The 55,264-nt window shown below is 66.3% G+C and carries 55 protein-coding genes and 1 pseudogene (2 of these 56 cut by a window edge); 38 read left to right on the forward strand and 18 right to left on the reverse strand.

What is annotated here, in order from left to right; genetic code table 11:
• Together EO99_RS28090 and EO99_RS0113865 are read left to right on the forward strand one after the other, a co-directional pair.
• Nucleotides 1-543 carry the 3' portion of a hypothetical protein gene (locus EO99_RS28090; RefSeq protein ID WP_051679847.1) on the forward strand. Its footprint begins 192 nt before the window's first position, so only the last 543 of its 735 coding nucleotides appear in the window; the start codon falls outside the window, past its left edge; its stop codon occupies nucleotides 541-543.
• Nucleotides 488-2,044: a DNA-packaging protein gene (locus tag EO99_RS0113865; protein ID WP_235776816.1), complete on the forward strand. Its 1,557-nt coding sequence runs from the start codon at nucleotides 488-490 to the stop codon at nucleotides 2,042-2,044. The genes EO99_RS28090 and EO99_RS0113865 overlap by 56 nt, the downstream gene beginning before the upstream one ends.
• Before the next feature lie 34 nt (nucleotides 2,045-2,078).
• On the opposite strand, the gene EO99_RS27440 is transcribed toward EO99_RS0113865, so the two are convergent.
• Nucleotides 2,079-2,216, reverse strand: coding sequence for a hypothetical protein (locus EO99_RS27440; protein ID WP_156034782.1), 138 nt, complete (start codon nucleotides 2,214-2,216; stop codon nucleotides 2,079-2,081).
• Nucleotides 2,217-2,372: 156 nt separating this feature from the next.
• On the opposite strand from EO99_RS27440, the gene EO99_RS0113875 reads away from it, so the two are divergent.
• From EO99_RS0113875 to EO99_RS0113885, 3 genes are all read left to right on the forward strand, one after another.
• A complete protein-coding gene (locus EO99_RS0113875; protein WP_029619238.1) occupies nucleotides 2,373-2,993 on the forward strand; it encodes a lysozyme family protein in 621 nt (206 codons plus the stop codon).
• Between the two features lie 88 nt (nucleotides 2,994-3,081).
• On the forward strand, nucleotides 3,082-3,735 hold the full coding sequence (locus EO99_RS26300) for a hypothetical protein (protein ID WP_156034784.1): 654 nt from the start codon (nucleotides 3,082-3,084) through the stop codon (nucleotides 3,733-3,735).
• Nucleotides 3,736-3,777: 42 nt separating this feature from the next.
• Nucleotides 3,778-4,971, forward strand: a complete 1,194-nt coding sequence (locus EO99_RS0113885) for a phage portal protein (protein ID WP_081852058.1) — start codon at nucleotides 3,778-3,780, stop codon at nucleotides 4,969-4,971.
• 5 nt (nucleotides 4,972-4,976) lie between these two features.
• On the opposite strand, the gene EO99_RS0113890 is transcribed toward EO99_RS0113885, so the two are convergent.
• On the reverse strand, nucleotides 4,977-5,867 hold the full coding sequence (locus EO99_RS0113890) for a phosphatase PAP2 family protein (RefSeq protein WP_162179308.1): 891 nt from the start codon (nucleotides 5,865-5,867) through the stop codon (nucleotides 4,977-4,979).
• Nucleotides 5,868-6,181: 314 nt separating this feature from the next.
• On the opposite strand from EO99_RS0113890, the gene EO99_RS0113895 reads away from it, so the two are divergent.
• From EO99_RS0113895 to EO99_RS0113920, 6 genes and pseudogenes are all read left to right on the forward strand, one after another.
• Entirely contained in the window at nucleotides 6,182-6,499 is a 318-nt protein-coding gene (locus EO99_RS0113895) for a DUF6107 family protein (protein WP_029619242.1), read from the forward strand.
• A 226-nt stretch (nucleotides 6,500-6,725) separates the two neighbouring features.
• Nucleotides 6,726-7,331, forward strand: a complete 606-nt coding sequence (locus EO99_RS0113900) for an HK97 family phage prohead protease (RefSeq protein ID WP_051679850.1) — start codon at nucleotides 6,726-6,728, stop codon at nucleotides 7,329-7,331.
• A complete protein-coding gene (locus EO99_RS0113905; RefSeq protein ID WP_029619244.1) occupies nucleotides 7,328-8,608 on the forward strand; it encodes a phage major capsid protein in 1,281 nt (426 codons plus the stop codon). The genes EO99_RS0113900 and EO99_RS0113905 overlap by 4 nt, the downstream gene beginning before the upstream one ends.
• Nucleotides 8,609-8,689: 81 nt before the next feature.
• Nucleotides 8,690-9,257, forward strand: a pseudogene (locus EO99_RS25730) (head-tail connector protein).
• Nucleotides 9,258-9,261: 4 nt separating this feature from the next.
• Nucleotides 9,262-9,597, forward strand: a complete 336-nt coding sequence (locus EO99_RS0113915) for a phage head closure protein (RefSeq protein WP_029619245.1) — start codon at nucleotides 9,262-9,264, stop codon at nucleotides 9,595-9,597.
• A complete protein-coding gene (locus tag EO99_RS0113920; protein ID WP_029619246.1) occupies nucleotides 9,594-9,992 on the forward strand; it encodes a DUF3168 domain-containing protein in 399 nt (132 codons plus the stop codon). Before EO99_RS0113915 ends, EO99_RS0113920 begins: the two co-directional genes overlap by 4 nt.
• Here the strand turns inward: EO99_RS0113920 and EO99_RS0113925 are convergent.
• Nucleotides 9,955-11,199 carry an MFS transporter gene (locus EO99_RS0113925; RefSeq protein WP_051679851.1) on the reverse strand — a complete coding sequence of 415 codons (1,245 nt, stop codon included), beginning with the start codon at nucleotides 11,197-11,199 and terminating at the stop codon, nucleotides 9,955-9,957. The genes EO99_RS0113920 and EO99_RS0113925 overlap by 38 nt on opposite strands.
• 121 nt (nucleotides 11,200-11,320) lie before the next feature.
• Here EO99_RS0113925 and EO99_RS0113930 point away from each other — a divergent pair, with 121 nt between their 5' ends.
• From EO99_RS0113930 to EO99_RS0113940, 3 genes are read left to right on the forward strand one after another with little or no spacing between them, the layout of a single operon-like run.
• Nucleotides 11,321-11,728 (forward strand): phage major tail protein, TP901-1 family, encoded by a 408-nt coding sequence (locus tag EO99_RS0113930; RefSeq protein WP_029619248.1) that lies wholly within the window; start codon nucleotides 11,321-11,323, stop codon nucleotides 11,726-11,728.
• A complete protein-coding gene (locus EO99_RS0113935; protein ID WP_029619249.1) occupies nucleotides 11,728-12,108 on the forward strand; it encodes a gene transfer agent family protein in 381 nt (126 codons plus the stop codon). The genes EO99_RS0113930 and EO99_RS0113935 overlap by 1 nt, the downstream gene beginning before the upstream one ends.
• The gene (locus EO99_RS0113940) at nucleotides 12,105-12,323 is read left to right on the forward strand and encodes a rcc01693 family protein (protein WP_029619303.1); all 219 of its coding nucleotides are present in this window, start codon (nucleotides 12,105-12,107) and stop codon (nucleotides 12,321-12,323) included. The genes EO99_RS0113935 and EO99_RS0113940 overlap by 4 nt, the downstream gene beginning before the upstream one ends.
• Nucleotides 12,324-12,359: 36 nt before the next feature.
• On the opposite strand, the gene EO99_RS0113945 is transcribed toward EO99_RS0113940, so the two are convergent.
• Nucleotides 12,360-12,893 (reverse strand): adenylate/guanylate cyclase domain-containing protein, encoded by a 534-nt coding sequence (locus EO99_RS0113945; RefSeq protein ID WP_235776817.1) that lies wholly within the window; start codon nucleotides 12,891-12,893, stop codon nucleotides 12,360-12,362.
• A gap of 167 nt (nucleotides 12,894-13,060) precedes the next feature.
• Nucleotides 13,061-13,975, reverse strand: coding sequence for a TIR domain-containing protein (locus EO99_RS0113950; RefSeq protein WP_029619251.1), 915 nt, complete (start codon nucleotides 13,973-13,975; stop codon nucleotides 13,061-13,063).
• Between the two features lie 202 nt (nucleotides 13,976-14,177).
• On the opposite strand from EO99_RS0113950, the gene EO99_RS28095 reads away from it, so the two are divergent.
• From EO99_RS28095 to EO99_RS0114045, 18 genes are all read left to right on the forward strand, one after another.
• Nucleotides 14,178-14,717 (forward strand): phage tail tape measure protein, encoded by a 540-nt coding sequence (locus EO99_RS28095; RefSeq protein WP_029619252.1) that lies wholly within the window; start codon nucleotides 14,178-14,180, stop codon nucleotides 14,715-14,717.
• Nucleotides 14,718-14,749: 32 nt separating this feature from the next.
• Nucleotides 14,750-15,388, forward strand: a complete 639-nt coding sequence (locus tag EO99_RS0113960) for a DUF2460 domain-containing protein (RefSeq protein WP_029619253.1) — start codon at nucleotides 14,750-14,752, stop codon at nucleotides 15,386-15,388.
• The gene (locus EO99_RS0113965) at nucleotides 15,385-16,260 is read left to right on the forward strand and encodes a DUF2163 domain-containing protein (RefSeq protein ID WP_029619254.1); all 876 of its coding nucleotides are present in this window, start codon (nucleotides 15,385-15,387) and stop codon (nucleotides 16,258-16,260) included. Before EO99_RS0113960 ends, EO99_RS0113965 begins: the two co-directional genes overlap by 4 nt.
• Nucleotides 16,257-16,724 (forward strand): NlpC/P60 family protein, encoded by a 468-nt coding sequence (locus EO99_RS0113970; protein ID WP_051679852.1) that lies wholly within the window; start codon nucleotides 16,257-16,259, stop codon nucleotides 16,722-16,724. The genes EO99_RS0113965 and EO99_RS0113970 overlap by 4 nt, the downstream gene beginning before the upstream one ends.
• A 318-nt stretch (nucleotides 16,725-17,042) precedes the next feature.
• Entirely contained in the window at nucleotides 17,043-20,828 is a 3,786-nt protein-coding gene (locus EO99_RS0113980) for a baseplate multidomain protein megatron (RefSeq protein ID WP_029619256.1), read from the forward strand.
• Nucleotides 20,829-20,843: 15 nt separating this feature from the next.
• A complete protein-coding gene (locus tag EO99_RS0113985) occupies nucleotides 20,844-21,053 on the forward strand; it encodes a hypothetical protein (protein WP_029619257.1) in 210 nt (69 codons plus the stop codon).
• A gap of 127 nt (nucleotides 21,054-21,180) precedes the next feature.
• A complete protein-coding gene (locus EO99_RS0113990; protein ID WP_029619258.1) occupies nucleotides 21,181-21,441 on the forward strand; it encodes a hypothetical protein in 261 nt (86 codons plus the stop codon).
• A gap of 44 nt (nucleotides 21,442-21,485) precedes the next feature.
• Nucleotides 21,486-22,157, forward strand: coding sequence for a response regulator transcription factor (locus tag EO99_RS0113995; protein WP_029619259.1), 672 nt, complete (start codon nucleotides 21,486-21,488; stop codon nucleotides 22,155-22,157).
• 6 nt (nucleotides 22,158-22,163) lie between these two features.
• Nucleotides 22,164-23,567 (forward strand): ATP-binding protein, encoded by a 1,404-nt coding sequence (locus tag EO99_RS0114000; protein ID WP_102248683.1) that lies wholly within the window; start codon nucleotides 22,164-22,166, stop codon nucleotides 23,565-23,567.
• A 102-nt stretch (nucleotides 23,568-23,669) separates the two neighbouring features.
• The gene (locus EO99_RS0114005) at nucleotides 23,670-24,098 is read left to right on the forward strand and encodes an RT0821/Lpp0805 family surface protein (RefSeq protein ID WP_029619261.1); all 429 of its coding nucleotides are present in this window, start codon (nucleotides 23,670-23,672) and stop codon (nucleotides 24,096-24,098) included.
• 140 nt (nucleotides 24,099-24,238) lie between these two features.
• Nucleotides 24,239-25,405: a c-type cytochrome biogenesis protein CcmI gene (gene ccmI, locus EO99_RS0114010; protein ID WP_029619262.1), complete on the forward strand. Its 1,167-nt coding sequence runs from the start codon at nucleotides 24,239-24,241 to the stop codon at nucleotides 25,403-25,405.
• Nucleotides 25,402-25,857: a cytochrome c maturation protein CcmE gene (gene ccmE, locus EO99_RS0114015; protein ID WP_029619263.1), complete on the forward strand. Its 456-nt coding sequence runs from the start codon at nucleotides 25,402-25,404 to the stop codon at nucleotides 25,855-25,857. The genes ccmI and ccmE overlap by 4 nt, the downstream gene beginning before the upstream one ends.
• Entirely contained in the window at nucleotides 25,854-27,842 is a 1,989-nt protein-coding gene (locus EO99_RS0114020) for a heme lyase CcmF/NrfE family subunit (RefSeq protein ID WP_029619264.1), read from the forward strand. The genes ccmE and EO99_RS0114020 overlap by 4 nt, the downstream gene beginning before the upstream one ends.
• 92 nt (nucleotides 27,843-27,934) lie before the next feature.
• Entirely contained in the window at nucleotides 27,935-28,441 is a 507-nt protein-coding gene (locus tag EO99_RS0114025) for a cytochrome c-type biogenesis protein (RefSeq protein WP_051679853.1), read from the forward strand.
• Nucleotides 28,442-28,579: 138 nt separating this feature from the next.
• Nucleotides 28,580-30,157, forward strand: coding sequence for a Do family serine endopeptidase (locus EO99_RS0114030; protein ID WP_029619266.1), 1,578 nt, complete (start codon nucleotides 28,580-28,582; stop codon nucleotides 30,155-30,157).
• 156 nt (nucleotides 30,158-30,313) lie between these two features.
• Entirely contained in the window at nucleotides 30,314-31,003 is a 690-nt protein-coding gene (locus EO99_RS0114035; protein WP_408002871.1) for a response regulator transcription factor, read from the forward strand.
• A gap of 25 nt (nucleotides 31,004-31,028) precedes the next feature.
• Nucleotides 31,029-32,420 carry a sensor histidine kinase gene (locus EO99_RS0114040; RefSeq protein WP_029619268.1) on the forward strand — a complete coding sequence of 464 codons (1,392 nt, stop codon included), beginning with the start codon at nucleotides 31,029-31,031 and terminating at the stop codon, nucleotides 32,418-32,420.
• A gap of 26 nt (nucleotides 32,421-32,446) precedes the next feature.
• Nucleotides 32,447-35,398, forward strand: coding sequence for a bifunctional [glutamine synthetase] adenylyltransferase/[glutamine synthetase]-adenylyl-L-tyrosine phosphorylase (locus EO99_RS0114045; RefSeq protein ID WP_029619269.1), 2,952 nt, complete (start codon nucleotides 32,447-32,449; stop codon nucleotides 35,396-35,398).
• Here EO99_RS0114045 and EO99_RS0114050 read toward each other — a convergent pair.
• Together EO99_RS0114050 and pepN are read right to left on the reverse strand one after the other, a co-directional pair.
• A complete protein-coding gene (locus tag EO99_RS0114050) occupies nucleotides 35,388-37,724 on the reverse strand; it encodes a PAS domain-containing sensor histidine kinase (protein WP_051679857.1) in 2,337 nt (778 codons plus the stop codon). The genes EO99_RS0114045 and EO99_RS0114050 overlap by 11 nt on opposite strands.
• Before the next feature lie 162 nt (nucleotides 37,725-37,886).
• On the reverse strand, nucleotides 37,887-40,535 hold the full coding sequence (gene pepN, locus EO99_RS0114055; protein ID WP_029619271.1) for an aminopeptidase N: 2,649 nt from the start codon (nucleotides 40,533-40,535) through the stop codon (nucleotides 37,887-37,889).
• 650 nt (nucleotides 40,536-41,185) lie between these two features.
• Here pepN and EO99_RS0114065 point away from each other — a divergent pair.
• Both EO99_RS0114065 and EO99_RS0114070 read left to right on the forward strand, forming a co-directional pair.
• Nucleotides 41,186-42,469, forward strand: coding sequence for a WcaI family glycosyltransferase (locus EO99_RS0114065; RefSeq protein WP_029619272.1), 1,284 nt, complete (start codon nucleotides 41,186-41,188; stop codon nucleotides 42,467-42,469).
• A 213-nt stretch (nucleotides 42,470-42,682) separates the two neighbouring features.
• Nucleotides 42,683-43,621: a DMT family transporter gene (locus EO99_RS0114070; protein ID WP_029619273.1), complete on the forward strand. Its 939-nt coding sequence runs from the start codon at nucleotides 42,683-42,685 to the stop codon at nucleotides 43,619-43,621.
• Between the two features lie 3 nt (nucleotides 43,622-43,624).
• Here EO99_RS0114070 and EO99_RS27445 read toward each other — a convergent pair whose 3' ends face one another.
• The 5 genes from EO99_RS27445 to EO99_RS0114100 all read right to left on the reverse strand — a co-directional run bounded on the left by EO99_RS27445 (nucleotide 43,625) and on the right by EO99_RS0114100 (nucleotide 47,380).
• Nucleotides 43,625-43,777, reverse strand: a complete 153-nt coding sequence (locus EO99_RS27445; protein ID WP_156034786.1) for a hypothetical protein — start codon at nucleotides 43,775-43,777, stop codon at nucleotides 43,625-43,627.
• A 31-nt stretch (nucleotides 43,778-43,808) separates the two neighbouring features.
• A complete protein-coding gene (locus EO99_RS0114080; RefSeq protein ID WP_029619274.1) occupies nucleotides 43,809-44,000 on the reverse strand; it encodes a hypothetical protein in 192 nt (63 codons plus the stop codon).
• Nucleotides 44,001-44,144: 144 nt separating this feature from the next.
• Nucleotides 44,145-45,014, reverse strand: a complete 870-nt coding sequence (locus tag EO99_RS0114090) for a uracil-DNA glycosylase (RefSeq protein WP_029619275.1) — start codon at nucleotides 45,012-45,014, stop codon at nucleotides 44,145-44,147.
• Nucleotides 45,015-45,052: 38 nt separating this feature from the next.
• A complete protein-coding gene (locus EO99_RS0114095) occupies nucleotides 45,053-46,345 on the reverse strand; it encodes an Hsp70 family protein (RefSeq protein WP_029619276.1) in 1,293 nt (430 codons plus the stop codon).
• A gap of 150 nt (nucleotides 46,346-46,495) precedes the next feature.
• Complete coding sequence (locus EO99_RS0114100) at nucleotides 46,496-47,380, reverse strand: LysR family transcriptional regulator (protein ID WP_029619277.1); 885 nt, start codon at nucleotides 47,378-47,380, stop codon at nucleotides 46,496-46,498.
• Nucleotides 47,381-47,481: 101 nt separating this feature from the next.
• Between EO99_RS0114100 and blaOXA the strand changes: the two genes are divergently transcribed.
• Nucleotides 47,482-48,306: a class D beta-lactamase gene (blaOXA, locus tag EO99_RS0114105; protein WP_029619278.1), complete on the forward strand. Its 825-nt coding sequence runs from the start codon at nucleotides 47,482-47,484 to the stop codon at nucleotides 48,304-48,306.
• A 37-nt stretch (nucleotides 48,307-48,343) separates the two neighbouring features.
• Here the strand turns inward: blaOXA and EO99_RS0114110 are convergent, their stop codons facing one another.
• From EO99_RS0114110 to EO99_RS0114125, 5 genes are all read right to left on the reverse strand, one after another.
• Nucleotides 48,344-48,622 carry a helix-turn-helix domain-containing protein gene (locus tag EO99_RS0114110; protein WP_029619279.1) on the reverse strand — a complete coding sequence of 93 codons (279 nt, stop codon included), beginning with the start codon at nucleotides 48,620-48,622 and terminating at the stop codon, nucleotides 48,344-48,346.
• Entirely contained in the window at nucleotides 48,591-48,779 is a 189-nt protein-coding gene (locus EO99_RS26660; protein WP_235776818.1) for a BrnT family toxin, read from the reverse strand. The genes EO99_RS0114110 and EO99_RS26660 overlap by 32 nt, the downstream gene beginning before the upstream one ends.
• A gap of 134 nt (nucleotides 48,780-48,913) precedes the next feature.
• Nucleotides 48,914-49,102, reverse strand: a complete 189-nt coding sequence (locus EO99_RS0114115) for a hypothetical protein (protein ID WP_029619280.1) — start codon at nucleotides 49,100-49,102, stop codon at nucleotides 48,914-48,916.
• Between the two features lie 33 nt (nucleotides 49,103-49,135).
• The gene (locus tag EO99_RS0114120) at nucleotides 49,136-49,396 is read right to left on the reverse strand and encodes a hypothetical protein (RefSeq protein WP_051679854.1); all 261 of its coding nucleotides are present in this window, start codon (nucleotides 49,394-49,396) and stop codon (nucleotides 49,136-49,138) included.
• Nucleotides 49,397-49,530: 134 nt separating this feature from the next.
• Nucleotides 49,531-50,319 (reverse strand): SDR family oxidoreductase, encoded by a 789-nt coding sequence (locus tag EO99_RS0114125; RefSeq protein WP_029619282.1) that lies wholly within the window; start codon nucleotides 50,317-50,319, stop codon nucleotides 49,531-49,533.
• A 206-nt stretch (nucleotides 50,320-50,525) separates the two neighbouring features.
• Here EO99_RS0114125 and EO99_RS0114130 point away from each other — a divergent pair, with 206 nt between their 5' ends.
• The 3 genes from EO99_RS0114130 (at nucleotide 50,526) to EO99_RS0114140 (ending at nucleotide 54,308) form a co-directional block, all read left to right on the forward strand.
• Nucleotides 50,526-51,854, forward strand: coding sequence for an NAD(P)/FAD-dependent oxidoreductase (locus tag EO99_RS0114130; RefSeq protein WP_029619283.1), 1,329 nt, complete (start codon nucleotides 50,526-50,528; stop codon nucleotides 51,852-51,854).
• Nucleotides 51,855-51,866: 12 nt separating this feature from the next.
• On the forward strand, nucleotides 51,867-52,226 hold the full coding sequence (locus EO99_RS0114135; protein ID WP_029619284.1) for a DUF5368 domain-containing protein: 360 nt from the start codon (nucleotides 51,867-51,869) through the stop codon (nucleotides 52,224-52,226).
• A 123-nt stretch (nucleotides 52,227-52,349) separates the two neighbouring features.
• Nucleotides 52,350-54,308, forward strand: a complete 1,959-nt coding sequence (locus tag EO99_RS0114140; RefSeq protein WP_029619285.1) for a DEAD/DEAH box helicase — start codon at nucleotides 52,350-52,352, stop codon at nucleotides 54,306-54,308.
• Between the two features lie 15 nt (nucleotides 54,309-54,323).
• Here the strand turns inward: EO99_RS0114140 and EO99_RS0114145 are convergent, their stop codons facing one another.
• Nucleotides 54,324-55,264: the 3' portion of an FAD-binding oxidoreductase gene (locus EO99_RS0114145; protein WP_029619286.1), read on the reverse strand. 472 nt of this gene lie beyond the right edge of the window; 941 of the gene's 1,413 nt are visible here — the last part of the coding sequence; its start codon lies beyond the right edge, outside the window; its stop codon occupies nucleotides 54,324-54,326.

Here is a 55,264-nt window from a genome sequence, read left to right on the forward strand (position 1 = left end):
CTCGAGATCAAGTCGGCCGCGGCGCCGGCGGTCTCTCCCGCCGAGGCACTGCGCCAGCTCCTGAACGAGATGACGGTGGAGATGCGCGAGCAGTTCGAGTCGTTCCGAGCGATGCGGGCGGCCGCCGACGCGGCGCTCCAGGGCGGCGACGAGGCCGCCGGCAAGCTTGCCCGTGCCGACATCAAGGCGGCGACCGACGCCATGTCGCTGATCGTCCGCACGCTGGAGAAGGTCGACAGCCTGCAGCGCCAGCTCGCCCGCGACCGCGAGGACGATGCCGAGCGGACGGCGGATGCGAGCGGGTATGAGGAGGCGAAGAAGCGCTTCCTGCAGATGATCGAGGACCGCGCAAATGAAGGGGCTATCCGTCTTTACGAGGAATGGAAACGCGATGGTCCACCGGCCGGCGTCTTGCTTCGGTCGGGAGGCGAGGCTGCCCAGCCAGCGCACGCAGAGGCGGAGGCTGGAAGCGATATTGGGCAAACACGTGAAGACTTTAACAGGGGTGGACAGGACGGCCGGCGAAATTGCGGCGGCGCGTGACGCGCAGGTGGGTGCCATCGGTAAGGGGCAGTCATTGATTGACGCGATGGGCCGTCTGGAGGCCGTCGGGCTTCCTCCGATCTCCCCCCTTGAGGGGGAGATGTCGCCGAAGGCGACAGAGGGGGGTGGCGGTCTTGTTGAACAGGAGCCTGGGGCCTTACCCCCCTCTGCCCTGCCGGGCATCTCCCCCTCAAGGGGGGAGATCGACCTGCCGATAGGCCTGCTTCCCTCGCGTGACGGCAGTGAGGAGCAGACGAATGACGACGAATATTCCGGCTTTCAGCTCGGCCATACACGGGACTGGGATCTCAGCGGCCGTCGCGACCAGAAGCCGCCGGAGGGCGGGTGGCGGACGTGGTTGCTGATGGGGGGGCGCGGGTCGGGGAAGACGCGGGCCGGGGCGGAATGGGTGCAGGCGCTGGCCTCGGCCGGCGCCCGTTCGGACCTGCGCATCGCGCTGGTGGCGGAGACGCTGGGCGAGGCGCGCGAGGTCATGGTGGACGGCGTCTCCGGCATCTGCCGGATCGCCCGCAGGCACAGGCCGGACTTCGAGATTTCCCGCCGGCGGCTGGTCTGGCCGAACGGGGCGATCGCCCAGATCTTCTCCTCGGAAGATCCCGAAAGCCTGCGCGGGCCGCAGTTTCACTATGCCTGGTGCGACGAGCTGGCGAAATGGAAGCATGCGGAGGAGACCTTCGACATGCTGCAGTTCGGGCTGCGGCTCGGGCAGGATCCGCGCCAGCTGGTGACGACGACGCCCAGGCCGGTGCCGCTTCTGAAGCGGCTGCTCTCCGATGTGGACACCCGGCTGGTGCGCATGGAAACGCGCGGGAATGCGCAGAACCTGGCGCCGGGTTTCATCGCCGCGCTGGAGAAACGCTATGGCGGCACGCGGCTCGGGCGCCAGGAGATCGACGGCGAACTGATCGAGGATCGCGAGGACGCGCTCTGGAAACGCGACGAGATCGAGGCCTGCCGGCTTCGGGTGACCGAGGCGCTGCGTCGGATCGTCGTGGCGGTCGATCCGCCCTCCGGTTCGGGCGAAACCTCCTGCTGCGGCATTGTCGTGGCGGGGCTCGATGCCGGCGGCCGGGCGGTGGTGCTGGCCGATTGCTCGGTGGAAGGCATGAGCCCGGCGGGCTGGGCGAACGCGGTGGCGAATGCCTACCGCCGCTTTGCCGCCGACCGCATCGTCGCCGAGGTCAACCAGGGCGGTGAGATGGTGGCGGCGATGCTGCGAAGCGTCGACGCGGCGCTGCCGCTGACGCTGGTGCGGGCCACGCGCGGCAAATACCTGCGCGCCGAACCGGTCGCGGCGCTCTACGAGCAGCGGCGGGTGGTGCATGCGGGACGGTTCGTGGCGCTGGAAGACCAGATGTGTGATTTCGGGCCGGACGGGCTGTCGTCGGGCCGCTCGCCCGACCGGCTGGATGCGCTGGTCTGGGCGCTGACGGCGCTCCTGATCGACGGGCAGGGGGAGCCCCGGATCAGGGGGATCTGACCGGAGCGACACCGCGCTCCGACCAGTGTGGCGATCACTCGGCGGCGGGCAGCGGCTTTGCCGGCTGGGGTACGCTCTCGCGCATCTGGCGCCATTCGGACTCGAGACGATCGAGGACGTGCTGGGGAATGGGCTGTGTCGGCTGCGGGGCCGGAATCTGGGGGTGCATCATCATGACTTCTCCTGTTCGAAAGGCCGAGCAAAACGCCCCGTCACCCCGTTGGTTCCACAGCGTGAACGAAATGTAAATCGCGCCGTAAACGCTTAAAACGATTTAGTTTTTCTAAACCGATTGAAACATGAGGGTTGGCAGGGGAGACGGGCATCCATGGTTCACGAAACGATCGACAGGGCCTCTTTCTTCGCCGACATCCGCCCCATCCTGTTCGGCGGACGGCTGGCGAAACGGCAGGTGGAAGGGCTTTCGGCGATTCTCGACGGCTGGCAGGCACGGGTGGGCGAGGGCGACCGAAGGCAGCTCGCCTATGTGCTGGCGACCGCCTTCCACGAGACGGCGGCGACCATGCAGCCGGTGCGCGAGACGCTGGCAAAGAGCGATGCCGAGGCGGTGCGCCGGCTGGAGCGGGCCTTCGCGGCCGGACGGCTGGCGACGGTGAGGACGCCCTACTGGCGGCCCGAGCCCGACGGCCGCTGCTGGCTTGGCCGCGGCCTGGTGCAGCTGACGCACCGCAGGAACTACGAGGCCATGTCGAAGCTCGTCGGCTGCGACCTCGTCGCCGAGCCGGCGCTGGCCATGCGCATGGACGTGTCGGTGGCGGTCCTCATCGAGGGCATGCGCCGCGGCAGTTTCACCGGCCGCCGGCTCGACGAGTTCTTCGCAGACGCCGTCGAGGACTGGCAGGGCGCAAGGCGCATCATCAACGGCACCGATCGCGCCGTTCTGGTGGCGGGTCACGGGAGGGCGTTCGCGAGGGCCTTGCGGGCCTGAGCGGCGATCTTGGCTGCCGCATGGAACCGTGATGCGCCTCGCGTGGTTGCACACGCACTCTCTCTGGCGGTTTGGCAAGGACAGCATCATGTGGACATGGCTCATCGACAATGCCGCTGTCGTCTCGGCGCTCTCCAGCCTGGCCATGCTGGGTGTCTGGCTGATTTACCTGCAGCTCTTCTACAGCAGCTACCGCCACCGGCAGCGGCCGAAGATCCTGATCACCCGGGGCGGTGGGCACACCATCAAGTCGCGCTGCATCCTGACCAACATGAGCCCGGAGATCGTCTTCATCGAGGCGGTCATCCTGAAGCTCAAGCTGAGTGACCGCGAGGTGCTGTGCTCGCTGAGCGACATCGACAGGGTCGGCCGCAAGGGCATGGACCAGCGCAGCGAACTGTTCCAGGGACCGCTCTCCAGTGGTGAATACCTGGACCTCGGCACCTTCAAGGACCTGATCGTCGCGGCCATGCAGGACGGCGACGCGGAGGCGGCGATCGAGAGCCTCGAGGAACTGGTGGTCACCGCTGTCGGCAGCTACACCTGGCACGACCAGCTGGCCGCCGCCGAACGGTGCTTCACGGTTCGCACCGAGGGGGCCCGAAAGCTTCTCGACCCGGATCAGATCACCGCCCGGCAGATCCGCTCGCGCCGCGAAAAGCAGAAGATCACCCATATCCTGACGGAACAGTCGAGCCAACTGGCCCGGTCGAGGAGCGGCAAGTCAGAGGTGCGCGGGTAACCCGGGATCCGGGGTCTGCCGCCGAGCAAGGAGCCACAGACAATGAGATCTCCCTTCAGGCTGCCGTGGGTTTCCACCGGCGGGGCAAGAGGCGTGTCTTCGCTACCCCCGGGCGCAGCCGCCGTCGAGGCGAAGGCGGCGGGCTTTGCGATCGTCGCCGGCGATGGCGTGGCGCATTGGTCGGGCCGCTCCTACGGCGCGCTGTCGCGGGCGGGCTTCATGAAGAACCCGGTGGCGCACCGGGCGGTGCGGCTGGTGGCGGAGGCTGCCGCCTCCGTGCCCTGGCTCGGCTATGACGGCGATGCCGAGCTTGCGGATCATCCGGCGCTGGCGCTTCTGGCGCAGCCGAACGGGCGTCAGGCCGGGCCGGATTTCTTCGAGGCGCTCTATGGCCACCTGATGCTCTCCGGCAACGCCTATGTGGAGCCGCTGCAGCTCTCCGGAACGCTGCGCGAACTGCACCTCTTGCGGCCCGACCGGGTGAGCGTGGTGGAGGCGCGCGACGGATGGATCGCGGCCTACGACTACCGCGCCGGCCATGTCACGCGGCGGCTGCCGGCAGAGGTGCCGGCGGGCAGCGGCGGGGTGGCGCTGCTGCACCTGAAGCTCTTCCATCCGCTCGACGATCACCTGGGCTTTCCGCCGCTCGGCGCCGCCGGGGCAGCGCTCGATCTCCACAATGCCGCCGGCGAGTGGAACAAGGCGCTGCTCGACAATTCGGCGCGGCCCTCCGGCGCGCTCGTCTACCAGCCGAAGGACGGCGGCAATCTGTCGCCGGACCAGTACGAGCGGCTGAAGGAGGAACTGGAGGCCGGCTATTCGGGGGCGGTCAACGCCGGGCGGCCGCTGCTGCTCGAAGGCGGGCTCGACTGGAAGTCGATGGGCTTTTCGCCGAAGGACATGGATTTCATCGAGGCGAAGAACGCCGCAGCGCGCGACATCGCGCTCTCGCTCGGCGTGCCGCCGATGCTGATCGGCATACCCGGCGACAATACCTATGCCAATTACCAGGAGGCGAACCGCGCCTTCTACCGGCTGACGGTGGTGCCGCTCCTGACGCGCACCGCGGCAAGCCTGTCGGCCTGGCTGTCGCAGGCTTACGGCGAACCGATCCGGCTGGAGCCGGATCTCGACCGCATCGCGGGCCTGTCCGCCGAGCGCGATGCGCTATGGGCGCGGGTCGGCGCGGCCGGGTTCCTGAGCGACGAGGAGAAGCGCCAGGAGGTGGGGTACTGAGGCTGTCAGGCCTTGGAAGCAACCAGCGTGCGCTTGCCGCGCCTGGTTCCGCGTGCCGGCTGCGTCCGAGACACAAACGACAGGCCGACGGCGACACCGGACCGCAGCCGGCGGAGCGCTCTGCGTCGCCGTGCGTGAAGCGCAAAGCCAAGACGGCTGAGATCGGCATCGAGCTTGATGTCGCAGGACTGGGACCCCGGACGCACGTAGATCAGGTACCAGAGGCCGACGGCCACCATGCCCATCAGCCCGGCGGCAATCAGCACGTCCGACAGGAAGTGGGCGCCGAAGGCGATGCGGTTGAGCGCTGTGGCGGCGGCGAAGGCCGAGAGCAGCACGAGGACGCAGCGGCGCCAGATCACCGGCACAAAGAAGGCCAGCGGAATCAGGCAGACGACGACGGCCGCCTCGCCGGAGACGAAGGAGCGGTCCTCGAAGAAGTTGCCGCCCATGCTCCAGGCCGGCACGAATGGCTGGTCGCCACCGAGCTCAAGGACGTTGCGCGGGCGCGGGCGATCCCACAAGGGCTTCAGGATGCCGTTCACCAGCAGCGCCGGCCCGAGCAGGAAGAGGCTCGCGAAATAGACCGTGAAGCGCGGCGAGAACAGGCAAGGCCGGCTCGGATAGGCGATCTTCAGGATAAGGCCGAACAAGAGCACGATGGACAGCGTCAACGGGAAATACTGGCCGACGGCGCGGAAGGTGTTCAGCGCCTCGATTTCGCCGGCGGGGAAGCCCCGGCCTTCGACGTAGAACAGCCGGCTCACCGCCAGGTCGATCTGCGGAAAGGCCGAGAGCAGCATCGAGAAGGTTGCCGTGAAGAGAGCCGAGAGGAGCATAGGCTTTTCCCAGACGGTGCCGCGGGGCACCTGTCCGGGTTGCACGACGTAGACCATGTTCATTCCCCCGTTTGAACGTGGGAACAGTTAAGCCGAGTTAGATGTAGGCTGTGTGACGATGGCGGTTTTGCACAGGGCAGACGATCGCGCCCGGCACCAGGCTGAGGCGCGCGGTGCTGACGTGTCAGGTGAAGACGTTGATCCGCTGCGTGAAGACGCGGAATCCCGCTGTGAGGAAAGACCGCCAAACGATTCGGAAGATTGACGGAAACCGGCACGGACGCATCCGGAGCGAGGCGGCATCCGCCGCCCTGCGGGCAGGGATGCCGGTGATTGGCGCAGGATCATCTTAATTAGAGAAGGTTAATGAAATGGCCGACTTCTCCCATGACGGCGGTCTGTCGACCGCGCGGCTGATCGGGGCGGTCTCCGGGGCCGCGATCTCGCTGGCCTATCTGCTGCCGAAGGACCGGCAGGAGGCGGCGGTGCGCTTCCTGACCGGGGTCGCCACCGGCATCATCTTCGGCGGATCGACGGGCCTGTGGATCGCCACCCGGCTGCAGGTGGCGACCAGCCTCTCGGCCGGCGAGATCATGCTGATGGGATCGGCCTTCGCCAGCCTCTGCGCCTGGTGGGGGCTCGGCGTGCTGGCCCGGGTGTTTGCCCGCTACGGCGGACGGGGGCGGTAGGACTCATGTCGCAGGACTAATTTGACCAAGTTCCCCTCCCGGCCTGCCGGCCACCCTCCCCACAAGGGGGAGGGGACGTGGGGTGAGGCCTTGCTCCCTCTCTTCGGCGCAGCTGAGCGCCTGGGGACCATGAGGATTGAGACCGTGCCGCGGATCTCCCTCCCCCTTGTGGGGAGGGTGGCCGGCAGGCCGGGAGGGGTATTTGCAACATTGCAGGAGAATGCCAATGCACGCCAACCGCGGGCAGCGTACCGCCGTGCGCACGACGCACCGACCGAGCGGGCGAAAATTCGCCAATCTGGAGCTTTCCGGCATTGCCGGCGACGGGCGGTTTTCCGGCTATGCCTCGGTCTTCGGCGAGGTCGATCTCGGCAAGGACCGGATCGAGCGCGGGGCCTTTCTGAATTCGCTGGTCGAGCGCGGCGCCCGTGGCGTGCGCATGCTCTACCAGCATGATCCGGCCGAGCCGATCGGCGCCTGGACGGTGATCCGCGAGGATGCCCGCGGGCTCTATGTGGAGGGCGTGCTGTCGCCAGGCGTCGCCCGGGCGCGCGAGGTCTTCTCGCTGATGAAATCGGGCGCGCTCGACGGCCTGTCGATCGGCTTCCGGACGGTCAAGGCGCGCAGCGATCCGAAGACCGGCGTGCGCCGCATCCTGGAAGCCGACCTCTGGGAGATCTCGGTGGTGACCTTCCCGATGCTGCCCTCGGCGCGCGTCTCCGACGTCAAGCAGGCGCGGTTCTTCCGGGACCGCGAAACCGAACTCGTCCGCCACATGCGGCGGGCGGCGAAGACGATGTTCAAATCCAGCTTCAAAGGAAAAGCGACATGACGGACAGGGTGACGATATCGCGCGAAGTGAAGGCGGCTCCCGAGGTGAAGGCGGTGCCGGAGACGGTGACGGCGGCCTTCGAGGACTTCATTGAGGCCTTCGAGGCCTTCAAGGATGTCAACGACCGCAGGCTCGGCGAGATCGAGCAGAAGCTGACGGCCGACGTGGTGACGCGCGACAAGATGGACCGTGTCAACCGCGCCATGGACGAGCAGAAGAAGCTGCTCGACCAGCTGGTGCTGAAGAAGGCGCGGCCGGCGCTCGGGTCCTCGCAGGGCCTGGGCCGCGAGCTGTCGCCGGAGGCGGAAGAACACAAGGCGGCCTTCGACGCCTATGTGCGCCGCGGCGAGGACGGCGGCTTGCGCGAACTGGAGGCGAAGGCCTTTTCCGGGTCGGTTGCCGCCGACGGCGGCTATCTGGTGCCGCCGGAGACCGACACCGAGATCGGCCGGCGGATTTCGATCGCCTCGCCGATGCGGGCGCTTTCGACCGTCCGGACGGTGTCTTCGGCCGTGCTGAAGAAGCCTTTCGCCGCCTCGGGCCTTTCGACCGGCTGGGTGGCGGAAACCGCGGCGCGGCCGCAGACCAGCACGCCGCAGCTCTCCGAACTCTCCTTCCCGACCATGGAGCTCTACGCCATGCCGGCGGCGACCCAGGCGCTGCTCGACGATGCGGCGGTCGACATCGAGGCCTGGATCGCCGGCGAGGTGGACATCGTCTTTGCCGAGCAGGAGGGCGATGCCTTCATCCGCGGCGACGGCGTCAACCGGCCGAAGGGGTTCCTGACCTATACGGCGGTGGCGGAAAGCGCCTGGACCTGGGGCAACCTCGGCTATGTCGCGACCGGCGCGGCCGGCGCCTGGAAGACGACCGGGCCCTCCGACACGCTGGTCGACGTCATCTATGCGCTGAAGGCCGGCCATCGCCAGAACGGCACCTTCCTGATGAACCGCAAGACGCAAGCAGACGTGCGCAAGTTCAAGGATGCCGACGGCAACTATCTGTGGCGCCCGCCGGCGAGCGCCGGCCAGCCCGCCTCGCTGATGGGCTTTCCGATCGCCGAGGCCGAGGAGATGCCGGACGTGGCTGCCAATGCGCTGGCGGTTGCCTTCGGTGATTTCCGCTCCGGCTATCTGGTCGTCGACCGGGCCGGCGTGCGCATCCTGCGCGATCCCTATTCCGCCAAGCCCTATGTGCTCTTCTACACCACCAAGCGCGTCGGTGGCGGGGTGCAGAACTTCGAGGCGATCAAGCTGGTGCGGTTTGCGGCGGCGTGAGCCGCCGGCAGTAGGCAGGCAATAGGCAGTGGGCATCGCTGCCTAGTGCCTCCTCACTAGCCCCTCCCAAAAGGACATCCCATGACCTACGCCCAGACCACGCCGCCCACCGCGGAGCCGCTGACGCTTGTCGAGGTGAAGGCGCATCTGCGGCTCGACGGCGGCGAGGAGGATGCGCTGCTGCTCTCGCTGATCACGACGGCGCGAGCATCTGGAGCGCGAGACGGGGCTCTGCCTGATGGCGCAGTCCTGGCGGCTCTACCTCGACGACTGGCCGGGTGACGGCGTCATTCGCCTCGCGAAAGCGCCGGTGCAAGCGATTCAGATGATTACGGTTTACGATGCCGACGGCGCACCGGTTGAAGTGTCACTTGAGGATCATCTGCTCGACGGCGAGGGACGGCCAGCGCGGCTGTGGCTGAAACATCCGCCGGCGCCGGGGCGAGCGATGAACGGCATCGAGATCGATTTTACCGCCGGCTACGGCGAGGCCGGCACCGATGTACCGGGGACGCTGAAGCGGGCCATGCTGATCCACATCGGCCATATGTTCGCCTTCCGCGGCGTGCTCTCGCCCGACCAGCAGCCGGCGGGCATTCCCGACGGTTACGAGCGGCTGATCGGGCCCTTCCGGATGCGGAGGCTCTGACGTGATGCCTGTGCTCTTCTTCGATCCCGGCCAGATGACGGCGCGGCTCGACCTCGAGACGCCGCAGGAGGTGCCGGACGGGCAGGGCGGGGCAACGTCCGGGTGGACGCTCACGGCCTCGCTCTGGGCGCGGATCGAGCCGCTCTCGACCATGCTCTCGGAGGAGGCCTCGGCGGAGACCGGACGGATCACGCACCGCATCTGGCTGCGGTTACGCAGCGATGTCTCCGCCGGCCAGCGGTTGCGCAAGGGCGGCCGCATCTTCCGGGTGAAGCTGGTGCAGGACCCGGACGAGACGGAACGCTATCTCGTCTGCCAGTGCGAGGAGGATGCCCGATGACGGCCGCCAATGCTCTGCTCGTCGCCATCCACGCACGGCTTTCTGCCGATGCGGCGCTGGTGGCGCTGATCGGCGCCGACGGCATCCGCGACCGGCTGCTGCCGCGCCCGGCGTTGCCCTGCATCGTCTTCGGCGAGGTGGAGACGCGCGATTACTCGACGGCGAGCGAGGCCGGCGAGGAGCACCGGCTGTTGCTGGAGGTCTGGTCCGAGGCGGAAGGGCGACGGCAGGCGGAGGAGATTGCCGGGCGGCTGCGGGAGCTTCTGCACGACGCACCGCTCTCGCTTTCGGGCCATGCGCTGGTAAGCCTCACCCATGTACGCACGCGCACCGGCCGGCAGCCGAAGGCAAAACTGTTCATGGCCGAGCTGCAGTTTCGGGCGGTGACGGAGTGACGGGCGGGCGGGCATGCGCCTGCCGCACGAGCCGGACCAGGAGGACGATCGAGAGGAGCGCGACGCAGGCGAGCCCGCCGGCAAAGACGGTGGCCGCCTGATAGCCGAGGCGGTCGAGAAGCGCGGTGAAGATCACCGGCGCTGCGGCATTGGCGAGGTTCTGCGGCAGCGAGAGGCGCGCCGACTGCAGGCCGAATTCGCGCGGCGAAAACAGCGCCAGCGGCAGCACGGCGCGGGCGACGGCAAAGATGCCGGAGCCGAAGCCGTAGAGCAGCATGAAGATCCAGAGGCCGGCGGTCGAGCCTGGCATCGCAAGCAACAGGGCGAGGCCGCCGAGGATGAGCAGACAACCGGCGGACGCCGTGAGAAGCGGACTGCCGCGTTTGCCAAGCAGCATGTCGATGAAGCGGGCGGAGATGCCGAAGACGCCGCGCGCGGCGGCGAGCTGCAGCGCCAGCTCCGGCGTGGCGCCCGCCTGCTGCAGGAGTTCGAGGAGCGCCGGCGCCAGCCCGAAGGTGACGAAGGAGCTGATGGTGACGGCGCAGGCGACGAGCAGGAAGGCCTGGCGCCGCTCCGGCTCCGATAGCGGCACCGGCGGCCGCTGCGCCTGCGTCTGTCCTTCCGCTGTGACCGCCAGCGGCTTCGGCAGCGCGAAGAGATAGAGCGGCACGCAGACGAAGAGCTGCAGGGCCGCGCAGGCGGCAAAAGTGAGCCGCCAGCCGACGAGATCGTTGAAGAGCGCCAGCAGCGGCCAGAAGATGGTGACGGAGAGGCCGGTAAACAGCATCAGGATGGCGATGACGCGCTTTGCATCCTGCCCCTCGCGTTCGACGACGGCGGTATAGGCCGGGGCCGACAGGCCGAGGGCGCCGCCCAGCCCGATGACGACCCAGGCGAGGAGATAGACGACGGCACCGCTGCTGACCGCAAGCAGCGCCAGGCCTGCGGCAAAGGCCGTGGCGCCGAGCGCAAGCACGCGGGCGGCGCCATGGCGCTCGAGCAGGCGGCCGACACTCGGACCGGCGAGCGCGCTGACGATCATCATCACGGTGAGGCCACCGAAGATCACCTCGTTGGGGAGGGCAAGCTCCGGCGCGATGATGCGGCCCATGACGCCGAGCACCTCGAACGAGGTGCCCCAGCCGGCGAGCTGCGTCACGGCGAGGACGGCGATGGTCTGGGCGGAGCGTCTGGTGAGGAATGCCATGGGGGCCGGAATCGCGGAAGGGTGACGCAGACTTAGCAGCCCGCGGAGTCGGACAGAAGCGAGATTTCAAAAACATCGGCGCCCGCGACGGCGCCTTTTTCGTTTGCGGAAGGGGACGAGCATGGTGGCGCAGAAGGGCAAGGATCTGCTGCTGAAGATCAGCAATGGCGGGACCTATGTGACGGTGGCGGGGCTCAGGTCCCGGCGGCTGTCGTTCAATGCCGAGACGGTGGATGTGACCGATGCCGAGAGCGCCGGGCGCTGGCGCGAGCTGCTCGGCGGCGCCGGCATCCAGCGGGCCGCGCTGACCGGGGCCGGCATCTTCAAGGACCAGGCGAGCGATGCGCTGGTGCGCGCCGCCTTCTTTGCCGGCACGATCCTCTCCTGGCAGGTGCTGATCCCGGATTTCGGGACGCTGACGGGGCCGTTCCAGATCACCGCACTCGAATATTCCGGCGAGCACAATGGCGAGATCCGCTTCGAACTGGCGCTGGAATCGGCCGGCAGCCTGACGTTTGCGGTGCTCTGATGGCGCCGGGCGGACGGGCGAATGGCGAATGGGCGAACGGCGGGCGGGCGAACCAGCGGCGCGGCGAGGTGGAGGCGGTGATCGACGGCGAGCGCCGGGTGCTGTGTCTTACGCTCGGCAGCCTCGCGGAGCTGGAGACGGCCTTTGGCGCCGGCGACCTGCAGGGGCTGGCGGAACGGTTTTCCTCCGGCCGCATCAGGTCGGTGGACATCATCCGCATCCTCGGTGCGGGCCTGCGCGGCGGCGGCAATCTCTATTCCGACGAGGAGGTGGCGGCGATGAGCGTCGAGGGCGGGCTGCCGGGTGCGGCCGGCGTGGTCGGCGCGCTTTTGGCGGCAACCTTCACCGGGCCGCAGGAGGCCGGCCGCGCGGACCCCTGAGGGCCGCAGCCGGCAAGGGCGCCGAGCCGCAGCCGTTTCCCTGGGAGATGGTGATGCACATGGGCCTCTGCCTGCTGCGGCTTTCCCCGGATGTGTTCTGGCGCCTGACGCCGGTGGAGTTCTTTGCGATGACCGGCGGGTTGCGGCCGCACCCGCCGGGGATGGGGCGGGAGGGGCTGGAGGGGTTGATGGGGCGGTTTCCGGATGGGGGGTAGAGGGGGTGCCCCTTACCTTCTTCCGGCAGGAAGATTCTATGTTAGCGCCCAACGCCATGCAGAACCGTAGATCTCCGACCTATCGTGCCCTGACCAGGTGTACCTTTTCCACATGTCCTGCTTCGGGTTACCGCCGAATTTAGATCTGCCGTTCATCCAATTATAGACGTCCTTTGTTATCCAAGTCCGCTCCGACTGCTTTATTTCAGTAAGTTTAGCAGCATAGTTTGCTGCCCTTCCAACCCACACGATGTCATTATCACCTCGAACACCGGTACGTGCTGCTCTGATGGTACTGGTGTCAATGCCGACGATCTGCCTGACACTGAATGTGTTATCGCTATACTGCTTGTTAAGTGCCGGATTTATGATTTCTTGGACTGCCCAGTTGATTTTTAAGGCACATTGGACAGCAGAGGTGCATTGGTCGCCGCCGATAAAAACTCCCATAGCTCGATCGCCATCGTAAGAGGTAATCGAGCCCCCAGCATCCCTGATGATTTTCCCCGCACAAAAAAGGAAGGTCTTATAGATCTCGGCCGCACGCTGCCAACCAAGGCTGTCAACCATACTTGTTGATGCAGTTAGGTCCGCATAGAGAACTGTCGCTCGATCGAAGACAACTGCGTCATTCGTAAGCTTTAAATCAGTCGGAGCGGGAACGACCCGGCCGTCTCTTGTGTCCCACCGCGTCCGAAACGTTACCGCAGCGTGATCCGTTAACTCGTCGAGCAAGCTCATCCGTTGTTCGGTCCCAAAGTTTTAAAGTGGGTTCGGAGCTTGTTGCAGGCTGATGCTAACAGAGCTGCCATATCCCCTCCAGCTTCAAAACGATAAGGGATAGTTGTGATCCCAGCTAAGTCGCTCGGCAACCGAACTTTTTCATCGCGTGGCTCCATCAAGATAGAACGAGCACGTCCTAGGCGGCCCATGAATAATCCAAGCTCTAAGATTACGTTATCGCGTGGAGCAGGCCAGTCTTGCCCTCGATAAGCCGTCACATCATCAGCATGTGCTACAGCAATCGCAAAGTCAGAATTGTCTATAGCAGATTCCAGCGATTCCATCGTGTAGTTGGCTACACGGAACACGCCGTCGGTCCACACCGTGCAAACAAAGGGGTCGTGCTCGAATGCTTCTTGTATTGCTCTTGCGATAGACAAGCCTTCAACCGAGGAAATTATAAAGACGCGAATCTGGTCGCGGTGGACCTGAACAAGCTTGTTGCGCTCTAGCAATCGACGAGATAGCTCCTGGGCTATGGCACGATAAAGTTGCGGATACCGACTGGCAATCTCAGCGAAATTCGGTTCGCTTACTTTGGCCACTACAGCCGAAGTAAGCACTATCACTGATGCCGACCTTTTTTGCGTCGGCTGTATCGCGGCCATTTCGCCCACGCTGTCTCCCGGCCCCCGAACTCCGACGGATCGGCCATTGACGACGATCTGGAGGGTGCCAGTTAAAACAAAATAGATCTCGTTGGAATCATCGTCTTGCTGGATCAAAACCGATCCCTCGGGATGCTCTTCTACGTCACATCGATCTGCTAACTCTTGTGCAAGAAGATCGCTGCCTTGCACCAACTTCTGCACCGCAAGAGCCTCCACGCGAAGACGCCTTCCGGAGTCACCTTCAAAACGTTCCTTCATGCGATGGCATCTCCCACTCCCGGTAGCAGTCAATCGAAACAGTTACAGCCCTTCAGTTGAATCAGCAACGTTGCAGATCCCATTCACAAAGTTCGGGCATGCGGACGTTTTTGAATATTTGGTCTCTCGGTAGCATGTTCGGAGAATAGCCAAGGCTGGCGGCAGCCCGATAAGCGGCTACCCCAACCGAAAGGACACTCCCATGGAAGACGACGACATCTCGTTCGCCGGCACGCTCGGCGAGGCGGAGCAGCTGGCGGTGGTGATGGCGGATCTGGAGGCGCGGTCGCAGCGGTTCGGGGCGGCGCTGACGGGGGCGCTTCGGTCGGCGGCGGTGGGCGGCAGGGGGCTGGAGGATGTCTTGCGGGGGCTGGGCAGCCGGTTGAGCGATATTGCGCTCTCGGCCGGATTGAAGCCGCTGGAGAATGCGCTGGGCAAGGCGATCGGCGGCATGGTGGGGTCGGTCGTGCCCTTTGCCGAGGGCGGCGTGGTGCGGTCGCCGAGCTTCTTTCCGATGGGCGGTGGCGATCTGGGGCTGATGGGCGAGGCGGGCGCGGAGGCAATCCTGCCGCTCAAGCGCGGGCCGGATGGCGCGCTTGGCGTGGCGGCGGCCGGTGGTGGCGCAGCGCCGCAGATCGTCTTCAACGTGACGGCGGCCGATGCGGCGAGCTTTCGCAGGAGCGAGGGCCAGATCACCGCCATGCTGGCGCGCAGCGTCGGGCGCGGCCAGCGCGGCCTCTAGCGATAATCAACGACGGTGGCGGAGATGCAGCGATGACGGGTTTTCACGAGGTCCGCTTTCCCCTGCGGCTGGCGCTCGGCACCAGCGGCGGGCCGGTGCGGCGCACCGATATCGTCAACCTGTCGAACGGACGCGAGAACCGCAATGCGCGCTGGCGCGGCTCGCGGCGCAGCTATGACGCGGGCTCCGGCATCCGGTCGTTGGCCGACCTCTACGCCGTGCTGGAGTTCTTCGAGGCGCGCGGCGGACGGCTGAACGGTTTTCGCTTTCGCGATCCGCTCGATGCGACGTCGCGGGCGCCCGGCGAGCCTTTGACGGCGACCGACCAGGTGATCGGCACGGGCGACGGCACGACCGCGCGCTTTTCCCTCTCCAAGACCTATGGCGATGCCGGCGGCAGCTGGGTGCGGGCGATCGCCAAGCCGGTGGCGGGCAGCGTGCTGGTCTCGGTCGACGGTGTCGCCAAGGTGCCGGCAAGTTTTGCGGTGGACGCGACGACTGGCCTTGTGACCTTCGTGGCCGGCCATGTGCCGGGGCCAGGCGCCGTGGTGCGCGCCGGCTTCGCGTTCGACGTGCCGGTGCGCTTCGACACCGACCGCATCGAGGTCAACCTCGCGCATTTCGACGCCGGACGCATCCCGACCATTCCGCTGACGGAGATCATGCCATGAGAGAGGTTCCGGCAGCGCTCGCCACCCATCTTTCCGGCGATGCGACCACCACCTGCCATGGCTGGCGGGTGACGCGAAGCGACGGCGTGGTGCTCGGCTTCACCGACCACGACCAGGATCTGGAGTTTGCCGGAACCGTCTTCCGCGCCGCCAGCGGTTTTTCCGGCAGCGCGGTGGAGACGGCGACGGGGCTTGCCGTGAGCGCCGACGAGGTGGCGGGCGGGTTTTCGAGCGAGGCGATCCGCGAGGCGGATCTCGCGGCCGGGCGCTACGACGGCGCCCGGGTCGAGCGCTATCTGGTCAACTGGGCAGAGCCCGAGGCGCACATGCTGCTCGATGTCCGCGAACTGGGCGAGGTGGTGCGCGCCGGCGGCGCCTTCACAGCGGAACTGCGCAGCCTGGCGCATCGGCTGGCGCAGCCGCAGGGCCGCGTCTACAACCGCCGCTGCGATGCCGCGTTCGGCGACACGCGCTGCGGCGTCGATCTGTCGGCCTGGCGGGGGAGCGGGACGGTGGTCTCTGTCTCGGGGATGAGCAGCCTGATCGCTGATGGGCTGGCCGCGTTTGCGGAGGGCTTCTTCGGGCTGGGCGTGCTGGTGCTGGACGACGGGCGACGGATCGACATCGAGACCCACCGCCGACTGCCGGACGGCCGTGCGGAGCTCTCCTTCTGGCTGCCGTTCGACGGCGTGCTGGAGGCGGGGCAGGGCTTCACCGTGACGGCCGGCTGCGACAAGACGTTTTCCACCTGCCGATCGCGCTTCGCAAACCAGCTGAGTTTTCGGGGCTTCCCGCATGTGCCGGGAAGCGATTTCGCCTATTCCTATGCGGCCGGCGAAGGCCAGCACGATGGCGGGCCGATCTTCCGATGAGCGGCCATGGGGCGCAGTCGGGGGAAGCGCTGGGGGCGCGGGTGGTGGCGCTGGCCGAGGGCTGGATCGGCACGCCCTATCGGCATCAGGGAGCGACGAAGGGCGTCGGCTGCGACTGCATCGGGCTCATCCGCGGCATCTGGCGCGAGTTGTACGGCGAGGATCCGGGGCCGGTGCCGCCCTATGCGCCCGACTGGGCGGAGCGGGGCGGCGAGGAACGGTTGCTCGACGCGGGATTGCGGCTATTCGGGCCTGCGTTGCCGATGGGTACGGCCGCTCCCGGTGATCTGCTCCTCTTCCGCTGGCAGAGTGGCTGTGCCGCCAAGCATGCCGGCATCCTGGCCGACGAGCGCCACTTCATCCACGCCTACGAACAGGCGGCGGTGACGCGCTCGGCGCTGGTGCCGTCCTGGCAGCGGCGGATCGCGGCCGTGCACCGGTTTCCGGCTGTTCAGCGAGATTGAAAAATCGCATCAAGTGGCGTATGTTTCCGGAGCGGTGAGCGAGGCGGTAACCTCGCCCACCGTTTTGCTTATGAGAAGAATATGACCCGGACGGCGATTGACCAGCCCGTCCGGGTTTTTCTTATCGTAAGCATGACGCCATTCAGCCTGAGCTTCATAGCATCCTCCTGAGGTTGAGCGCAGGGCCTCTGCCAAGGTCGGTGTGGCCCATCCTCACCGACACGCCGGCTGTTGCGGCGAGGTCTGCTTCTGCTCCCAAACATTTCCAGATTATCACAATCTAAGCGGGCATCCAGGTGGTGCTGCAAGGGGTGACGCATGGCCACCATTCTGCTGCAGGCGGCGGGCGCGGCGCTCGGCGGCGTGTTCGGGCCTGTCGGGGCAATCCTCGGGCGGGCCGCCGGCGGGCTGGCCGGAAGCCTGGTCGACCAGGCGCTGATCAACGGCGGACGGACGGTGTCCGGCGCCAGGCTGGCGACGGCGCGGATACCGGGGGCCGACGAGGGCGCGGCGATCAGCCGGGTCTACGGCACGGCGCGGATCGGCGGCACGCTGATCTGGGCAACACGCTTCGAGGAGGAGGTGCGGCGCGAGCGCTCCGGCGGCAAGGCGACCGGGCCGAAGGTGGAGACCTTTCGATATTACGCCAATCTCGCCGTCGGGCTCTGCGAAGGGCAGATCGCCGGGGTGCGGCGTGTCTGGGCCGATGGCCGGGAACTCGACCTGACAGGCATCGAGATGCGCGTCCATCGCGGCGACGAGGCGCAATTGCCCGATCCGCTGATCGAGGCGAAGCAGGGGGCGGGAAACGCGCCGGCCTACCGCGGGCTCGCCTATGTCGCCTTCGAGCGCCTCCCGCTCGACGCCTTCGGAAACCGCATTCCGCTCCTACAGTTCGAGGTGCTGCGGCCGGTCGGCGCGCTCGAGCGGCAGATCCGGGCGGTGACCATCATTCCGGGCGCGACCGAGCATGGCTATTCGACGGATCAGGTGACGGAGAAGACCGGCGAGGGCAGTGCCCGGATCATGAACCGCCACGTGCTGACGGCCGGTACCGACTGGCAGGCGTCGCTCGACGAGCTGACGGCGCTGTGTCCGAACCTGGAGCGCGTGGCGCTGGTGGTTGCCTGGTTCGGAACGGATTTGAGGGCAGGCCAATGCCGGATCGTGCCGGGCGTCGAGACGGCGCATCGGGACGAGGAGAGTGCAGCCTGGTCCGTGGCGGGGATGGCGCGCGAGGAGGCCCATCTCGTCAGCACCTACGACGGCGGGCCCGCCTATGGTGGCACGCCGAGCGACGTTAGCGTGCGGCAGGCTATCGCCGATCTGAAGGCGCGGGGGCTGGAGGTCTATCTCTATCCCTTCGTGATGATGGACATCCCGCAGGGCAATGGTCTGCCTGACCCCTATGGCGGCGCGGAGCAGGCGAGCTACCCCTGGCGCGGCCGCATCACCTGCCATCCGGGACCGGGCCGGCCGGGCAGCGCCGATCGGACAGCCGTGGCGCGGGCGCAGGTTCAGGCGTTTTCGCAAGGGGCGGAAGGCTACCGGCGGATGGTGCTGCATTATGCGCAGCTGGCGATCTCGGCCGGCGGCGTCGATGGCTTCCTGCTCGGCTCCGAGCTGCGCGGGCTGACGCAGCTGCGCGATGGAACGGGCGCCTTTCCCTTTGTCGAGCAGCTGGTGCAGCTCGGGGCCGAGGTGCGGGCGATCCTCGGGCCGCAGACGAAGCTGACCTATGGCGCCGACTGGAGCGAGTACTTCGGATACCAGCCGCAGGACGGCTCGGGCGACCATTTCTTCCACCTCGATCCGCTCTGGGCCTCCACGGCGATCGATGCCGTCGGCATCGACAACTACATGCCCCTGTCCGACTGGCGCGATGGCGACCTGTCGGAGGCCAATCCGGACGGCTTTCGCGTGCCCGACGACCTTGCGGCCCTGCAGGCGCAGATCACGGCGGGCGAGGGGTTCGACTGGTATTATGCCAGTGATGCGGACAGGAGTGCGCGCATCCGCACGCCGATCACCGACGGTGCGGCGGGCAAGCCCTGGGTGTTTCGCTTCAAGGACATTGCCGCCTGGTGGGGCAACCGGCACTATAACAGGGTGGCCGGCGTCGAGGTGGCACAGCCGACGGCCTGGCAGCTGCGGATGAAGCCGGTCTGGTTCACCGAGCTTGGTTGTGCTGCGGTCGACAAGGGGGCAAACCAGCCGAATGTCTTCGTCGACCCGAAGTCGGCTGAGAGCGCGGCGCCGCATTTTTCGAGCCGCGCCCGGTCCGACGCCACGCAGCGCCGGTTCCTCGAGGCCCATCACCGGCACTGGAGCGCACAGGCGCCCGCCGGTCCCGTAGATCCGAGCCGGCTGTTTGCCTGGACCTGGGATGCACGGCCCTATCCGGCCTTTCCTTCCAACATTTCGGTCTGGAGTGACGGCGGCCACTGGCGTGCCGGTCATTGGCTGAACGGGCGTTTGGGCGCGACGACGCTCGCGGATGCGATCGCCGCGATCCTGACCGATCATGGTTTTGCGGATTTCGACGTGTCCGAGGTGACGGGCGACCTCACCGGCTATGTGCAGGCGGAGGTGACGTCGGCACGGGCGCTCCTGTCGCCGCTGCTCGACGTCTTCCGCGTCGATGTCGTGGAGGATGCCGGGCGGCTGCGGTTTCGTTCGCGCGGTGCCGCCAGCATGCCGGCGCATGCGGTGGAGGTGCTGGCCGACGTCGAGGACGCGCCGCTGTGGACCGAGGCGCGCGGCCACGACAGCGATTTTGCCGCCGAGGTGGTGATCGGCTCCTACAATCCCGCCCTCGACTACGAACAGGCCAGCGCCCGTTCGCGGCGGACGCGGACCGGCAGCCAGCGGGTGCTGTCCTATGATCTGCCGGCGGTGCTGGCGGAGGAGACGGCGCTCGCCGCCGCCGAGGCCGCTGTCCGCGACCAGTGGATCTCGCGCCGCAGCCTCAGCCTGGCCCTGTCGCCGGCGGAGATCGGACTGCAGCCCGGCGACGTGATCCGTCTGCCGGAGCTCGCTGGCACCTTCATCGTCAGCCGCCTGGAGGAGGGCGACACGCGCCGCATCGAGGCGCGCCAGAACGCCGCCTGGACGCCCTCGGCGCCGATCGGCGACAGCGGCCAGCCGGGCGACGGCGGTTCGGCGTCGGACGGCTTCGCGCCGCTTCTCCACCTTCTCGACCTGCCGCGCTTCACGAGCGGTGCCGGTGAAAGCTTTGCGCGGGCGGCGGGCCTGTGTCGGCCCTGGCAGCGCATCCTGCTGTCATCGTCGAGTACGACCGAAGGTTATGCGCTGCGGGCGGCGCTCGATCGTCCGGCCCGGATTGGTCGTTTGGCGCAGCCGCTCCTGCCGGGGACTGTCTCCGGGCGCTTCGACCGAGGCTCGTCCCTTGAACTGGACCTCTTCTTCGGCGGCCTCTCGTCGGCGGCTGCGCCTGCGGTCCTGGCCGGAGAGAACCGGCTGGCGCTGCGGGCCGCGAATGGTGCCTGGGAGATCCTGGCCTTCGCCGAGGCCGAGGAAATCGCGCCGAACCGCTGGCGGCTGGGCTCGCTGCTGCGGGGGCTGGCGGGGACGGAGGATGCCATGGCGTCAGGTGCGATGGTTGCCGCGCCCGTCGTGCTGCTGGACGAGGCGGTGGTGCCGCTCGGGCTGACGGCGGAGGAGCGGGGGCGCAGCCTGAACTGGCTGGCGGAAGGGACGACTGCATCGGTCGGCCGCGTGGGGCCAATCGCCTTTGCCGGTGGCCTGCGGGCGCAGACGCCGCTGGCGCCGGTGCATCTGCGTGCCAGGCGCGGTGACGCCGGCATTGCGATGTCCTGGGTGCGCCGCGGACGGATCGAGGCGGACGATTGGGACGCGGCCGAGATTGCGCTCGACGAGGCGGAGGAGGGTTACCGAATCGATATCCTCGATGGATCTTCGGTCCGTCGCACGGCGGATGTTACGGCACCGCGCTTCTTCTACGACGAGGCGCTGGAGCTTGCCGATTTCGGCGCGCTGCAGACGAGCCTCGCGATCCGGATCCGCCAGAAAGGCCGCGTGGTCCCGCTGGGGCTGCCGGCGCAGGCGATGTTTTCATTGTAAGCAAAGGAGAAGGGCATGGATGGAACGAAGCAGTGGTACCGGTCGAAGACCGTCTGGGGTGCATTGATTGCCGTGGGCGCTTCGCTGCTGCAGGCGGCGGGCGTCGAGCTGACGCCGGATGTGCAAAACGATCTTGCCGATCTGGCGATTGCAGCCGCCGGGATCATCGGCGGCGGACTGTCGATCTACGGACGGATCTCGGCCAGCGCCGCCATCGGGCGCTGACCGACGGTCAGACGATGGGCGGGAACAACCTTACCGCCCATTCATTTGCCATTCAGGCGGTCTTCGTTACATACTCTGCCATGTAATTGGATCCGACCGATCCACTCTGACCATGGACTGAAAAACGATGGCGCGACTGCCGATCCCAGCGATGATTATCGCCGGCCTTGCCGGTCTGACGGCCCTCGGACCGGCCACGGCACAGGACTATCTGGTTCTCGCCGCAGCCGATTGCGGTTCCGCAGCCTCCCGTGTCGTCAGCGACACCGGCGGCCAGCTCTTGTCCGCCCAGCCTTCCTCGGATGGCCAGACCTGCGTCGTCACCGTTCTGGTGCAGGGCAATGGCAATGAACGCCCGCGCAAGGTAACGGTGCGGGTACCGATGTAGGAAGGGACGGCGGCCTGGCGGCTGCTGCAAGGGGTAGGCGGACAATGCGCATTCTCGTGGTCGAAGACGACATCAACCTCAATCGCCAGCTTGCCGACGCGCTGAAGGAAGCGGGCTATGTCGTGGATCAGGCCTTCGACGGCGAAGAAGGTCACTATCTTGGCGAGACGGAGCCCTATGATGCCGTCATCCTCGACATCGGCCTGCCCCTGATCGACGGCATCACCGTCGTCGAGAAGTGGCGCGCCGAAGGCAAGGGGATGCCGGTGCTGATGCTGACCGCGCGCGACCGCTGGAGCGACAAGGTCGCCGGCATCGACGCCGGCGCCGACGACTATGTCGCCAAGCCGTTCCACGTCGAGGAAGTCCTGGCCCGGGTGCGGGCGCTGATCCGCCGCGCCGCCGGCCATTCCTCCTCGGAGCTGACCTGCGGCCCCGTCCGTCTCGACACCAAAGCCTCGAAGGCGACGGTCGACGGCACGCCCTTGAAGCTCACCTCCCACGAATTCCGGCTGCTCTCCTACCTGATGCACCACATGGGCGAGGTGGTGTCGCGCACGGAGCTCGTCGAGCACATGTACGACCAGGACTTCGACCGTGACTCCAACACGATCGAGGTCTTCGTCGGCCGGCTGCGCAAGAAGCTCGGCGTCGACCTGATCGAGACCGTGCGGGGGCTCGGCTACAGGATGCAAGCTCCCTCCGAAGCCGGCTGACGGATGATCGGGTCCCGGTCTCTCACCGCCCGCGTCCTCCTGCTCGCCACCCTGTGGTCGGGCGTCGCCCTCGTGGTGATCGCGCTGGTTATCTCGGCGCTCTACCGGCAGTCTGCCGAGCGCGCCTTCACCGACCTGCTGCGCGCCCAGCTCTACAACGTCATCAATTCCGTCTCGATCGGCGAGAACAACAGCCTCGTTGGCAACCCGCAGCTCGGCGACCTGCGCTATTCGCAGCCGGAGACCGGCTGGTACTGGATCATCGAGCCGCTCGGCACCTTTGCCGCCGCGCCGCTTGCCTCCTCGTCGCTTGGCGTCTCCAAGATTGTCGTCCCCTCGATCCTCACCGTTCCCTTCAACAACCGATACGAGCGCTTCTATCCGGTCACCGACGCCTTCGGAAACAGCGTGCTGGTGGCGGAGACGGAGGTGGTGCTCGATAGCGAGGGGCGGGCAGCCCGTTTCCGGGTCGCCGGCAATCTCGATGCGATGGAGGAGGACATCAGTGCCTTCGACCGCAGCCTCTATCTCGCGCTCTTCGTCTTCGGCGTCGGCAGTCTGATCGTCAACGGCGGCGCCATCCTCTTCGGCCTGCAGCCGCTCGACCGGGCCCGCCGCGCGCTGGGCAAGATCCGCCGCGGCGAGGCGGAGCGGCTGGAAGGCGAATTTCCCCGGGAAATCCTGCCACTGGTCAACGAGGTCAATGCGCTGATCGAGAGCAACCGGCGCATCGTTGACCGCGCCCGCATGCAGGTGGGCAATCTTGCCCATTCCCTGAAGACGCCGCTGGCGGTCCTCATCAACGAAGCCCGCTCGCTCGATTCATCGCAGCAGGAACTGATCAAGTCGCAGGCCGAGGCGATGCAGGCGCAGGTGCAATCCTACCTCAACCGCGCGCGCATTGCCGCGCAGCGGGAATCGGTTCTGGTGCGCACGGAGGTCGGACCCGTTCTCGAACGCCTCGTGCGGGTCATGCGCCGTCTCAACCCGGACAAGGAGTTTCACCTCTCCGTCGAGCCGGGCTGCGTGCTGGCGATGGAGCAGCAGGACGTCGAGGAAACGGTGGGAAATCTCCTCGAAAACGCCGCCCGTTTCTGCCGCTCCGGCGTCTGGCTGAGCGCGGTGCCGACCGCCGACGCCCGCGGCATCGAAGGCGTCGAAGGCGTTCGCCGGACCTGGCTGGAGGTTGTCGTGGAAGACGATGGTCCGGGACTCGATCCGGAGCAGGCGGACGAAGCGATGAAGCGCGGGCGCAGGCTCGACGAAAGCCGCCCCGGCGCGGGGCTGGGCCTGTCCATCGTGCGGGAGATCGCCAGCGAGTACCAGGGCCTGTTCGAGCTCGACCGCGGCGGACGCGGCGGCCTGCGCGCGGTGCTGATCCTGCCGTCGGTGACAAAGGATGTTGCCTGATGCAGGCAAACACGCCATATCGCCTTAATGATGCCACGCTGGAACATCGTAAGTGCCTGCGCATTGCCAGAAAGATCCCCTATGCGAACCGGTAGCCAACAGATGCACTCGACCCGTCTCCATCATGCTGTCTCGACCCTCCTCGTTGCCGGTCTGCTTGCTGGCTGCACGACCTCGACGGGAAATCGGAGCGGTGCCACAGGCTTTGGCTCCTCCCGCTCGTCCTCGGCGCAGTATATTTCCGCATTGCAGGGCGGCATCGTCAGCCGCAGCGGCGTGACGATCGGCGACAGCGACCGGTCGCGGGCGCTGGAAGCGGAATACCGGGCACTGGAAGCAGCTCCCGGCGGCCAGCCGGTGGCATGGACCGGCCGTGGCGTCAGTGGTCAGGTGGTTGCGGCAGCACCCTATCAGGTCGGATCGCAGAACTGCCGGCAATACACCCACACCGTCGTCAGCGACGGTCGTGAGGCCAAGGCCCGCGGCGCCGCCTGCCGCAACACCAACGGCACCTGGACGCCGCTCAGCTGACGATTTGACATAAATCATGGCCGCACGCGGGACGAGGGGCCACAGAGGACGCGGAATGGATTGCGGCGAAACGCCTCAAATCCGCGTCATGAGCCGTTCGGCAGTTGGAAAGACCGGGCGGTTCAAGTAATTGGACCCTTATGTTTTTGTGGATCATCCTTGCCTGTCTGACGGCTGCCGTGGCGGCAGTGATGCTCGTAACGCTTGCGCGCGGCGCAAAGCCGGCGGCGGACGACCGCGCCGGCGAGATCGCCGTCTACAAGGATCAGCTCGCCGAACTCGAACGCGACCGCAATCTCGGGCTGATCAGCGCCGAGGACGCAGGCTATGCAAAGGCCGAGATTGGCCGGCGCCTGCTCTCGGCTGCCGGCGATGCCCAGGCCGACGGTGCCCAAGGCACGCGGCGCGGGATGACCGTGGCCGGGGTCTTCGTCGTTCTGCTGGTGCCGATCGTCAGTCTCTCGGCCTATGTAACGCTCGGCAGCCCGCAGCTGCCGGACCAGCCGTTGGCCGCGCGCCTTGCCAATCCGGGAAACAACATGGCGCTGCTCGTCGCCAAGGCGGAGCGGCATCTCGCCCAGAACCCCAACGATGGCGCCGGCTGGGATCTCCTGGCGCCGATCTATTTCCGTGCGATGCGGCTGGCGGACGCCGAGCTTGCCTATCGCAACGCCATCCGCCTCGTCGGCACGAGCCCCGAGCGGCTGTCCGGGCTTGGCGAAACGCTGATCGCCGCCAGTGACGGGATCGTGACGGAGGATGCGCGGCTGGCCTTCGAGGAGAGCCTGCGCCTTTCGCCGGACAATCCGCGCGCTCGCTTCTATCTGGCGCTGGCGCTGGAGCAGGCCGGTCGCCGTGACGAAGCGCGGGCAGCCTTCGAAGCGATCGCCGAGGCTTCGCCGGCCGACGCGCCCTGGATGGAGCTCGTCCAGCAGCATATTGCCGCAAACGGCGGCGAGGCCGCGCCGCCGCCGGCTGCAGCCGTGCCCCCTGCAGCCGTCAGCCAGGGCCCCGGCGGGCCGACGCCCGACGACCTTGCCGCGGCGCAGGAGATGTCCGGCGCCGAGCGGCAGGAGATGATCCGCGGCATGGTGGAGAGCCTCGCTGCACGGATGCAGGAGGATCCCGACAATCTCGAGGGCTGGCTCCGGCTGATCCGGTCCTATGCGGTGCTGGGCGACCGGGAGAAGGCGACCGAGGCGCTGAACGCCGGCCTCAAGACCTTCCCGGCCGACGGTGACGAGGGACGGCAGCTGGTCGCGCTGGCGCGCGAGGTTGGGCTTTCCGTCGATGGAGTGACGCAATGACACGCAAACAGAAGCGGCTGACAATCATCGCCGGGGGCATGAGCTTCATCATCGCTGCCGTGCTTCTGGTGATGTTCGCCTTCAGCCAGTCGGTCGCCTATTTCTTCATGCCGGCGGATCTCGCGACGACCGAGGTGTCACCCGGCACCCGCATTCGCCTCGGCGGACTGGTCGCCGAAGGCTCCGTCAAGCGCGGCGAAGGCTCGACCGTCACCTTCGCCGTCACCGACGGATCTGGGACGGTGCCAGTCAGCTACACCGGCATCCTGCCGGACCTGTTCCGCGAGGGGCAGGGCGTGGTGACCGAGGGCGCTTTCGACGCGGTGACCCATTCCTTCGTTGCCGATACGGTGCTGGCCAAGCATGATGAGAACTACATGCCCAAGGAAGTGGCCGACCGCCTGAAGGAACAGGGGGTCTGGAAGGAAGAGGGCGAGGCAGCGACCCAATGATCATCGAGATTGGCCATTATGCGCTGGTGCTGTCGCTTGCGACCGCGCTGATCGTCTCCACGGTGCCGGCGATCGGTGCATGGCGCCGCGACTCGGCGATGATGGGGCTGGCCCCCGTCGCCTCGCTGACCATGTTCGTGCTGGTGCTGATTGCCTTCGGCGCCCTGACCTGGGCCTACGTCGTCTCCGACTTCTCGCTGCGCAACGTCTGGGAGAACTCCCATTCGCTGATGCCGGTCGTCTACAAGGTGTCCGGCGTCTGGGGCAACCACGAAGGCTCCATGCTGCTGTGGCTGCTGATCCTGACGTTCTTCAGCGCGCTGGTGGCCCTCTTCGGCCGCAACCTTCCGGACACGCTGCGCGCCAACGTGCTGGCGGTGCAGGCCTGGATCTCCACAGCCTTCATGCTGTTCATCCTGCTCACCTCCAACCCGTTCCTGCGCCTCAACCCGGCGCCGGCGGAAGGCCAGGACCTGAACCCCGTGCTGCAGGATCCGGGGCTGGCGATCCATCCGCCGCTTCTCTATCTCGGCTACGTCGGCTTTTCCGTCTGCTTCTCGTTTGCCGTCGCAGCCCTCATGGATGGCCGCATCGACGCCGCCTGGGCGCGCTGGGTGCGGCCCTGGACGCTCGCCGCCTGGACCTTCCTGACCGCCGGCATCGCCATGGGCTCATACTGGGCCTATTATGAACTCGGCTGGGGCGGCTGGTGGTTCTGGGATCCGGTCGAAAACGCCTCCTTCATGCCGTGGCTCGCCGGCACGGCGCTCCTGCATTCGGCGCTGGTGATGGAAAAGCGCGAGGCGCTGAAGATCTGGACCGTGCTCCTGGCGATCATGACCTTCTCGCTGTCGCTGCTCGGCACCTTCCTCGTCCGCTCCGGCGTTCTGACATCCGTGCACGCCTTTGCGACCGACCCGACCCGCGGCATCTTCATCCTCTGTATCCTGATGCTGTTCATCGGCGGCGCCTTCGCCCTGTTTGCCTGGCGGGCGCCGATGCTGAAGTCCGGCGGCCTGTTTGCGCCGGTCTCGCGCGAAGGGGCGCTCGTCCTCAACAACCTGATCCTGACGGTCGCGACCGCGACGGTCCTGATCGGCACGCTCTATCCGCTGGTGCTGGAAACACTGACCGGCGAGAAGATCTCGGTCGGTGCGCCCTTCTTCAATCTGACCTTCGGGCTCTTGATGATCCCGCTGCTGGTCGCCGTCCCCTTCGGGCCAATGCTGGCCTGGAAGCGCGGCGATGCGCTCGGCGCGCTTCAGCGGCTCTACGTGGCGGCGGGCCTGGCGCTGGTTGCGGGGCTTGCCCTCTACTACGTCGAGAACGGCGGTCCGGTCATGGCCGTCTTCGGCATGGCGCTCGGCTTCTGGGGGATGTTCGGCGCGCTCGCCGACCTCTGGAACAGGGCAAACTTCGGCAAGCTGCCGTTCAACATCGCCTGGCGCCGGCTGGTCGGCCTGCCGCGCTCGGCCTTCGGAACGGCACTGGCGCATTTCGGACTCGGCGTGACGGTGCTCGGCATCGTCGTGGTCACCACCTTCGAAACGGAAACCGTGCTCGAGATGCAGCTCGGTTCGTCAGCGGACGTCGGCGGCTACACGATCGTCTTCGACGGCATGCGCGATGCGGTCGGTCCGAACTACACCGAGGAGCGCGGCCACTTCACCGTCAGCCAGGGCGGTGTCGCCGTGGCGGACACCTGGTCCTCGAAGCGGATCTATACGGCCCGCCAGATGCCGACCACGGAGGCCGGCATCCTCACCTTCGGCTTCAGCCAGCTCTACATTTCGCTCGGCGATCCGATGTCGGACGGCGGCATCGTCGTGCGCGTCTGGTGGAAGCCCTTCATCCTCTGCATCTGGGGCGGCGCGCTGGTCATGATGATCGGCGGCTTCGTATCGCTGTCCGATCGCCGCCTGCGGGTCGGTGCGCCGCGTCGCAAGGCGAAGCCCGTGCCGGCTGCAATGGAGCCGGCGGAATGAGGAAAGAGAACCCCTCCCCAACCCCTCCCCACAAGGGGGAGGGGCTTCACTGCCCGCTCGAGGCTTCGACGAACCGGCGAGGCGTTGCCGCCTTGTCTTTCCCCCCTTGTGGGGGAGATAGCCGGCAGGCGAGAGGGGGCGTAGTTGCGCTCTTCGTCCTTCTCCTCACACTCCTCCTCAATCCCCTCCCGGCGCTCGCCGTCAATCCCGACGAGATCCTCGCCGATCCGGTTCTCGAAGAGCGGGCCCGTGATCTCTCCGCGCAACTGCGCTGCATGGTCTGCCAGAACCAGTCGATCGACGATTCCAATGCGGAGCTTGCCCGCGACCTGCGCGTCCTCGTCCGCGAGCGGCTGGTGGACGGCGACAGCGACGAGGAAGTGATCGACTACGTCGTCTCGCGCTACGGCGAATTCGTGCTGCTGAAGCCGCGGCTGTCGGTGCGCACGGTGCTTCTTTGGGGCGCGCCTGTCGTGCTCCTGTTGCTCGGGGGGCTCGTTCTGGTGCTGATGGCGCGGGGACGTCTGAAGCCGCGCCAGCCTTCGGTGCTGACCCCGGAGGAAGAGGCGCGCCTCGACGATCTGGTCGGCAAGCAGTAACGCCCGCTCCCCGAACATTACAAACAATTCATCCCCCTGACACCTGCAGTTAAGGTGAGGCTCCCTATATCTCTCTCATCCACCGCCCACCCGGGAACTCCCGGTGACAACCCAATTGAAGAGAAGAAGGTAGCCCCAATGCAAAACAGCAAACCTGGACGTTCGAACCTCAAGACGGTTCTCAAGGCCTCGACGGTTGCCGGTCTTGCGGCCGTCATGCTGTCTACCGGCATCCCGGCGCAGGTCGTTCAGTCGTTCGCCGAGCCCGTCAAGGTCGAGGCGCCGCAGGCCCCGAGCTTCGCGGATGTCGTTGCCGCAGTTTCGCCTGCGGTTGTCTCCGTTCGCGTCCAGTCCGAGGCGCAGCCCGTTTCCGACAACGGCAGCAATTTCAGTTTCAACTTCAACGGCCAGGGCTTCGAAGACCTGCCGGACGATCACCCGCTGAAGCGGTTCTTCCGCGATTTCGGTGGCCAGATGCCCGGTGGCCGTGGTGACGGCCGTGACGGCGACCGCGCCGAACGCAGCCCGCGTGGCGGCGACGACAACCGCCCGCAGCGCCTGCGTCCGACCTCGCAGGGCTCCGGCTTCTTCATCTCCGAAGACGGTTACCTCGTCACCAACAACCACGTCGTCTCCGACGGCGCCGCCTTCACCGTCGTCATGGACGATGGCACCGAGCTGGATGCCAAGCTGATCGGCAAGGACAGCCGCACCGACCTCGCGGTTCTGAAGGTCGATGCCAACCGCAAGTTCACCTACGTCAACCTTGCCGACGACACCAAGGTGCGCGTCGGTGACTGGGTCGTCGCCGTCGGCAACCCCTTCGGTCTCGGCGGTTCGGTGACTGCAGGCATCATCTCCGCCCGTGGCCGTGATATCGGTTCGGGTCCCTATGACGACTACATCCAGATCGACGCGGCCGTGAACCGCGGCAACTCCGGCGGCCCGGCCTTCAACCTCGAGGGCGAAGTGATCGGCATCAACACCGCGATCTTCTCGCCGTCCGGCGGCAACGTCGGCATCGCCTTCGCGATCCCCGCATCCGTAGCCAGGGACGTGGTTCAGGACCTGATCGACGACGGCAAGGTGGAGCGTGGCTGGCTCGGCGTGCAGATCCAGCCGGTCAACAAGGACATCGCCGAATCGCTCGGCCTGTCCGAGGCCCAGGGTGCGCTCGTCGTGGCCCCGCAGGAAGGCTCTCCGGGCCAGAAGGCCGGCATCAAGGAAGGTGATGTGATCACCGCCGTCAACGGCGACCCGATCAAGGACGCCCGTGATCTTGCCCGCAAGGTTGCGCAGTTCGGTCCCGACACCAAGGTCGACGTGAGCGTGTGGCGTGATGGCAAGTCGCAGGACATCGCCGTGACGCTGGGCAATCTCGCCAGCGAAGACGCTGCCAGCGCCGAACCGGTCGAGCCCGACGCCCCCGTGCCTTCGTCTGAAAAGGCGCTGTCCAGCCTCGGCATCACCGTTGCTCCGGCCGATAACGGCACCGGCCTTGCCGTGACGGAAGTCGATCCGGACTCCGAGGCGGCAGCCCGCGGCCTGCGGGCCGGCGAAAAGATCGTCTCGGTCAACAACCAGTCCGTCACGGACGCCGGCGACATCGAGGACGTGATCGATCAGGCCCGCAAGGATGGCCGCACCCGTGCGCTCTTCCAGGTCGAGTCCGAGCGCGGCAGCCGCTTCATCGCCCTGCCGATCAACGAAGGCTGATCCTTCCAGGCAGCATTCGAAAGGGGCACCGCCGGCGACGTCGGTGCCCCTTTTTTCTTTTCTCCGATGGTCTGCAGTTGAAGGAGTGACACGATGGAGACCTCCACCCGCCCCGACCTCAGCGAATCCGATGGTGCAAAAAGGCCGGCGGACGCTATGGTGTCGCACATGAAGATTCTGGTGATCGAAGACGACCTCGAGGCTGCGGCCTACATGACCAAGGCCTTTCGCGAAGCCGGCATCGTCGCGGACCATGCCAGCGACGGCGACAGCGGCCTCTTCATGGGGACCGAGAACAGCTACGATGTGATGGTCATCGACCGCATGCTGCCGCGCCGCGACGGGCTTTCCGTCATCAGCGAGCTGCGCAAGCGCGGCGTCAACACGCCGGTGCTGATCCTCTCGGCGCTCGGGCAGGTCGACGACCGCGTCACCGGGCTTCGCGCCGGCGGCGACGACTACCTGCCGAAGCCCTATGCCTTCAGCGAGCTTCTGGCCCGCGTCGAGGTGCTGGGCCGCCGCAAGGGCGCGCCCGAGCAGGACATGGGATACCGCGTCGGCGACCTCGAGCTCGACCGGCTGTCCCACGAGGTGCGCCGCGCCGGCAAGGAGATCCCGCTGCAGCCGCGCGAATTCCGGCTGCTCGAATACCTGATGAAGAACGCCGGCCAGGTGGTGACCCGCACCATGCTTCTGGAGCATGTCTGGGACTACCACTTCGATCCGCAGACGAATGTCATCGACGTGCACGTCTCGCGGCTGCGCTCCAAGATCGAGCGGGACTTCGACAAGCCGCTCCTGAAGACGATCCGCGGCGCCGGCTACATGATCAAGGACGAGGTCTGAGCGCGTGCTGACCCGGTTTCGCCTGATGTTCCGCTCCACGGCCGTCCGTCTGTCGGGGCTCTATATCCTGCTGTTTGCGATCTGCGCCGCCTTCCTCGTCTTCTACGTGACGGCCATGTCGGAACGCATCCTGGCGCAGCAGACCCGTGACAACCTCGTCCAGGAGGTCAGCGACATCCAGCGCGCCTTCGATCGCGGCGGCCTGAACGGCATGCTGCGCATCATGGAGCGACGCGCCCGCCAGCCGGGCGCCAACCTCTATGTCGTCGCGGGACCGAACGGCGAGATCGTGGCGGGCAACGTCGCCTCGCTGCAGCCGGGCGTCCTCGACGAACAGGGCTGGACGCGGTTTCCCTTTTCCTATCGGCCGTTCTCCGAGGCAGGCTCCGGCCGCGAGCATATGGCGATCGCCAATGTCGTCGTCATGGACAACGGGCTGCGGGTGATGATCGGCCGCGACCTCGGCGAGCCGGGTCGCTTCCGCGGCATCGTCCGCCGCGCGCTGATGGTGGCGCTGACGATCATGGGCATCGGCGCCCTGTTCATCTGGTTCGGCATCGGCCGCAACGCCTTGAAACGCATCGACCGCATGTCGGGTGCAAGCCAGAAGATCATGGCCGGCGACCTGTCGCAACGCCTTCCGGTTGGCCGCTCCGGTGACGAGTTCGATCGCCTGTCGGAATCGCTGAATGCCATGCTGGGCCGGATCGAGCGGCTGAACGAAGGCCTTCGCCAGGTATCCGACAATATCGCCCACGACCTCAAGACGCCGCTGACGCGGCTGCGCAACAAGGCGGCCGACGCGCTGAACGAGGACGATGCCGCCCACCGCCGCGTGGCGCTCGAAGGCATCATCGCCGAATCCGACCAGCTGATCCGCACCTTCAACGCGCTGCTGATGATCTCGCGGGTCGAGGCCGGGTCGATCGTCGCCGAGATGTCGGACATCGACCTTTCGGCCATCTCTGCCGACAGCTGTGAGCTCTACGAGCCGGCGGCGGAGGAGGCGGGGCTGACACTGGAGACCGCAATCGAGCCCGGGCTGAAGATCCGCGGCAATCGCGAGCTGATCGGCCAGGCGATGTTCAACCTTCTCGACAATGCCATCAAATATTCCGCCGGAAGCAAGGGCGAGCCGACGCTTCGCGTCGTGCTGTCCGCCGACGCCGAGAGCGTGCGCCTGTCGGTCTGCGACAACGGACCGGGCGTGCCGCCCGACAAGCGCGGGGAAGTGGTCAAGCGCTTCGTCCGGCTGGATGCCAGCCGTTCGAAGCCGGGCACCGGTCTCGGCCTGTCGCTGGTCGAGGCCGTGATGGAATTGCATGGCGGCGCGCTGGTGCTGGCCGCCACCCATCCGGAGGACGCCGAGGCACCCGGTCTCACCGCGACCATGGTATTTCCCGTCCGAAGACCCTAGAAAGGGTCGGCAGACGGGAGGATGCCGTGGAAGAGACTGCAAGATACCTGAAGGACGTCGAGGCCGACGTCATCCGGCCGTTGAGCCAGGCCGAGGCCAAGAGCGCGGTTGCGCTTTTGAAGGATGCCGCCAAGCAGGAGCCGGCGATCGCCGACCTCATGGCTGGCGATACACCGCTGAAACCGTTCCTGATCGCCGCCCTGACGCTTTCCCCCTATCTGCGCGACAGCGCGGCGGCCTCGCCGCAGCTGATCGCCGCTGCCCTCTCAGACCCGCTGGAGACGGTGCTGGAGGGGCTGATCGCCACCGCGCGCGATTGCTGGAAGCCCTCAGACGGAAAGACACCCACCGAGACGGAGGTGATGGCGTCGCTGCGGAGAGCCAAGCGCAGCCTCTCCTTTGTCGTGGCATTGGCCGATCTCGGCCGCATCTTCTCCGCCCGCGACACCACACTCTACCTCAGCCGGTTTGCCGACGCGGCGGTGGCCGCGGCCATCGATCACCTGCTGCTGGCTGGCCACGAGAGCGGCAAGGTCGTCCTCAAGGATGTGGAGCGACCGAGCGAGAGATCCGGCCTGATCGTCATCGGCATGGGCAAGCTCGGCGGTCACGAGCTCAACTATTCCTCCGACATCGACATCGTCGTCTTCTTCGATCCCGACAGCGGCATCCTTGTCGACCCGGTCGACGGGACGGAAATCTACGGCCGTATGATGCGCCGCCTGGTGCGCATCCTGCAGGAGCGCACCGCCGACGGCTATGTCTTCCGCACCGATCTCCGGCTTCGGCCCGATCCCGGCTCGACGCCGCTGGCGGTGCCGGTCGAGGCGGGGCTTCTCTATTACGAGAGCCGCGGCCAGAACTGGGAACGGGCGGCCTTCATCAAGGCCCGTGCCATGGCCGGCGACATTGCCGCGGGCGAGGATTTCCTGCGCCAGCTGGTGCCCTTCGTTTTCCGCAAGTATCTCGACTATGCGGCGATCTCCGACATCCACTCGATCAAGCGGCAGATCCATGTCCACAAGGGGCACGGGGCGATCGCGGTCAAGGGTCACGACGTCAAGCTCGGCCGCGGCGGCATTCGCGAGATCGAGTTCTTCGCCCAGACGCAGCAGCTGATCGCCGGCGGCCGCATGCCGCCGCTCAGGACCCGCCAGACCGAGGTGGCGCTGAAGGCGCTGGCGGAGGCGAACTGGATCACGCAGGACATCGCCGCCGAGATGACCGAGGCTTACTGGTTTCTGCGCGATGTCGAGCACCGCATCCAGATGGTCCGCGACGAGCAGACTCACAATCTGCCGGACACCGAGGCGGAGCTGAAGCGCATCGCCTTCATGCTGGGCTTTGCCGATACAGCGAGCTTCTCCGCCAAGCTGGAACGCACGCTGAGGTCCGTCGAGAGGCGCTATGCGCGCCTCTTCGAGCAGGAGACGAAACTGTCCGGCGTCGAGGGCAATCTCGTCTTCACCGGCGAGCAGGACGATCCGGGCACGTTGAAGACGCTGGCGTCGCTCGGTTTCGAGCGACCGGCCGACATGGCGCGCGTGATCCGCACCTGGCACTACGGCCGCTACCGCGCCACCCAGTCGGTGGAAGCGCGCGAGCGGCTGACGGAGATGATGCCCAAGCTCCTGAAGGCCTTCGGCGAAAGCAGCCGCGCCGACGAGGCGATGCTGCGCTTCGACAGCTTCCTCTCAGGGCTGCCGGCGGGCATCCAGCTGTTCTCGCTGATCGGCAACAACCCGGCGCTGCTCTCGCTGATCGTCCGGGTGATGTCGTCGGCACCCCGGCTTGCCGACATCATCGCGTCGCGGCCGCATGTCTTCGACGGCATGCTGGATCCCGCGCTGATGGCGGAACTGCCGACCCGCGACTACATGGCCGAACGGCTGCGAAGCTTCCTGACGGTCGCCCGCCACTACGAGGAGGTGCTCGACCGGCTGCGCATCTTTGCCGCCGAACAGCGCTTCCTGATCGGCATCCGTCTCCTGACGGGCGCCATCGACGGCGCCGAGGCCGGCCGCGCCTTCACCGATCTGGCCGACCTCCTGATCGAGCAGACGCTGACGGCGGTGGAGCGGGAGATCGAGGCGGCGCACGGGCACTATCCCGGCGGCCGCGTGGCGCTGATGGGCATGGGCAAGCTCGGCAGCTTCGAGCTGACGGCGGCGTCCGACGTCGACGTCATCCTGCTCTACGACTACGACGACGAGGCCTCCGAATCCGACGGCGAAAAGCCGCTCGACGCGACGCGCTACTACACGCGCCTGACGCAGCGGCTGATCGCGGCGCTCTCGGCCCCGACGGCCGAAGGCGTGCTCTTCGAGGTCGACATGCGCCTGCGCCCCTCCGGCAACAAGGGGCCGGTCGCCACCCGCATCAGGGCCTTCCGCAAGTATCAGCAGGAAGAGGCCTGGACCTGGGAGCACATGGCGCTGACGCGGGCACGCATGGTCGCCGGCGACGAGGATCTCGGCGACGAGACCTGCGCCGTCATCGCCGAAGTTCTCGACAGGCCAGCCGATGTCGCGAAAATTGCAGCCGACGTGCGCGAGATGCGCGACCTGATCGAGAAGGAGAAGCCGCCGCGCGACATCTGGGATCTGAAGCTCATCCCCGGCGGGCTGATCGACATCGAGTTCATCGCGCAGCACCTGCGGCTGGTGGCGCCCGCGAAGGGGCTTGCGATCGACACCCATGGGCTGACCACGAGGGAGGCCCTGCAGGCCCTAGGAGCCGAGATGATGACGGATGACGACCTTCAGACGGTTCTCGAAGGTCTTTCTCTGTTCACGGAGCTCTCGCAGATCATCCGCCTCTGCATCGACGGACCCTTCGTGCCCAAGGAGGCTCCGGCGGGTCTCGTCGAGCGCGTCTGCCGGGCAGGGGACTGCCCCGACATCAAGACGCTCGAAGGCGAGGTGAAGCGGCTGTCGAAGGCGGTGCGGGCGGTATTCCGGAAGACGGTCAGCGCATAGCGCGGGCAGCCACGGCGAAGCTTGGCTGCTCCGGCATGCTGACCGACACGACCGTGCCCTTGCCGACGCAGGAGCGGATGCGCATGGAGCCGCCGTGCAGCGCCACCAGGGAGCGCGAGATCGCCAGGCCGAGGCCCGAGCCGCCCTTGCTCTTGGCATACTGGCTCTGCACCTGTTCGAAAGGCTGGCCGATCTTGCCCATGGCTGCCTTCGGGATGCCGATGCCGGTGTCGGCAATGGTCAGCAGCACGCCGGATTCCGACCGGCGGGCCCGCACGATGATGCGGCCGCCCTCGTTGGTGAACTTCACCGCATTCGACAGGAGGTTGAGCATGACCTGCTTCATCGCCCGTCTGTCGCCGGCCATCCCGAGATCGGGGCACAGGCTCTGCTCGATCGAGATATTCTTGTCTTCGGCGGCGATCGACGTGAGGCGCAGGCTTTCCTCGATCAGCGGCGCGAGATCGATCGCCTCGCACTGGATCTTCATGTGCCCGGCCTCGATCTTCGACATGTCGAGGATGTCGTTGATGACGTTGAGCAGGTGCTTGCCGCTGTCATGGATGTCGCGGGCATATTCGCCGTATTTCGGCGAACCGACCGGGCCGAACATCTGGTTGGCGAGAATTTCGGAGAAGCCGAGGATGGCGTTGAGCGGCGTGCGCAACTCATGGCTCATGTTGGCGAGGAATTCGGACTTCGCCTTGTTGGCGGCCTGGGCCCGTTCCTTCTCCGACTGATAGTTGGCATTGGCGGTCGACAGCTCTTCCTTCTGCCGCTCCAGCTTCTTCTGCGAGGCGGAGAGGTCGCTGATCGTCGCCATCAGGCGCCGCTCGGATTCGCGCAACCGCTCCTGATGGCGCTTCATCACCGTGATGTCTGTTCCGACCGACACCATGCCGCCATCGCGGGTGCGCCGTTCGTTGATCTGCAGCCAGCGTTCGTCCGCAAGCTGGACCTCTGTGGTGCGCGAAAGACCGTTGTTGTCCGGGTCGGCGATCCGTCGCTCGATCACCGGACGCGAGGCCGAAGCCTTCACGACGGCCTTCTCGGTGCCGGGGACGAGCACGCTGTCGGGCAGCCCGTAGGCCTGCTGGAAGTGAGCATTGCACATCACCAGCCGGTCGTTCTTGTCCCAGAGGACGAAGGCTTCCGAGGTGCATTCGATGGCGTCCGCCAGCCGCTGGTCGGCTTCCGCATAGCGCTGCGCCAGACGATGCTGCTCGGTGACGTCCATGGCGATGCCGATCACATGGGTGCGGCCGCTGGCGCTGCGGGTCACTTGGGCGCGCGCCCGCATCCAGACATAGTGGCCGGCGGCGTGACGCATGCGAAACACCTGGTCGACCTGCTTGGCATTGCCGCGGCTGATGGCGCGCGCCAGAGCATAGAGATTGCCGTCGGTCGGGTGCATCATCCGGGCAGCGTCCGCGAAGGAGAGGACGTTGCCGGCGGGCGGCAGGCCGAGCATCTCGTACATCGAGCCGGACCAGAACAGACGCCGGTTGGCGACATCGAAGTCCCAGAGGCCGCAGCGGCCGCGCGACAGCGCCGTCTCGATGCGCAGGTTGGCTTCCAGGAAGGTTTCATCGGCCTCGCGGGCCCGCTTCACCTGCATGTAGTAGGCATAGAGGATGACCAGCAGGATGGCGGAGATGCAGGCAAACAGCGTGACGTTGAGGGAGACTTCGTGGCGCCAGAAATAGTGCACAGAGGCAAGCGAGCTGGCGGCGACGATCAGGCCGCCGTCATTGCCGACCGCCTGGATGGCCGCGTAATGCCGCTCGCCGCCGATCGAGGTCTCGATCAGGCCGGAGACGCCGAAGCGGCGCAGCGCCGCGGTTTCCGGCAGCACCGCCGACAGCTGGCGGCCGACGAAGGAAGAGGCGGCTGAGCCGCCGAAGATCGTGCCGTTCGGGTCCACGAGAAGCAGGAAGGCGTCCGGGTGCAGGTTCGGCGGGATGAAGCTGGCGAGGCGGGTTTCCGCCGCCGCGCGATCGCCGGTGCTGATCGCCACGTCCTCTCCGGAAAAGGCGGCCGCGGCGGTCGCGGCGAGAAGCGAGGTTGCCTGGCGGGCACTCTCCTGCATGCGGTCGAATTCCGACACCAGGCCGAGGCTGCGCGAGGTGGCGACCACCGCAAGAAAGGCGAGGATGAGCAGCGGAATGGAGCGCTTCAGCACCAGTTCGACGCGCGGCATCTGCCGGGAAATCGGCGTCACGGTCAGATCGGGCTTCGACCCGAAAAGGTCGGCAGCCCGTTTCATTCCCGGAAATTTTAGACGCAGCAATCCCTCGCCGACGGTCACCCGTCGCACGTCCGCCATCGTTTTCATCTGACCCCTCATGGAAATTCGGCGCACCGCTCGCCCGAATCTGACTCAATGAATCACGAGTGATTCGCCGTGTCCAGAGTTTTGGTAAGACTTTCTTAAGACTTTGATTTTGCTGGCCTCCCGCTGGACTCATAGGTTGCAGCGGGAGAAGGGTTAGCCTTTTAGCATACGCTCGACGATATCGCGGACGTCGTTGGACAGCGCTGCGCTTCGATCGATGGTCAGCAGCGCGGAGCGGGCATGGTCGGCCCGCTGCGGCTCCAGCGACCGCCAGGAGCGCATCGAGGTGAGAAGCCGCGCCGCCAGCTGCGGGTTCTTCGGATCGATCTGAAGGATTTGCGACGCGAGAAAGCGGTAGCCGGCGCCATCGGCTCGGTTGAAGCCGGTCGGATTGGAAAACGCGAAACTGCCGACGAGGGCGCGGACGCGGTTCGGGTTTCCGGGCGTGAAATGCGGATCGTTCATGAGCGCGTTGACGCGGTCGAGGGTGGCGGCGTCCGGGATGGTGGCCTGAACGGCGAACCACTTGTCGATGACGAGCGGATTGGCATCGAAGCGGGTCAGGAAGGCGCCCAGCGCGCCTTCGGTTTCGCCGGAATCCGGGAACCGATGGGCTAGCAGGGTGAGCGCCTGCAGGAGATCGGTCATGTTGTCGGCATCGCTGAAGGCTTCCGCCACCGGCGCCGGCGACTGCTCCGCATAGGTGAGGTAGCTGAGAGCGATGTTGCGCAGCGCCCGCTTGCCGGCGTCCTGCGCGTCCGGGCTGAAGGCGCCATCCGGGCGCATCGTCTGGAAGAGCCGCTGGAAGGTGGAAACCCCGGCCTCGGCAATGGCTGCGAGAACGCTGGTGCGGCCCGCATGGATGGCATCCGGATCGTTGTTCCTGCCGAGTTCACGGGCAATGTCGGCTTCGCTCGGCAGCGTCAGCACCTGGGCGCGGAAGGCAGGCTCGAGGCTCTCGTCGTCGGCGGTCTCGATCAGTGCCGTGATCAGGGCAGAGGGCGTCTCGACAGTCTTGCCGTCCTGCAGGTCGCGCGTGGCCTGGATGAGGCTCGGCAGCGCGAGATCCGTCAGCGCCTGCCAGCGGGCAAAGAGGTCCGGATCATGGCGGGCGATATGGGCAAGATCGTCTGGGCTCTGGTCGAGATGGAGGTTGATCGGTGCCGAGAAGCTGCGGTTGAGCGACAGCACGGGCCGTGAGGCTATGCCGGTGAATGTGAAGGTCTGGTTGCGCTCCGTCAGGTGCAACACCTCTCCCGTGACCTCGCCGCCCGTGACGCCGGTCGCGGTGGCAACGGTGCCGTCCGCAAGGATCAGAGCAAACGAGAGCGGAATATGCATGGGCTCCTTGCTGGGCTGCCCGGGTGTTGCGGGTACCATCTGCTCCAGCGAAAGCGTGAAGGTCGCCGTCGTCGCGTCGTAAGCGCCCGATGCGGTGACCAGCGGCGTGCCGGCCTGGTGGTACCAGAGCGAGAACTGGCTAAGGTCGCGGCCGGTGGCGTCCTCGAAGCACTTGACGAAATCCTCGACGGTTGCGGCGTCGCCGTCGTGCCGTTCGAAGTAGAGGTCGAGACCCTTCTTGAAGTCGTCCGCGCCGAGCAGGGTGGCGATCATGCGGATGACCTCAGAGCCCTTCTCGTAGATGGTCGTCGTATAGAAGTTGTTGATCTCGCGGTATTTGGTCGGGCGGACCGGGTGGGCGAGCGGCCCCGCATCTTCCGGGAACTGTTCCGACTTCAGGTGCCGCACTTCCGCGATGCGCTTGACGGGACGCGAGCGCATGTCGGCGGAGAACTCGTGGTCGCGATAGACGGTGAGGCCTTCCTTGAGGCTGAGCTGAAACCAGTCGCGGCAGGTGATGCGGTTGCCGGTCCAGTTGTGGAAATATTCGTGGGCGATGATCGCCTCGATGTTGGCATAGTCCTGGTCGGTCGCGGTGTCCGGGTCGGCCAGCACGTATTTGTCGTTGAAGACGTTGAGGCCCTTGTTCTCCATGGCGCCCATGTTGAAGTCCGAGACCGCCACGACCATGAAGATGTCGAGGTCGTATTCGCGACCGAACCGCTCCTCGTCCCACTTCATCGAGCGCTTCAACGCGTCCATGGCAAAGGCCGCGCGCGGCTCCTTGCCATGCTCCACATAGATCTTCAGCGCCACGTCGCGGCCGGACATGGTCGTGAAGCTGTCCTCGACGACGCCGAGATCGCCGGCGACGAGGGCAAACAGGTAGGAAGGCTTCGGATGCGGGTCGAACCAGGCGGCAAAATGCCGGCCCTCGTCGTAGTTGCCGCCACCGAGATAGTTGCCGTTGGAGAGCAGCAGCGGATTGGCGGACTTCTCGGCGATGATGGTGATCGTATAGGGCGCCAGCACATCCGGGCGGTCGGGGAAATAGGTGATGCGGCGGAAGCCCTCCGCCTCGCACTGCGTGCAGTAGATGCCGTTGGTCCGATAGAGGCCCATCAGCTGGCTGTTGGCCTGCGGATTGATGAAGGTGGTGACGGTGATCTCGAACGGCCCGCTTTCCGGCAGGTCGCGGATCGTCAGCGACTGGGCGGTCGCCGTGTATTGGCTGGCGGGAACTTCGTTCTGGTCGAGCAGCAGGCCCGACAGCGTCAGTTCGTCACCATCAAGAACCAGGGGCGCAGCGGCATCGACACCATCGCGGCGATGGAAGATCAGCCGCGCATCGACCTTGGTGTTCGTCGGATCGATCTCGAAGGTGAGATCGACCCGCTCCAGAACGAAATCGGTAGGACGGTAGTGAGCCAGTTCGACGATCTTGTTTTCAGATGTACTCATAAGTACACGACTTCCTATTCGTGGCTGAAGAGGTTGCTTCAAAAGCCGTCTGGCGGCGTCAGCTGCGGGAATTGGTTTTCAATGCTGCCTGTGGTGCCGTACATTGTCTGATTGAGCGCGCCGGTTGATGGCTCGGCGTTCAGCAGAAGAAGACACAGCGGCAATCCTTTCATTGGCAGGGATGGACGAACCGTAACAAGGGGATGCTAACATGATGCTAACAGAGATTGCAGTTCGGCCTTGCCGATTTCGGTTCTCTCCTTGTCTTCGTGGAGGGAAAAGGGCTGCCCGGGTCCGCAACAGTCAGCAAAGCGAATGAGATTTTGCAGGCTGCGCCTGCGCGTTCGACGTTTTTATCGGATTTAATCTACGACAATTACCGGGTAGGAAGCAGCTGTTCCGGGTAATCTATTTCAGACATCTAATATTTAAAGTATTGACGTCTCACCTTTATGTTGCGTTGCGGTATTTATCTCGTTATGTATTGCGACGTTGTGCGAAAAATTCGCCGGCGGAGAGCCTGCAAGCAAAGGTAACTTAGGTCGCTGGCGTTGTAGCGTAGTGCGGGTTTTGATGGCCATAATGCACCTTTCAGAAATCGCCCCCCTGTTTGCCGATCAATATCCCGTGTCCACTCGGGAGGGTTGGGCATGAAGATCCTGATCGTCGGGCTGAACTACGCGCCTGAGAAGATCGGGATCGCCGTCTATACGCATGGCCTGGCCAAGGCCATGGCCGCGGCGGGCCATCAGGTCACGATCGTCTGTGCGCAACCTTATTACCCGGCGTGGAAATTGATGCCCGGTGCCCGGCAGGCCTATCAGCGATCGGTCGAGGATGGCGTGACGGTCATCCGTTGCCCCCTCTACGTTCCCGCCCGACCCAGCAGCGCCCGTCGCATCCTTCATCATCTCTCCTTCGCCCTCAGCTGCCTTTTCCCGGTGCTGAAAGCGGCGATCGGCGGACGCCCGGACGTCGTCTTCTGCATCGCGCCGTCGTTGATCGCCGCGCCCTGCGGCCGCCTGGCCGCCTTCCTGTCTGGGGCACGGTCCTGGCTTCATGTCCAGGACTTCGAGGTCGAGGCCGCCTTCGCAACGAACCTGCTGAGCGACAAGGGCGTCATCTCCCGACTGGCCAAGAAGTTTGAATCGACGGTGCTTCGGTCATTCGATCGGGCGAGCAGCATTTCGCCGCAGATGTGCAAGCACCTGATCAGCAAGGGCGTGCCTGCCGAACGGGTGGTCGAGTTTCGCAACTCCGGCGATCTGTCCAAGGTCAGGCCGCTGACGGAGCCGTCGCCCTATCGCGCCGAGTGGGACATCAAGACCGAGCACGTGGCGCTCTACTCGGGAAATATCGCCAACAAGCAGGGCATCGAGATCCTTGTCGACGCGGCGCGGCGGCTGGTCCATCGCCAGGACCTGACCATCGTCGTCTGCGGTGAAGGCCCCAACCGGGCGGCACTCGAGACCCGGGCCGAGGGCCTGCCCAACATCCAGTTCCGCGATCTCCAGCCGCGCGAGCGGATCAACGATCTCGTCGGCCTCGCGACGGTTCACCTCCTGCCGCAGCTCGGCACTGCAGCCGACCTGCTGCTGCCGTCGAAGCTGATCAACATGCTGGCCTCGGGCCGTCCGGTCATCGCGACGGCTGCCCCCGGCACCGGCCTTGCCCAGGAGGTGGAGGGGTGCGGCCTGGTGACCGAACCGGACGACGTCGCGTCCTTCGCGGCCGCGATCGAGGTCATGCTCGACAACCCGGACCTGCGCGATCGCTACGGTCGCGCGGCACGCGCCTGTGCCGAGGAGCGGTGGAGCGAGAAGATGATCGTCGAACGGCTGATGCAGGAGCTGCATGATCTGGTGGAGCGCGGGCGCGCCGCCAAGCCGGCCGAGATGAGTGCGCTGAAGCGCATCCGGCGCGCGCCGCGATAGGCACACCTTCAGGGTTTGCATCCCGTCCGGCAGCGGGCTCGGACGCAATGGCGGGGCAGGAGGCTGTCTCCGGCCACTGTTATTGATCGGTCCATCATCAGTTTTGATGTCGGGCTGGAGATATTTCCTTTACTCTCGCTGGCGCTAGATCTTCTCCGCAACTGCTCCCGCCTGCCATGACCTTGCGTCAGGTCGCATTTCCAAGAGTGTAGAATGACCGTCGAAGCGGGCAATCCCCTGCGGGGGATCATGTTCAAGATCCTCTCCGTCATGATCTTCGTGATGATGCAGACCTGCATCAAGGGTGCCGGCGCCGATGTCCCGGCGGGGCAGATCACCTTCTATCGGTCCGCCTTCGCGCTGATCCCGATCATCATCTACCTGGCATGGCAGCGCGACCTGCGCACCGCCGTCAAGACGGAGAGGCCTTTCGGCCACCTGAAGCGCGGGTTCTTCGGCATCCTGTCGATGGCCTTCGGCTTCTACGGGCTCGTTCACCTGCCGCTGCCGGAGGCGATCGCCATCGGCTACGCCTCGCCGCTGATGGCGGTCGTCTTCGCCGCCGTGATCCTGGGCGAGAAGGTGCGCGTCTATCGCTGGAGCGCGGTGGTGGCCGGCATGGTCGGCGTGCTGATCGTCTCCTGGCCGAAGCTGACGCTGTTCCAGGAGGGCGGCTTCCAATCGACCCAGGCTCTGGGCGCTGCGGCGGTGCTGCTGGCGGCGGTGCTGAGCGGACTTGCCATGGTGCAGGTGCGCCAGCTGGTGCAGACCGAAAAGACGCCGACGATCGTCTTCTACTTCTCCCTCTCCGGGGCGCTGTTTTCGCTGGTGAGCCTGCCGTTCGGCTGGACCGTGCTGACGGGAGAGCAGGCGGTGCTATTGATTTCTGCCGGGATCTTCGGGGGGATCGCGCAGATCTTCCTGACGGAGAGCTATCGGCATGCGGACGTGTCGGCGGTGGCGCCGTTCGAATACACGTCCTTCCTTCTGGGGATCGTCATCGCCTTCGTGTTCTTCAACGATATCCCGACGCTGCCGATGGTGGTGGGCACGGGGATCACCATGGCCGCCGGCATCTTCATCGTCTACCGCGAGCATAGGCTGGGGTTGGAGCGCAAGGCGGTGCGCAAGGCATCGTCACCGCCGAACTAGTCGTCAGAGCGGGATGGCGGCCGTCTGCGGATTGGCGGCGAGGATGGTGTCGCTGCGGGCGGCGCCGGCCTGGCGGTATTCGCGGGCAGCGCTCACGGCTGTGCCCACGTCGTTCCAGGTCTGCCGCAGGGCGCGCAGGGGGTGAATGCCGGTCATTGGGGTCGTCCTGTGTTCAGACGCGGCGCGATCAGCGCTCGCGAAAATCCGCGAAGATCGCCGAAGGGCGCGTGATCCTGCCGACACCGGCCAGGGCGCGCGCAGACAGCTGCTCATTGGTGACCGAGCCGAAATGATGATAGCCCTGCGTCGAGCGCGGCGAGAGACCGGTGTTGCGAAGGCTTTCGAAGCCGGAATGGATCGGGCGTGAGCGGGTCGTCATGGCCTTGGTTCCTTGACCTGGAGTTCCTCCCAAAACACGTCTTCTATATTGCGGTGCAACATCGATTCGGCAAGGCGCCTAAAGGCGGCGCTGCCATGCGGCATAAGCATGGCTGCCTTCATATTCTCTTTACATTGATCAAAATTAGGGCTGCTCGGCGGAGCTGCCGGTGCGCAGTGCCTGTGAAAACAGCAGAAGGTCCTGCCAGGCGAGTGCCTTGTTGGCCGGCGCCATCAGCAGTTCCTGCGGGTGCAGCGTCGCCAGCGCCCGCACTGTACGCCCGGCCACGGTCACGTCGCGCCACTGCCCGCGCAGGCTGTGGATCGTGCCGCTGGTGCCGCCGAAGAAGAAGCGCGCCGGGAAATTGCCGAGCAGCAGCAGATGGTCCGGCTCCGCCAGCGCGATCTGTCGCTCGATGAAGGGCTGGCAGATGGCCGTCTCGGCCGGTGACGGCATACGGTTGCCAGGCGGCCGCCACGGAATGATGTTGGTGATGGCGACGGTGTCGCGCGACAGGCCGATCGCCGCGAGCATGCGGTCGAGAAGCTGGCCATGCCGGCCCGAAAAGGGGGCGCCGTCGCGGTCGTCCTCGGCATTGGGCATGGGCCCGATCACCAGGATGCGGGAGCTCAGCTGGCCGGTCATGAACAGGGTGGAGCGGGCGCTGTTCTTCAGGTTGCAGCCGCCGAAGGCTTCGATCGCCGTCTTCAGTTCGTCGAGCGAGCGGGCGCTGTCGGCGGCAAAGCGGGCGGCAGCGACCGCCTGGTCGTCGGGCACGGCAACGGACGGCGGAGGATTGAGCGGCGCGGAGGCGGCGGCCCGCGACGGAGCCTTGCGCTCCTCGGGCTCCGGCACCTGCGCCCGGCGCACCTGCTCGCGGGCGGCCTGCTGCGCCTCGAACTCCGCAAACCGGTTGATCGGCGCGTCTTCCAGCAGCCAGTCGACTCCCGCATCCGCATAGAAATGCAGAAGCGCTGCGAGTTCGCCGGCTTCGAGGTCTTTCGCCTGGATCATGGCGTCACTCTAGCGAAGGCCAGGGCGTCGGGGAAGCGTCATGCCGCCCATTGCTCCAGATCGTCGCTCTCGCCGATCAGCGCCAGGCCGTGGGCGATCGACAGGAGCTCGCCGCCGCTCTCGATCTTCTCGTCGCCGAAGCGGCGGGTGAAGATGGAGCGGACGGCCGGCACGAAGGAGGTGCCGCCGGTGAGGAAGACCTTGTCGATGGCGGAAGCCTCGGTGTTGGTGCTGGCCAGCACCTCGTCGAGCGCGCCTTCCATGCGCGCCAGATCGTCGGCGATCCAGCCTTCGAAGGCGTCGCGGCGCACGGTCTTGCGACCGGCGCGGCCGAGCGGCGCGAAATCGAACTCCGCCTCCTCGGCATGCGACAGCGCCATCTTCGTGGCCGAGACCGCCTGGTAGAGCGGGTAGCCCTCGTCATGCTCGACGAGATCGACGAAGGTTTCGAGCTTCTCCGGATCCAGCGACGAGCGGATCAGCGACTTCAGGTCGGCGAATTCCTTCGAACCCTTGAAGATCGACAGCTGGTTCCATCGCGAGAAGCTGGTGTAGTAGTTGCTCGGCACGTCGAGCACCTTGTCGAAGCTCTTGAACTGGCTGCCCTTGCCGATCTCCGGCGCCACGAGATGATCGATCATCCGCGCATCGAACTGGTCGCCGGCAATGCCGACGCCGGAATGGCCGACGGGGGTGGCCGTCAGCCGGCCCGCCTGCCGCTCGAAGCGGATCAGCGAATAGTCGGTGGTGCCGCCCCCGAAGTCGGCGACCAGCACGGTGGCGTCCCGCGTCAGCGTCTGCGCAAAGTAATGGGCCGCCGCCACCGGCTCGTAGACGTAGTGGATCTCCGGAAAGCCGAGCCGCGTCAGCGCCGTATTGTAGCGCTCCAGCGCCAGCGTCTCGTTGGGGCTGGCGCCGGCGAAATGCACCGGCCGGCCGACGACGATCCGCGCGGCATCGGTGGGCCAGCCGTCGCCGGCATAGGTGGAAAGCCGCCGCAGGAAGATCTCCATCAGATCCTCGAACTGGTGGCGCCGGGCATAGATCAGCGTGCCCTGGAAGAGGGCGCTCGCCGCAAAGGTCTTGATCGACTGCAGGAAGCGGCAGTCGCCCGGGTTGTCGATGAACTGGCGGATCGCCGCCTGACCCGCCTCCACCTTCAGCGCCTGCGCCCCCATCAGGGGATCCTTCATGAACGACAGCGCGGTGCGCATCGTGTCGGTGGTGCCGGCACTGCTGGTGAACGCCATCGAATCGGTGGCGCCTTGGCCGGCGGCAAGCGCCATGACGGTATTGGTCGTGCCGAAATCCAGCCCCAGCGCACGTGCCATGGTCATACTCCTGCTCTTGTCCGTGGTCGGCCGATCCCGGACGTGGTGGCCCCGGAAACGGTAAAGGGCGCGGTTGTGCGCGCGCCCCGAATGAATTTGAGAGCGCGCCTGATCGCACAGGCAGGGCGGGATGGCAAGGGTAGGAGGGCGCTAACCCGCTGCGCGCGTCTGCGCCGCGATGTCCGCCAGCCAGCCAGCGAAGGCAGCCATCGCCGGCGTCGGGGTGCGGGATTTCAGGCGCGTCAGCCAGTAGCTGCCTTTCGAGACATAGACCGGGAAGGGCTGTTCGAGGGCACCGGATGCCATGTGGCGGGAGAACATCAGCGGTGGCGCCAGCGCCACGCCGGCGCCCTGCAGCGCGGCTTCCACCATCAGCACGGAGGAATCGAAGACGGGGCCGGTGATCTGCGGCACGGCGGCCCCGGCCCGTTCCAACCAGCTCGGCCACTCGTCGGCGCGGTAGGAGCGCAGCAGGGTCTGGCGGGGAATATCGTCGGGCGTCTTCAGCTGTCGCGCGATCGCCGGCACGCAGAGCGCCGAGAGCGGCGCCTCGAGCAGCGGCTCCGCCTCCGTGTCGTGCCAGGCGCCGTTGCCGAAGCGGATGGCATAGTCCAGCCCCTCTGCGGCGATGTCGACGCGGTTGTTGTTGGTGGAAAGCCGGACGTCGATGAACGGGTGGCGCTGGCGGAAATCGGCAAGCCTCGGCAGGAGCCAGCCCACCGCAAACGTGCCGACGGCGCCGACCACCAGCACCTCGCGCATGTGGCCGCCCTCGAAGCGCTCCAGCATGTCGGCCATCCGGTCGAAGCTCTCCTCCAGCGTCGGCAGCAGCGCAAGACCTTCCTCGGTGATCATCAGTCCGCGCGGCAGGCGGCGGAAGAGCGTGACGCCCAGCCGCTCCTCCAGCAGCTTCACCTGATGGCTGACGGCCGCCTGGGTGACGTGAAGTTCGATTGCCGCACGGGTGAAGGAGAGGTGGCGGGCGGCGGCCTCGAAGGCCCGGAGCGCGTTCAGCGGCAGATGCGGACGGACCATGGATGCCCTAGCTCAGTTTATGGCAAACGTCAGTTATCATCGTTTGTCGGCCTCGGCGCAAGCCGCCTACAAGGAGGGCGTCAAACGAGAGGAACCTCATCATGATCCTGCGCAGACGCAGCCTCCTTGCCGCCGCCATAGGCTTCTCCGCCCTCTTTGGTGGCACATTGCCGGCATTGGCCGCCGATCCGATCCGCTGCACCGTCGTTATCGACGCGGCCACCGGCGAACCGATCCACCGCGAAGGTGAGTGCGACCGGCGCGTCTATCCGATGTCGACCTTCAAGCTGCCCTTGGCCATGATGGGCTATGACGCCGGCATCCTGAAAGACGAGACGACGCCGCGCTGGGAGTACCAGGAAAAGTTCAACGCGCCGAAGCGGGTGCAGAAGGCAACCGATCCGACGAGCTGGGAAGCGGACTCGGTGGTCTGGTATTCGCAGGAGCTGACCCGCCGGCTGGGGGAGAAGGCCTACGGCGACTACGTCCGCAGCTTCGACTACGGCAATGGCGATGTGTCCGGCGGTCCCGGCAAGACGGATGGGCTGACGGAGAGCTGGCTGATGTCGTCACTGGAGATCTCGCCCGACGAGCAGGTGGCGTTCCTGCGGCTCTTCCTCCGGGGCGAACTGCCGATCTCGCAGCGTGCATTGGAGATGACGCAGGCAATCACGCCGCGCTTTGCGGCGGCCGACGGCTGGACCGTCCACGGCAAGACCGGCGCCGGCCGGCTGCGCGACGAAAAGGGCAAGCCGGCGTCCGACCGGCCGCTCGGCTGGTTCGTCGGCTGGGCGGAGAAGGCCGGCAGGCAGGTGATCTTTGCCCGTCTCTACGTGGCAAACCGCGCTTATGACCAGCCGCTGAGCCCGGAGGTACGCGACAGCGTCATCGCGGACCTGCCGGGGATTGTCGCCGGAGGCGAGTGAAAGAGATCGACCGGAACATGCCGGGCGGGGACCGTTGCTAGGCGACGGCCTCCGCGACCATCTCCGGATGCAGCCCTATCACCTTGATGTAGGCGATCGCGAAATCGGGTGCGGAGACTCTCGCCTGTTCCCAGTCGCGCAGCGTGCCGACCGGCACCCGGAACCGCTCGGCAAAGGCGGGCTGCGACAGGCCGAGATCGGTCCGGGTCTTGCGGATCAGACGCGCGCGCCGGCCACGGTCCAGAGCTTCGGCGCTGACATCGAAGTCTTCCGCGTCGGTCGGATCAGCCGCCAGTGCGATAGGCTCGTTCTTCACCCGTGTTGCTCCTTCTCACCGAGATGAAACGGGGTAGGCTCTCTCGCCACACAAAAACTGCGGTGAACAGTTTTCCCTCAACCATGCCGACTACTTTGAAGCGCTCCTCACCATCGATCTCACGGATCGACGGAATGACGAGATGGTTGTCGTCCATGAAAATTCGATGCCGAAAACGAGGGGCAATCCGTGCTTCTCTTGATTGACCGCGTCCTTGACGGGATCAAATCCGGGTTGCTCCATAAGGCCTCACTATACGGAAATTCCGTATATCGCGCAAGACGAAAACCTCTACCGCCGCCGTGCCGCCCAGATCAGGGCGGCGCCGGCGAGCGCCAGCACGGCGCCATAGGCGATCCAGGGCGACTGGTCGATCATGAAGCTGGAGGCGGGGTAGGGGAAGATGCCGCTGCCCTGGGCCATCCAGATCACGCCCATCAGCACGGCGATGGCGCCGATGACGATCAGCAGGCCTTTCATCGTATCGTCTCCTTGAAAGAGGTCACCCCGGCATCAGCCGGGGATCTGGCCGTCCTCCGGCTCCGCGTAATCGGACGGCGCATGCGGGTGGTCGCGCAGCAGCCGCCATGCGCCGAGAAGCACGATCAGGCCGAAGGCGACGACGAGGGCGCCGTTGATGGTCCAGACGCTGAGCTCGGTCATGAAGCCGGTGGCCGGTAGTCGGAGGAGCCCGGTGCCGTGGCCGATCCAGGCAAGGCCGGTGACGATGATCAGCGCCGCGACGCCGATCATCCCTGTGCGTATGCGATCCATGGTCCCCTCCCGTGGAATGGTTCTGCGATGGTCACTATAGCAGCCGCCGGCCGCGGCGCCAGTGGCCGCACGATTGGCCGACCGGAAGGGGCAGGAAGGGGAGAGCCCGCGCGCGAGGCGCGGGCCGGTTAGGATCAGATCGACTTCGAGGCGGCGCCGTCGACGCGCAGCATCGTGCCGTTGACGTAGCTTGCCGGTGCCGAGCAGAGGAAGGCGGCGGCGGCGCCGAATTCCTCGACCGTGCCCAGACGTCCCGTCGGGATGGATTTGAGCGAGGCCGCACGGACGTCTTCCATCGACTTGCCCTGGCGCTTGGCGTTGGCGCCATCCAGTTCGTCGATGCGGTCGGTGTGGATGCGGCCGGGCAGGATCATGTTGGCGGTGATGCCGTGGGGCGCGACTTCCGCCGAGAGCGTCTTGTTCCAGCCGACCAATGCGCCGCGCAGCGTGTTCGACAGGGCAAGGTTCGGGATCGGCTCGAACACGCCGGAGGAGGCGACCGTCAGGATGCGGCCGAAGCCCTGCGCCTTCATCTGCGGCAGCAGCGCATTGGTGAGCGTGATGACCCTGAGCACCATCGACTGGAAGAAGGTCTCGAGCTTCTCGGCGGTCATCTCTTCCGCCGTGCCGGGCGTCGGGCCGCCGGTGTTGTTGACGAGGATGTCGATGCCGCCGAGCTTCTCCGCAACGGCCTTCACCATGGTTGCGACGAAATCGGCATCGGAGAGGTCGCCGCCGACCCAGTCGGCCTTGCCCTTGCCCTCGGCGTTGATCGTCTTGCAGTTCTCGGCAAGGCGTTCCTCCGTGCGGCCGACCAGCAGCACATGGGCGCCTTCGCGTGCCAGCGCCGTTGCAATGCCGAGGCCGAGGCCGCGCGAGGAGGCGAGCACGAGGGCGCGCTTGCCGGAAATTCCGAGATCCATGGTGAAGTCCTTCTCTGCGTTCAGAAATGCGTCGGGCGGAACTTAGCGGCGCCGGCCGTTTCCGAAAAGGGCAGGTCGGCGGGAAAATGACTTAGGTCAAGGCACCCCGCGAGGAAGGACGGGATATTGCACCCAGAAGTCCTGCGCGGACCGTGGGTGCGGAGATGTCCGCCCGCCGCGCAAGGAGCGTCGCGGGAGGAGCAAGAATGACCCTGGATCGCCTCGTGGCAAGCCGCCGCGCATTTCTCGGTGCCGCCGCAGCCGGCATGGCTGCCGCCTCGACCGGATTTCCTGCACGGGCGCAGAAGCTGCAGACGAAGGCCCATATCGTCATCATCGGCGCCGGTGCCGCCGGGACGGCTCTCGCCAGCCGGCTGGTGGAGCGCCTGGAGGGGGCGCAGATCACCGTGCTCGACGGCCGCGCCGAGCATTTCTACCAGCCCGGCCTGTCGCTGGTCGCCGCCGGCCTGAAGCCCGCCTCCTACACGCTGTCGCGCACCACGGACTGGCTGCCGCGCGGCGTGACCCTGATCGCCGAACCCGCCGCCGCCATCGACCCGGTGGCAAAAACGGTCGCCACCGCCGGCGGCCAGGTCCTGTCCTACGATTTCCTGGTGGTGGCCCCGGGCCTCGTGCTCGACCATGACGCGATCGAAGGCTTCTCGCTCGATCTCGTCGGCAAGAACGGCATCGGTGCCCTCTACGCCGGACCCGACTATGCGTCTCAGACCTGGGAGGCCGCCTCGAAGTTCACCGAAGAGGGCGGCATCGGACTCTTCACCCGCCCGGCCACCGAGATGAAATGCGCCGGCGCGCCGCTCAAGCACACCTTCCTGATCGAGGACATCGCCAGCCGCACCGTCGGCAAGGGCAAATACGAGATGCATTACGCCGTGCCGCAGACGGCGCTCTTCTCCGTGCCGATCGTTGCGGAGAAGGTGCGGATGCTGTTTGGCGAGCGCGGCATCGCCAGCCATTACGGCCACACGCTGAAGGCGGTGGATCCGGGCCGTAGGCGGGCGACCTTCGCCACCACCGATGCGGCCGGTGTGACCGGTACGGTGGAGATGCCCTATGACTACCTGCATGTGATCCCGCCGCAGCGGGCGCCGGACGTCGTGCGCCAGTCGGGCCTCTCCTGGGCGGACAAATGGATCGACCAGGGCTGGGTGGAGGTCGACCAGAAGACGCTGCGCCATCGCCGCTTCCCCGAAGTCTTCGCGCTCGTCGACGTGGCCGGCGTGCCCAAGGGCAAGACGGCGGCGAGCGTCAAATGGCAGGTGCCGGTGGTCGAGGACCATCTGCTGGCGGCGATTTCGGGCGGCGAGGGGACGCTGACCTATGACGGCTACACGTCATGCCCGCTGATCACCCGGGTCGGCCGCGCCATGCTGGTGGAGTTCGACTACAACAACAATCTGGTCCCCTCCTTCCCCGGCGTCATCGCGCCGCTGGAGGAGCTGTGGATCAGCTGGCTGATGAAGGAGGTAGCGCTGAAGGCCACCTATAACGCCATGCTGCGCGGCAGGGCCTGAAGGGAGACGGACATGCAGGAAATGACGCTGGCGACCCTGATTGCGGTATTCCAGGAAATGTTCGGCCCGGTTCTGTTCTGGGCCCTTGTCGCAACCGTCGTCGTGATCACCGCCCTTTACGTCTATGTGCTGGTCCGCGACCGGTCGCTTTCGATGCGCCGGTTCCTGCTGGCGCAGCTGTCGATGCCCATCGGTGCGGTCGCGGCGGTGGCCTTCGTGGAGGTGGTGACGGACTCCCACCTGCGCGACATCGGCGGGGCGATCGATATCATCGTGCTGCTGGGCGTGGCCCTGCTCGGCGCCTTCGGGTTTGCCGTCCTCGTCTATACGGCCCAGTCACTGGTGCGGGGGCAGCCGCAGAACGCACGCTGATCCGGCGCAAACCACTACAAGCTTTGACATTTGCCGTTTCCCTGAGTAGGAACTGCGCCATGTACAGCTGCGAGTGTTGCAGCCACGCGCGCAGATGCGCATGAAAATCCGAAAGACAGGTATATGTCAGAACTGAATGGCGCCGTCCCGGCGATCGCCAAGGCGTTGGCGAAACGCGGTTACGAAACGCTCACCCCCGTGCAGAAGGCCATGCTCGACCCGGCCCTCATCACCGCCGACGCGCTGGTTTCCGCCCAGACCGGCTCCGGCAAGACGGTCGCCTTCGGCCTGGCCATGGCGCCGACCCTGCTCGGCGATGCCGAGCGCTTCGACCGCGCCGGCGCGCCGCTGGCGCTCCTCATCGCGCCGACCCGCGAGCTGGCCATGCAGGTCAACCGCGAGCTCGAATGGCTCTACGAGATGACCGGTGCGGTGATCGCCAGCTGCGTCGGCGGCATGGACATCCGCAACGAGCGCCGGGCGCTGGAACGCGGCGCCCATATCGTCGTCGGCACGCCGGGCCGCATCTGCGACCACATCCGCCGCAACGCGCTCGACATGTCGCAACTGCGCGTCGCCGTGCTCGACGAGGCCGACGAGATGCTCGACCTCGGCTTCCGCGAAGACCTCGAGTTCATTCTCGAATCGGCGCCCGACGACCGGCGCACGCTGATGTTCTCGGCGACCGTCTCCTCCGGCATCGCCAAGCTTGCAAAGCGCTACCAGCGCAATGCGGTTCGCATCGCCACCACCTCGGAAGAAAAGCAGCATGCGGATATCGAATACCGCGCGCTGCTCGTCGCCTCGGCCGACCGCGAGAACGCCATCGTCAACGTGCTGCGCTATTACGACGCCAAGAACGCCATCGTGTTCTGCTCGACGCGCGCCGCCGTCAACCACCTGACCGCCCGCTTCAACAACCGCAACTTCGACGTCGTGGCCCTGTCGGGCGAACTGACGCAGAACGAGCGCACCCATGCACTGCAGGCCATGCGCGACGGGCGCGCCCGCGTCTGCATCGCCACCGACGTTGCCGCCCGCGGCATCGATCTGCCGGGGCTGGATCTCGTCATCCACGCCGACCTGCCGACCAATTCGGAAACCCTGCTGCACCGCTCGGGCCGTACCGGCCGCGCCGGCCGCAAGGGCATCAGCGCGATGATCGTGCCGGTCAACCAGCGCCGCAAGGCCGAGCGCCTGCTGGCCGGCGCCGACGTGACGCCGACCTGGGACCGTCCGCCGTCGGCCGAGGAGGTCACCGGCCGCGACCAGGAACGCCTGCTTGCCGATCCGATCTTCCTGGAAAAGCCGCGCGAGGAGGAGCTGGATATCGTCGCACGGCTGGCCGAAACCTATGGCGCCGAGAAGCTCGCGGCCGCCTTCGTCAACCTCTACCGCTCCAAGCAGTCGGCGCCGGAGGACCTGATCGAGGTTTCCGTGCAGCCGGGCGCCGTGCGCAAGCCCCGCGAGGGCGGCGACGGTCGCCCCGAGTTCGAGAGCACGCCCCGCGCCCCGCGCGGCGAATTCGGTCCCTCCGTCTGGTTCTCGCTGTCGGTCGGTCGCAAGCAGAATGCCGAACCGCGCTGGCTGATCCCCATGCTCTGCCGCAACGGCAATCTCACCAAGACGGAAATCGGCGCGATCAAGATGCAGACGGAGGAAACCTTCGTCGAGATCTCCGCCGCCCATGCCGAAAGCTTCGCCGAGGCCATCGGCAAGGACAAGACGCTGGAGCGCGGCATCCGCGTGACGCGCCTCGATGGTACGCCGGATTTCAGCCGCCAGGCCGAATCCAAGCCCTACGCCAAGAAGTCCTACGAGGACCGTCCGCCGCGCGACGGCGCCCGTGACGACTGGTCGAAGGGCAAACCGAAGAAGAAGTTCTCCGGTGCCCCGCAGATCCGTGACGAGCGGACATCGGAAAAGCCGGCCGGCGATCGCCCCTTCAAGGACAAGCCGCCCTTCAAGAAGGAAGGCAAGCCGTTCAACAAGGACGCCAAGCCTTACGCCGGCGACGGCAAGCCCTTTGCCAAGAAGGGCAAGCCGAAGCAGGCCAACGGCGGCCCCGACCGCCGCAAGTAACGAAATGAAGGGTGCCTAGAACGGCACCTTGCCCGGATTGAACAGGCCCTTGGGATCGAGGGCCTGTTTCAGCGCCCGCCCGAGGGCCTGCTTCTCCGGCGACACGAAGCTCTCGTAGCCGTGGCGCTTCTCCAGCCCCACCCCATGTTCTGCAGAAAAACTGCCGCCCGCCTCGTGGATGCCGGTATAGACGGCCTCTTCGACGGCCTGCAGTTCCGCGTCCGGCAGCGGCCCCTTCTTGATCAGCGTCAGATGCAGGTTGCCGTCGGCGATATGGCCGTAGACATAGGCGGCATAGGTCGGATCGATCGCCTTCAGGCGGCTTTCGAGGCCTGCCACATAGGCATCGAGGAAGAGCGGCGGCACGGAGATGTCGAAGGAGGCCGCCAGCGGGATCTCGGCGTAGTAGAAGCCTGAATCCTCGCGGATGTCCCAGAACTTGCGCGCCTGGTCGAGCGATTGCGCCACGATGCCGCCCTGGAGGTCAAGCGGTTCCCAAAGCTGCTCCAGCCCCGCTTCGAGCGCTGACGTCGCCGCCTCCACGCTTTCCCCCGAGACTTCGATGAGAAGGGCTGCGGCATCCGCTTCCAGCCAGGACAGGTCCAGCCCCTTCAGGGCCGCATGGTCGCGGATGTAGCGCGGCCACATCATCTCTGCGGCTTCCAGCGTGACGGCGGGCCGCGACCGGAAGTGGCGCACGAGCGCCAGCGCAGAACGGGCATCGGCGACGCCGACCAGCGCGGTCGCGCGGTGCGGGCGCTGCGGTTCCAGCGTCAGCACGACGCGCGTGACGAAGCCGAAGGCGCCTTCGCCGCCGATGAAGAACTGCTTCAGGTCCGGTCCGGCCGAGACCTTCACAACCCGGGTGAGGTCGCAGAGCACCGCACCGGAGGGAAGCACCGCCTCCAGGCCGAGGACCTGGTGGCGCATGACGCCGTTGCGGAAGGCGAGGATCC

Source organism: Pseudorhizobium marinum (assembly GCF_000705355.1).
Lineage (GTDB): Bacteria > Pseudomonadota > Alphaproteobacteria > Rhizobiales > Rhizobiaceae > Neorhizobium > Neorhizobium pelagicum.

Coding starts and splice junctions, on each gene's coding strand:
- EO99_RS0113970 (WP_051679852.1), top strand. CDS start 16,257: ATGAGCGGCCATGGGGCGCAGTCGGGGGAAGCGCTGGGGGCGCGGGTG.
- EO99_RS0113930 (WP_029619248.1), top strand. CDS start 11,321: ATGGTGGCGCAGAAGGGCAAGGATCTGCTGCTGAAGATCAGCAATGGC.
- EO99_RS0114120 (WP_051679854.1), bottom strand. CDS start 49,396: ATGGATCGCATACGCACAGGGATGATCGGCGTCGCGGCGCTGATCATC.
- EO99_RS0113990 (WP_029619258.1), top strand. CDS start 21,181: ATGGCGCGACTGCCGATCCCAGCGATGATTATCGCCGGCCTTGCCGGT.
- EO99_RS0114030 (WP_029619266.1), top strand. CDS start 28,580: ATGCAAAACAGCAAACCTGGACGTTCGAACCTCAAGACGGTTCTCAAG.
- EO99_RS0114005 (WP_029619261.1), top strand. CDS start 23,670: ATGCACTCGACCCGTCTCCATCATGCTGTCTCGACCCTCCTCGTTGCC.
- EO99_RS0114020 (WP_029619264.1), top strand. CDS start 25,854: ATGATCATCGAGATTGGCCATTATGCGCTGGTGCTGTCGCTTGCGACC.
- EO99_RS0114065 (WP_029619272.1), top strand. CDS start 41,186: ATGAAGATCCTGATCGTCGGGCTGAACTACGCGCCTGAGAAGATCGGG.
- blaOXA (WP_029619278.1), top strand. CDS start 47,482: ATGATCCTGCGCAGACGCAGCCTCCTTGCCGCCGCCATAGGCTTCTCC.
- EO99_RS0114090 (WP_029619275.1), bottom strand. CDS start 45,014: ATGATCCAGGCGAAAGACCTCGAAGCCGGCGAACTCGCAGCGCTTCTG.
- EO99_RS28095 (WP_029619252.1), top strand. CDS start 14,178: ATGGAAGACGACGACATCTCGTTCGCCGGCACGCTCGGCGAGGCGGAG.
- EO99_RS27440 (WP_156034782.1), bottom strand. CDS start 2,216: ATGATGCACCCCCAGATTCCGGCCCCGCAGCCGACACAGCCCATTCCC.
- EO99_RS0113920 (WP_029619246.1), top strand. CDS start 9,594: ATGACGGCCGCCAATGCTCTGCTCGTCGCCATCCACGCACGGCTTTCT.
- EO99_RS0113960 (WP_029619253.1), top strand. CDS start 14,750: ATGACGGGTTTTCACGAGGTCCGCTTTCCCCTGCGGCTGGCGCTCGGC.
- EO99_RS0113875 (WP_029619238.1), top strand. CDS start 2,373: ATGGTTCACGAAACGATCGACAGGGCCTCTTTCTTCGCCGACATCCGC.
- EO99_RS0114140 (WP_029619285.1), top strand. CDS start 52,350: ATGTCAGAACTGAATGGCGCCGTCCCGGCGATCGCCAAGGCGTTGGCG.
- pepN (WP_029619271.1), bottom strand. CDS start 40,535: ATGAGTACATCTGAAAACAAGATCGTCGAACTGGCTCACTACCGTCCT.
- EO99_RS0113905 (WP_029619244.1), top strand. CDS start 7,328: ATGACGGACAGGGTGACGATATCGCGCGAAGTGAAGGCGGCTCCCGAG.
- EO99_RS0113965 (WP_029619254.1), top strand. CDS start 15,385: ATGAGAGAGGTTCCGGCAGCGCTCGCCACCCATCTTTCCGGCGATGCG.
- EO99_RS0114100 (WP_029619277.1), bottom strand. CDS start 47,380: ATGGTCCGTCCGCATCTGCCGCTGAACGCGCTCCGGGCCTTCGAGGCC.
- EO99_RS0114125 (WP_029619282.1), bottom strand. CDS start 50,319: ATGGATCTCGGAATTTCCGGCAAGCGCGCCCTCGTGCTCGCCTCCTCG.
- EO99_RS0114070 (WP_029619273.1), top strand. CDS start 42,683: ATGACCGTCGAAGCGGGCAATCCCCTGCGGGGGATCATGTTCAAGATC.
- EO99_RS0114135 (WP_029619284.1), top strand. CDS start 51,867: ATGCAGGAAATGACGCTGGCGACCCTGATTGCGGTATTCCAGGAAATG.
- EO99_RS0114040 (WP_029619268.1), top strand. CDS start 31,029: ATGTTCCGCTCCACGGCCGTCCGTCTGTCGGGGCTCTATATCCTGCTG.
- EO99_RS0114130 (WP_029619283.1), top strand. CDS start 50,526: ATGACCCTGGATCGCCTCGTGGCAAGCCGCCGCGCATTTCTCGGTGCC.
- EO99_RS0114035 (WP_408002871.1), top strand. CDS start 30,314: ATGGTGTCGCACATGAAGATTCTGGTGATCGAAGACGACCTCGAGGCT.
- EO99_RS0113895 (WP_029619242.1), top strand. CDS start 6,182: ATGGCCGACTTCTCCCATGACGGCGGTCTGTCGACCGCGCGGCTGATC.
- EO99_RS0113980 (WP_029619256.1), top strand. CDS start 17,043: ATGGCCACCATTCTGCTGCAGGCGGCGGGCGCGGCGCTCGGCGGCGTG.
- ccmI (WP_029619262.1), top strand. CDS start 24,239: ATGTTTTTGTGGATCATCCTTGCCTGTCTGACGGCTGCCGTGGCGGCA.
- EO99_RS0114115 (WP_029619280.1), bottom strand. CDS start 49,102: ATGAAAGGCCTGCTGATCGTCATCGGCGCCATCGCCGTGCTGATGGGC.
- EO99_RS0113935 (WP_029619249.1), top strand. CDS start 11,728: ATGGCGCCGGGCGGACGGGCGAATGGCGAATGGGCGAACGGCGGGCGG.
- EO99_RS0113890 (WP_162179308.1), bottom strand. CDS start 5,867: ATGGTCTACGTCGTGCAACCCGGACAGGTGCCCCGCGGCACCGTCTGG.
- EO99_RS0113995 (WP_029619259.1), top strand. CDS start 21,486: ATGCGCATTCTCGTGGTCGAAGACGACATCAACCTCAATCGCCAGCTT.
- EO99_RS0113950 (WP_029619251.1), bottom strand. CDS start 13,975: ATGAAGGAACGTTTTGAAGGTGACTCCGGAAGGCGTCTTCGCGTGGAG.
- EO99_RS0114080 (WP_029619274.1), bottom strand. CDS start 44,000: ATGACGACCCGCTCACGCCCGATCCATTCCGGCTTCGAAAGCCTTCGC.
- EO99_RS0113915 (WP_029619245.1), top strand. CDS start 9,262: ATGCCTGTGCTCTTCTTCGATCCCGGCCAGATGACGGCGCGGCTCGAC.
- EO99_RS0114050 (WP_051679857.1), bottom strand. CDS start 37,724: ATGGCGGACGTGCGACGGGTGACCGTCGGCGAGGGATTGCTGCGTCTA.
- EO99_RS0114095 (WP_029619276.1), bottom strand. CDS start 46,345: ATGGCACGTGCGCTGGGGCTGGATTTCGGCACGACCAATACCGTCATG.
- EO99_RS0113985 (WP_029619257.1), top strand. CDS start 20,844: ATGGATGGAACGAAGCAGTGGTACCGGTCGAAGACCGTCTGGGGTGCA.
- EO99_RS27445 (WP_156034786.1), bottom strand. CDS start 43,777: ATGACCGGCATTCACCCCCTGCGCGCCCTGCGGCAGACCTGGAACGAC.
- EO99_RS0113945 (WP_235776817.1), bottom strand. CDS start 12,893: ATGGTTGACAGCCTTGGTTGGCAGCGTGCGGCCGAGATCTATAAGACC.
- ccmE (WP_029619263.1), top strand. CDS start 25,402: ATGACACGCAAACAGAAGCGGCTGACAATCATCGCCGGGGGCATGAGC.
- EO99_RS0113925 (WP_051679851.1), bottom strand. CDS start 11,199: ATGGCATTCCTCACCAGACGCTCCGCCCAGACCATCGCCGTCCTCGCC.
- EO99_RS0113900 (WP_051679850.1), top strand. CDS start 6,726: ATGCACGCCAACCGCGGGCAGCGTACCGCCGTGCGCACGACGCACCGA.
- EO99_RS26660 (WP_235776818.1), bottom strand. CDS start 48,779: ATGGACGACAACCATCTCGTCATTCCGTCGATCCGTGAGATCGATGGT.
- EO99_RS26300 (WP_156034784.1), top strand. CDS start 3,082: ATGTGGACATGGCTCATCGACAATGCCGCTGTCGTCTCGGCGCTCTCC.
- EO99_RS0113885 (WP_081852058.1), top strand. CDS start 3,778: ATGAGATCTCCCTTCAGGCTGCCGTGGGTTTCCACCGGCGGGGCAAGA.